Annotated in this window: 41 protein-coding genes and 2 pseudogenes (1 of these 43 running past the window's edge); 17 read left to right on the forward strand and 26 right to left on the reverse strand. The window is 70.0% G+C overall.

The window, feature by feature from the left end:
* Positions 1-377 precede the first annotated feature (377 nt).
* Together ABD466_RS34485 and ABD466_RS34490 are read left to right on the forward strand one after the other, a co-directional pair.
* Positions 378-638: a PadR family transcriptional regulator gene (locus tag ABD466_RS34485; protein ID WP_344661495.1), complete on the forward strand. Its 261-nt coding sequence runs from the start codon at positions 378-380 to the stop codon at positions 636-638.
* 20 nt (positions 639-658) lie between these two features.
* On the forward strand, positions 659-1357 hold the full coding sequence (locus tag ABD466_RS34490) for a hypothetical protein (protein WP_344661439.1): 699 nt from the start codon (positions 659-661) through the stop codon (positions 1355-1357).
* A 13-nt stretch (positions 1358-1370) separates the two neighbouring features.
* On the opposite strand, the gene ABD466_RS34495 is transcribed toward ABD466_RS34490, so the two are convergent.
* Positions 1371-1616 carry a hypothetical protein gene (locus tag ABD466_RS34495; RefSeq protein ID WP_344661440.1) on the reverse strand — a complete coding sequence of 82 codons (246 nt, stop codon included), beginning with the start codon at positions 1614-1616 and terminating at the stop codon, positions 1371-1373.
* A 1198-nt stretch (positions 1617-2814) separates the two neighbouring features.
* Here ABD466_RS34495 and ABD466_RS34500 point away from each other — a divergent pair.
* Positions 2815-4047 carry an AlbA family DNA-binding domain-containing protein gene (locus ABD466_RS34500; protein WP_344661441.1) on the forward strand — a complete coding sequence of 411 codons (1233 nt, stop codon included), beginning with the start codon at positions 2815-2817 and terminating at the stop codon, positions 4045-4047.
* 221 nt (positions 4048-4268) lie between these two features.
* Here ABD466_RS34500 and ABD466_RS34505 read toward each other — a convergent pair whose 3' ends face one another.
* Positions 4269-5189 carry a hypothetical protein gene (locus ABD466_RS34505; protein ID WP_344661442.1) on the reverse strand — a complete coding sequence of 307 codons (921 nt, stop codon included), beginning with the start codon at positions 5187-5189 and terminating at the stop codon, positions 4269-4271.
* Between the two features lie 4 nt (positions 5190-5193).
* The gene (locus ABD466_RS34510) at positions 5194-5850 is read right to left on the reverse strand and encodes a ComEA family DNA-binding protein (protein WP_344661443.1); all 657 of its coding nucleotides are present in this window, start codon (positions 5848-5850) and stop codon (positions 5194-5196) included.
* A 1125-nt stretch (positions 5851-6975) separates the two neighbouring features.
* Between ABD466_RS34510 and ABD466_RS34515 the strand changes: the two are divergent.
* A pseudogene (locus tag ABD466_RS34515) lies at positions 6976-8554 on the forward strand (IS1182 family transposase).
* A gap of 57 nt (positions 8555-8611) precedes the next feature.
* Here ABD466_RS34515 and hflX read toward each other — a convergent pair.
* The 17 genes and pseudogenes from hflX to ABD466_RS34600 form a co-directional block, all read right to left on the reverse strand.
* Positions 8612-10120: a GTPase HflX gene (gene hflX / locus ABD466_RS34520; protein ID WP_344661444.1), complete on the reverse strand. Its 1509-nt coding sequence runs from the start codon at positions 10118-10120 to the stop codon at positions 8612-8614.
* A 565-nt stretch (positions 10121-10685) separates the two neighbouring features.
* Positions 10686-10946 (reverse strand): annotated as a pseudogene (locus ABD466_RS34525) (helix-turn-helix domain-containing protein); the annotation flags it as partial.
* Positions 10947-11638: 692 nt separating this feature from the next.
* Positions 11639-14623, reverse strand: a complete 2985-nt coding sequence (locus tag ABD466_RS34530; RefSeq protein ID WP_344661445.1) for an AfsR/SARP family transcriptional regulator — start codon at positions 14621-14623, stop codon at positions 11639-11641.
* Between the two features lie 216 nt (positions 14624-14839).
* The gene (locus ABD466_RS34535) at positions 14840-18346 is read right to left on the reverse strand and encodes a S41 family peptidase (RefSeq protein ID WP_344661446.1); all 3507 of its coding nucleotides are present in this window, start codon (positions 18344-18346) and stop codon (positions 14840-14842) included.
* Entirely contained in the window at positions 18346-21639 is a 3294-nt protein-coding gene (locus tag ABD466_RS34540) for a S41 family peptidase (RefSeq protein WP_344661447.1), read from the reverse strand. Before ABD466_RS34540 ends, ABD466_RS34535 begins: the two co-directional genes overlap by 1 nt.
* 226 nt (positions 21640-21865) lie before the next feature.
* A complete protein-coding gene (locus ABD466_RS34545) occupies positions 21866-22198 on the reverse strand; it encodes a hypothetical protein (protein ID WP_344661448.1) in 333 nt (110 codons plus the stop codon).
* A gap of 102 nt (positions 22199-22300) precedes the next feature.
* Entirely contained in the window at positions 22301-22477 is a 177-nt protein-coding gene (locus tag ABD466_RS34550; protein WP_344661449.1) for a hypothetical protein, read from the reverse strand.
* A gap of 87 nt (positions 22478-22564) precedes the next feature.
* The gene (locus tag ABD466_RS34555; protein ID WP_344661450.1) at positions 22565-23410 is read right to left on the reverse strand and encodes a helix-turn-helix domain-containing protein; all 846 of its coding nucleotides are present in this window, start codon (positions 23408-23410) and stop codon (positions 22565-22567) included.
* A 21-nt stretch (positions 23411-23431) separates the two neighbouring features.
* Positions 23432-23935 carry a DUF6879 family protein gene (locus ABD466_RS34560; RefSeq protein WP_425558821.1) on the reverse strand — a complete coding sequence of 168 codons (504 nt, stop codon included), beginning with the start codon at positions 23933-23935 and terminating at the stop codon, positions 23432-23434.
* 4 nt (positions 23936-23939) lie between these two features.
* Complete coding sequence (locus tag ABD466_RS34565) at positions 23940-24173, reverse strand: hypothetical protein (protein WP_344661452.1); 234 nt, start codon at positions 24171-24173, stop codon at positions 23940-23942.
* A 193-nt stretch (positions 24174-24366) separates the two neighbouring features.
* Positions 24367-25881 carry a CoA-acylating methylmalonate-semialdehyde dehydrogenase gene (locus ABD466_RS34570; protein WP_344661453.1) on the reverse strand — a complete coding sequence of 505 codons (1515 nt, stop codon included), beginning with the start codon at positions 25879-25881 and terminating at the stop codon, positions 24367-24369.
* 125 nt (positions 25882-26006) lie between these two features.
* Complete coding sequence (locus ABD466_RS34575) at positions 26007-27386, reverse strand: NAD(P)/FAD-dependent oxidoreductase (protein ID WP_344661454.1); 1380 nt, start codon at positions 27384-27386, stop codon at positions 26007-26009.
* An 87-nt stretch (positions 27387-27473) separates the two neighbouring features.
* On the reverse strand, positions 27474-28331 hold the full coding sequence (locus ABD466_RS34580) for an ABC transporter permease (RefSeq protein ID WP_344661455.1): 858 nt from the start codon (positions 28329-28331) through the stop codon (positions 27474-27476).
* Positions 28331-29287, reverse strand: coding sequence for an ABC transporter permease (locus ABD466_RS34585; RefSeq protein ID WP_344661456.1), 957 nt, complete (start codon positions 29285-29287; stop codon positions 28331-28333). The genes ABD466_RS34580 and ABD466_RS34585 overlap by 1 nt, the downstream gene beginning before the upstream one ends.
* Positions 29284-30459, reverse strand: a complete 1176-nt coding sequence (locus tag ABD466_RS34590) for an ABC transporter ATP-binding protein (protein WP_344661457.1) — start codon at positions 30457-30459, stop codon at positions 29284-29286. Before ABD466_RS34590 ends, ABD466_RS34585 begins: the two co-directional genes overlap by 4 nt.
* A gap of 165 nt (positions 30460-30624) precedes the next feature.
* On the reverse strand, positions 30625-31947 hold the full coding sequence (locus tag ABD466_RS34595) for a polyamine ABC transporter substrate-binding protein (protein ID WP_344661458.1): 1323 nt from the start codon (positions 31945-31947) through the stop codon (positions 30625-30627).
* Positions 31948-32004: 57 nt separating this feature from the next.
* On the reverse strand, positions 32005-33480 hold the full coding sequence (locus tag ABD466_RS34600) for a gamma-aminobutyraldehyde dehydrogenase (RefSeq protein ID WP_344661459.1): 1476 nt from the start codon (positions 33478-33480) through the stop codon (positions 32005-32007).
* Positions 33481-33967: 487 nt separating this feature from the next.
* Here ABD466_RS34600 and ABD466_RS34605 point away from each other — a divergent pair, with 487 nt between their 5' ends.
* From ABD466_RS34605 to ABD466_RS34645, 9 genes are all read left to right on the forward strand, one after another.
* Entirely contained in the window at positions 33968-35614 is a 1647-nt protein-coding gene (locus ABD466_RS34605; protein WP_344661460.1) for a PucR family transcriptional regulator, read from the forward strand.
* Positions 35611-36237 (forward strand): class I SAM-dependent DNA methyltransferase, encoded by a 627-nt coding sequence (locus tag ABD466_RS34610; RefSeq protein WP_344661461.1) that lies wholly within the window; start codon positions 35611-35613, stop codon positions 36235-36237. Before ABD466_RS34605 ends, ABD466_RS34610 begins: the two co-directional genes overlap by 4 nt.
* A gap of 67 nt (positions 36238-36304) precedes the next feature.
* Positions 36305-36784 carry a peroxiredoxin gene (locus ABD466_RS34615; protein WP_344661462.1) on the forward strand — a complete coding sequence of 160 codons (480 nt, stop codon included), beginning with the start codon at positions 36305-36307 and terminating at the stop codon, positions 36782-36784.
* A 53-nt stretch (positions 36785-36837) separates the two neighbouring features.
* Entirely contained in the window at positions 36838-37332 is a 495-nt protein-coding gene (locus ABD466_RS34620; protein ID WP_344661463.1) for an NUDIX hydrolase, read from the forward strand.
* Positions 37333-37345: 13 nt separating this feature from the next.
* Positions 37346-38116, forward strand: coding sequence for an SIR2 family NAD-dependent protein deacylase (locus tag ABD466_RS34625; RefSeq protein ID WP_344661464.1), 771 nt, complete (start codon positions 37346-37348; stop codon positions 38114-38116).
* 43 nt (positions 38117-38159) lie between these two features.
* On the forward strand, positions 38160-39038 hold the full coding sequence (locus ABD466_RS34630; protein WP_344661465.1) for a helix-turn-helix domain-containing protein: 879 nt from the start codon (positions 38160-38162) through the stop codon (positions 39036-39038).
* A gap of 150 nt (positions 39039-39188) precedes the next feature.
* Positions 39189-40271, forward strand: coding sequence for a hypothetical protein (locus tag ABD466_RS34635; RefSeq protein WP_344661466.1), 1083 nt, complete (start codon positions 39189-39191; stop codon positions 40269-40271).
* A gap of 27 nt (positions 40272-40298) precedes the next feature.
* On the forward strand, positions 40299-41153 hold the full coding sequence (locus ABD466_RS34640) for a methyltransferase domain-containing protein (protein ID WP_344661467.1): 855 nt from the start codon (positions 40299-40301) through the stop codon (positions 41151-41153).
* Between the two features lie 100 nt (positions 41154-41253).
* Positions 41254-43101 (forward strand): glycoside hydrolase family 35 protein, encoded by a 1848-nt coding sequence (locus ABD466_RS34645; protein WP_344661468.1) that lies wholly within the window; start codon positions 41254-41256, stop codon positions 43099-43101.
* 5 nt (positions 43102-43106) lie between these two features.
* On the opposite strand, the gene ABD466_RS34650 is transcribed toward ABD466_RS34645, so the two are convergent.
* Positions 43107-43997: an ABC-2 transporter permease gene (locus tag ABD466_RS34650; RefSeq protein ID WP_344661469.1), complete on the reverse strand. Its 891-nt coding sequence runs from the start codon at positions 43995-43997 to the stop codon at positions 43107-43109.
* Entirely contained in the window at positions 43994-44905 is a 912-nt protein-coding gene (locus tag ABD466_RS34655; protein WP_344661470.1) for an ATP-binding cassette domain-containing protein, read from the reverse strand. The genes ABD466_RS34650 and ABD466_RS34655 overlap by 4 nt, the downstream gene beginning before the upstream one ends.
* A 133-nt stretch (positions 44906-45038) precedes the next feature.
* On the opposite strand from ABD466_RS34655, the gene ABD466_RS34660 reads away from it, so the two are divergent.
* Both ABD466_RS34660 and ABD466_RS34665 read left to right on the forward strand, forming a co-directional pair.
* Positions 45039-46415 (forward strand): sensor histidine kinase, encoded by a 1377-nt coding sequence (locus tag ABD466_RS34660; protein WP_344661471.1) that lies wholly within the window; start codon positions 45039-45041, stop codon positions 46413-46415.
* Positions 46412-47131 (forward strand): response regulator, encoded by a 720-nt coding sequence (locus ABD466_RS34665; RefSeq protein ID WP_344661472.1) that lies wholly within the window; start codon positions 46412-46414, stop codon positions 47129-47131. Before ABD466_RS34660 ends, ABD466_RS34665 begins: the two co-directional genes overlap by 4 nt.
* A 17-nt stretch (positions 47132-47148) precedes the next feature.
* On the opposite strand, the gene ABD466_RS34670 is transcribed toward ABD466_RS34665, so the two are convergent.
* A complete protein-coding gene (locus ABD466_RS34670; RefSeq protein ID WP_344661473.1) occupies positions 47149-47730 on the reverse strand; it encodes a hypothetical protein in 582 nt (193 codons plus the stop codon).
* A gap of 7 nt (positions 47731-47737) precedes the next feature.
* Complete coding sequence (locus tag ABD466_RS34675; protein WP_344661474.1) at positions 47738-50170, reverse strand: ricin-type beta-trefoil lectin domain protein; 2433 nt, start codon at positions 50168-50170, stop codon at positions 47738-47740.
* Between the two features lie 248 nt (positions 50171-50418).
* On the opposite strand from ABD466_RS34675, the gene ABD466_RS34680 reads away from it, so the two are divergent.
* On the forward strand, positions 50419-53328 hold the full coding sequence (locus ABD466_RS34680) for a glycoside hydrolase family 3 C-terminal domain-containing protein (RefSeq protein ID WP_344661475.1): 2910 nt from the start codon (positions 50419-50421) through the stop codon (positions 53326-53328).
* Positions 53329-53390: 62 nt separating this feature from the next.
* Here the strand turns inward: ABD466_RS34680 and ABD466_RS34685 are convergent, their stop codons facing one another.
* Positions 53391-54557: a winged helix DNA-binding domain-containing protein gene (locus tag ABD466_RS34685; RefSeq protein ID WP_344661476.1), complete on the reverse strand. Its 1167-nt coding sequence runs from the start codon at positions 54555-54557 to the stop codon at positions 53391-53393.
* On the reverse strand, positions 54554-54787 hold the full coding sequence (locus ABD466_RS34690; protein ID WP_344661477.1) for an SCO4848 family membrane protein: 234 nt from the start codon (positions 54785-54787) through the stop codon (positions 54554-54556). The genes ABD466_RS34685 and ABD466_RS34690 overlap by 4 nt, the downstream gene beginning before the upstream one ends.
* A gap of 120 nt (positions 54788-54907) precedes the next feature.
* Here ABD466_RS34690 and dnaE point away from each other — a divergent pair, with 120 nt between their 5' ends.
* Positions 54908-57671: the 5' portion of a DNA polymerase III subunit alpha gene (dnaE, locus tag ABD466_RS34695; RefSeq protein WP_344661478.1), read on the forward strand. 806 nt of this gene lie beyond the right edge of the window; the window shows 2764 of its 3570 coding nt (coding positions 1-2764); the start codon lies at positions 54908-54910; its stop codon lies off the right edge, out of view.

Raw genomic sequence — 57671 nt, forward strand, 5'->3', positions numbered from 1 at the left:
GGCTGATAAGCCTCAATTCCCGCAGGTCAGGCATACCAATTTTGTTAGGAATCCTAAGCCCCTTTGACGACGTCAAACTGCAGGCCTTCACCGATCTTGGTCCTGAGTAGGACTGACACTATGTCTGGTGATCGACGCGGGTGAACGCCCTCTGATGCGATCGGATGCCAGCTGACTACGGATGAACGTGCTCAGCTGCTGCTGGCAGGGCGACCTTGGCACTTCGCCGCAGAGCACTGCGACCTTGCCACTCCGCACTCTAGCTATGTAGAGTTATACACATGGAGACTAACCGAAGTCCGCGGATGACTCTGCCGACGCAGGCCGTGCTCCGAGCCCTCCTGGCCGAGCCGACCAAACCGATGTACGGCTCGGAGATGTGCGCCGCAGCCAACCTCCCTTCCGGGACGATCTATCCGATCTTGGCCCGCCTGGAGCGGGAGTACGGGTGGTTGGAGTCAGAATGGGAAGACCCTGACATCAGCGTTACTGACGGTCGGCCTCGTCGCCGCTATTACCGTCTGAGCAACGATGGGGCCCAAGCTGCACGACTCGCTCTCGCAGAGAGCTACCAGGCGCGCCAGAGTAGGCGGCGCACGTTCGGAGGCAAGCCCGGTTCTGCGGGCGCGACGTCATGAGGGCATCAAACCGTGGCCGCGTGCTCGACGTGGCGTTCGATCTATCACGCGCACGTGCGCGGTTGCAGTTGCTCAACATTATCTACGGGCTGGTGACTTTAGTTACCTGTTTCGCCATGTGGGTCGATCGATACCTCTGGTGTGAGTGCGACCGTTGCGACGATCGTATGCGCCTCGCGGAGTTCATCGCCCCCCGTCTCTTTACGATCGAGGCCGCACGGTGCCGTGCTCGGGACCACATCAGAACGGCGACGTTCGCGTTGAGCTGGGTGACCTTGACGCCGTTTCGCTACTACGTGCCGATGGCGGTGCTCGCGGCGCCCATTCGTCCACCGCTCCGAGTGTTGCTTCGACTCGTCCGTATCATCGCAGCACTATTCGAGCTCGCCTTTGACGCCATCCACACGGGCCTGGCGATGCTCGCGGTCCTGCGGGGTCAGCTGGAGAAGCTACCGCGGCCGCACCTTCCCTTGCTGCCGTGGCTGCGCTGGCCCCGGATCGGCCGACGAGGCTCTGCACCGCGTTTGTCTCGCCGGCTGACCAACTTGGCCACGCTCGTCCTGCCAGCAGCAGACCAGGAGCGGTATTCCGAAGAGTGGCACGAGGAGCTGCTCGGCCGTTCCCGCATCCGTCGAGCATTCTTCGTGATCGGCGTCTGGTTAACGCTCTCGATCACTGCATGGCGGCTGCACGCCTACGGCCGACGACAGCCCGTCTGATGATCGCATCCCCCTACCGTCCACCTCTCACGAGATTGAGCCGCCACATGCGCGCAGCGATCGCCAGCACTGCCTCCGGGGCGGTGGGCTTGGCCGCCGGGGTCGGGTTCGGATGGCCAGCCGCTATCATCACGGCGGTTGGTTTCTTCACGGTGTTCGCGACGCTGATATGGATTCTCAGCGACGGAATGCGCAGCCTGCGCTTGGCACAGCTTGTCTGCGCGGTTCGCACCGGCAAGCTCCCCTCGAGTATCGGCATCGAGTCTCCGGAACCACTGCTAGTCAAGGAGCTGCCGTGCCCACGTCGGGAAGCTGCCGGGCCTGCTAACACGAAAGCTGCCAGACCTGCGCATCCGAACCCCAGCCAGGCGGAGAAAGAACAACGTCAATCGGGTCAGTCGCTCCCAGCCTGGACCGGACGAGCTCACGACGATCCCGACAAACGGACCGCTAGGGCCTCACGCGGTCCCGGACCCGGTCGGTAGCACAACTTGCGGCCCGCCAGAACGCATCCTGGGGTCATGACCAGGTTTGGTGGGTCTCGTCGGCATCGTGATTTTCATGACGCAAGATCCGCTGTTCACAGCCTACCTGACCGGCGTCTGTTCCTGATGGGACGGACGTTTCAGACACCCGATCCAAACGCTTCTGACCTGCATGTCTGTCGGATTAGCCACAACCTGATCCACGGGGATAAAGCTGGGCAAAGTTGGGTGGACTGAGAGGGCAGGTCCGGCGACCGACATCTACGGATCTTCACTGGGCATTGTTGTGACCAGGCGTTTTGCGAGACTTCGCGACGGAATGGCGTGCAGGCCGGTAGTCTTGCCCGAGACGCCAACCTTGAAGTCTCAAGGAACGTTCCAAGATGGTGGTCCAGACGGCCCTGGCTCTCTGGTCACAAAAACGACGAAGAGGCCCCCGGGAGCTGAATCCAGAAGCCTCATCGCCGGTGCTTGCGTCGGGGTCGTTTGGAGGGTCATCCTCCGGGCGGCCCCGCTAGTTCGTGAAGCGCTTGACGATCTCGATCGTCAGCTTCAGAACCAGCGGCGCCAAAGCGACCCATGGGCTCGGGTCCCGTCGACGCTTTCTGCGGGCGTGCTTCATCCTTCTCCTCCTCTCCGGCCGGGTTCACCGGCCCTGCTCGGAAGCAGAAGCCGGTCAACCCGCGCCCGCTTGGGCGCATCACCGAAGAAGCTCGAAGGCTGATATCCGCCGACGACGACGCTACTTGAACACATACACGGATCGGACCCGCTTGCTGGAAATGCACCCCAACAGAGGAAAGCCCATGGTTCGGCCGAGTCATGGCGCCACCCGGCGCCATGACTCCTTCGGGGGATTTCGCAATCGGTGTCGGCGTCCGGCTCGACATGCCCGCAAAGCAGGCGATAATCAGCAGCCACGACCCGGCCGGTCCGGACTGCTGACAACGAGCCCTGACGAGGTGTTTCTTGATGTCGATCTACCTCTCGCCGGACAACCCGCGATGGATGCCGAAGACCGAGTCCGACTTGAAGGCCGCGATCGACAACGGCCTTATCGAGGAGAGCCACCACCTGGACGCCAAGAAGGAGGTCGCCACCAAGGGCGACAACCGCGAAACTGCACGGGACCTGGCCTCCTTTGCCAATGACGGCGGCACCCTGATCATCGGTCTAGCCGAGGACAAGGCCAACGGCAGGTTCATGCTGGACCCGCAGCCCCTCAACGGCCTGCCGGAGAAGATCGAGCAGATCGCCCGCACCATCCCCGACCCGCCCTTGAACATCCTCACTAGCCGGATCGAATCGGACGCGGACCCGGCGAACGGCTACGTAGTCGTCCATGTCCCAGCCAGCCCTGCGGCCCCGCACATGGTCGACAACTACTACTTCGGCCGGGGTGACAAGACCAAGCACAAGCTGTCCAACGACGACGTCCTTCGACTGCACCAGCGCCGTCGTGTCGCCGAGCAGGATGTGCTGGAGCTGCTGGACGCCGAGATCGCAGAGGACCCGATCACTGACGAGTCCGGGCGGGCGCATCTGTTCCTCGTCGCCGAGCCCCAGGCCGGCCGTCCGGACCTGTTGCTGGAGTTCACCAGCGCGGCGAACTGCAACCTGCGGTTTGCAGAGCTCATCCAGCACAAGGCTTATCCGCCCTACCTGGAGGACCTTCCAACCGTTGAACCGAGCCTGCTCTTCGGCACAAACGGCTACCGCCGCGCTCGTGGCATCGCCCGCGCAACCAGCAACCTGGGCGAAGGCCGCATCTTCACACCGCAGAGCAAGACCACCGGCGCCCGCGCTATTGAGTTGCAGCTGTTCGAGAACGGCGGACTGCGACTGTTCTTCACCCGCTTCTCCGACTGCTGGCGCGACGACGAGCAGTTCATCTGGGACGCCGCGGCAGTGGCCCTGACACGCCGCTTCCTGGCGGTCGTCACCGCCGTCGCCGAGGAGGGCGGCTACATCGGCAACTGGTCGCTGGCGATCGGCGCAACCGGGTTGCGCGGCCTGCGGGCAGTCCCCGACGAATCTCGCTTCGAGAACTCTGCACGCTACGACCGTGACGAATATCGGCAAGCCACCGCCACCACCTGGGCGGAGCTGAATGACTCCCCCGGAGCAATCGCGAATCGGCTTCTCGGGGCGATGCTACGGGCACTGGCCGTCGTGGATCGCTACGCGGAGTTCCTCAAGAGCTGACCTCGAGACTCGAGCCGATGCACCAGGACCGGATCGGGTAGGGCGGAGCGAGTGCGCGATGACCGGCGGCCGTGCGCACAACCGGAGGGGGGCTGCGGGGCCCGTCTCGAACGGCTACACGCCACAGCCATCAGACCCGCCAAGCTGACTCCTAGTGCAACACGTCTTCAACGAGGTGCACGATCCTGCGTCATAGACATGTCCTCATAGCATCGGTGCAGCTAAACCTCCGAGTTCAGAGTTGACCTATAGATAAGTGCCGTGAGGTGCGACAACCCGGTGACGTGGAACGCGGCGGCGAGGCCGGCCGGCTCCTGCGAGACGTCGCCGATGACCAGCCCGGGCAGCAGACCGCGAGGGTCGGCGGGCAGACCGGCGCAGGCGTCGCGAAGCCCCTGGCGGAGACGCCCCGCAAGGCTCTGGAGCATGCTCGGACCGGCGAGAACCTGCGGCGGACGGCGGACGGACAGGGCAGCGGCGTCAGGCGTGTCCGGCCGCGCGGGGCGGAGGCGGGCGGTGAAGCGGACACGGGTGGAGGGCAGGAAGCGCCACTCGTCGGGCCGGGAGGCGAGGACGGTGGCGGGCAGCCGGACGCGGACGCCGTCCACCCGCTCGACCCGGACGGGGACGATGGCGAAGGGCCCGTGCAGCGAGGCCGCGATGCGGGGGTCGCCGGTGACGACCGCGTCGGCAGCCGCCTGCGCGTGGGCGGCGGCGAGGCGGGGCAGCGGGCCGGTGTGGGTGGCGATGGCGCGGGTGGTGGCGGCGGTGCCGGCGCCGGCGGCGATGAGGCAGGCGGCGGCGAGGGTGCGGCGGCGGGTTTTGGTGCGGGTGCGGGGGTCGGCTTCGGGGTTGGTCCTGTGGGATGGGGGCGGGGGTGGGGGTGCGAGTCTGGGGGTAGGTGCGGGCGGCCCGGGTGCCGGTTGCGCGGCTGTCGTCGGAGTCGGCGGGCGGCGTGCGGCCACGAGCAGGGCGACTCCCGCCGCGCCGCAGACCGCCCAGAGCAGCAGCGCGGCGTAGGTGGCCTGCCCGTCGCCGACCCAGGCGGCGCCGTACGCGGCCAGCAGGACCGGCACGAGCCGCAGATCCCGCCGCGGCCGATGATCGACGTCGACGAAGCGATAGATGGCGGTCAGACTCACGGCATCACACCGTCACCGAGTCGCGCATCTCAGCGAACTTCCGCTCCCCGATCCCCCGCACCTGCCGCAACTGCCCCACCGACGTGAACCGCCCATGCGCGGCCCGCCACTCAAGAATCCGCCCCGCCATCGCCGGCCCCACATCCGGCACTTCCTGCAACTCCTCCACCGTCGCAGTGTTGAGATTCACCACCCGGCCACCCTTCCGCTTCCCCTTCGCCCCCACCGACGGCCCGGCCACTCCCACCGCGGGACTCGGCTCCCCCGCAATCCCGACCCGCAGCTGCTCGCCGTCAGCCACGGGCCGCGCAAGGTCCAGCGCGGTCGCGTCCACACCGGCCAGCGCCCCACCCGCAGCCGCCACCGCCTCGTAGACCCGCGATCCAGCCGGCAGCGTCTGCACCCCTGGCCGCGCCACTTTGCCCTCGACGTCCACGACGACGGTCGCAGCGACGGTCGCGGCGGGCGGCGTGCCGCCGTGCGGGAGGCATGGGAGAGGGCCCGCGAGGGTGTGCGCGGGCTGCGCCACGCTGGTCACGCTGGCCTCCACGCGAGTGCTCGGCGCATCGCGCGACGCGTCTTCCAGCGCCGGCGCATCAGGCATCGCCGACCACACCAGGCCGCCACGCTGCCCTTCGAGCTGCGGCAGGTGAAGCATCATCGCCGTCGCCGATCGCCCAGTGCCTGCGCGCAGCCCCAGCACGTATGTCGTGGTTGCCGTCGCCGATCGCACCGAGCGTTCGTGCGGCTCGTGATTCGTTCTGAGCGCGTGGACCGTCGCCGATCGCACAGTGCCTGCGCGCAGCACGCCTCCCGGCCCGAGCGCGTGGGCCGTCGCCGATCGCACCGTGGCTCCGCGCGTTTCACCTTCCGGGCCGAGCGCATGGGGCGGCGCCGACGCCGCCGACGTCGCCGACCGCGCCGGGCACGCGTCGCGCCCGCCGCCCTCCGCCGCGCCAAGCCGCCGCCCCGGCGCCCCACCGGCAGCGGCAGCGGCAGCGGCATCGCTCGCCGGTGTCGCCGGACCGTCCGCGCCCAGCCGACCGCCGCCGTGGCCGTCGGCTCCCGCATTCGTCTCCCCCGCGCTCGTCTCCCCCGCGTTCCCCCCGCCCCCTCCCCCTCCCTCCCCGACGGCCCCCGCAGCGCTGCCCACCTCGACAACAGCCCCCTGCGACCGCGTCATGTACCACCCGCCCACGGCCGCGCCGGCCATGGCGAGGAGGGCGAGGGCCACTGCCGCGGTGGTGCTGAGGGCCCAGCGGCCGTGGAGGGCGGGTGGGATGCGGGCGGTGGCGCGGGCTGCTGCTTTGTGCCACCAGGGGCGGGCGGCTTGGTGGCGGGCGGCGAGGGCTTCGGAGAGGGGCATGGGGCCCGACGCGGCAGGCGACCAGTACCGCGTCGGGCCCCTATGGAGCGAGGCCAGCCGGGTGCGGGCCGTCGTCGGCTGCGGGCTGCGGGGTTGGGCGCTGCCGTACGGCGGGGGTTCCGGGTTGGTTCGTTCCATGTCTGAGACGGTAAGTGGGATGGAACGGGGCATACCAGGATGAGATTGTGGCCTGTGGATAAAGCGCCGTTGGTGGGGAGGGGTGTCACTCGTTCAGCTCTGCGATACGCGGGCGATGAGCATGTTTTCAGGGAGCGTTTTCTGTGGTCATGCGAAAGGGCGGCTGCCTCTCCTGGGGGAGAGGCAGCCGCCCTGTGGCTTGGCCGTCGGGACCGCCTAGAAGACTCATGAAAATCATGCGTTCTGACCTCGGCGGGGCCGCGTCGGGGTCAGACTGCTGTTATGCAGGGTGAGTGGACTGGTGAGCTGGTCGGGGCGGATGTGTGGGAGACCTGCCGGGAGTTGATTCCGGTCGGGTCGGTGTTCGCGTTCCTGGCCGAGCATCGGAAGGCGCTGTTCCCGGCGTCGATGTTCGCCGACATGTATCCCTCGCCGAACGGTCGGCCGTCGATGCCGCCGCAAGTGCTGGCCGCGGCCGTGGTTTTGCAGAATCTGCACGGGCTGTCGGACTTCGACACGGTCGCTGAGCTGCGGTGTGATCTGCGGTGGAAGGCTGCATGCGGGCTGGGGCTGTTGGACACCGGCTTTGATCCCTCGCTGCTGGCGTACTTCCGGCGGCGCCTGTCCGGCTCGGCCGACCCGCAGCGGCTGTTCACCACCGTCAAGCAGGTGATCGCCGAGACCGGGGTGCTCAAGGGCAAGGTGCGGCGGGCGTTGGATTCCACCGTGCTGGATGACGCGGTGGCCACCCAGGACACGGTCACCCAGCTGATCGCGGCGGTGCGCCGGGTCGTGCGGGAGGTTCCCGGTGCGGCGCAGGTCGTGGCCGAGCACTGCACGGCCCACGACTACGACGATCCGGGCAAGCCGCGGATCGCCTGGAACGACGAGCAGGCCCGCACCGGCCTGGTGGATGCCCTTGTCCGTGATGCGCTGCTGATACTGGGCCATCTGCCCGAGACCGAGCTCGGGCCGAAGGCTGCCGACGCCATCGGGCTGCTGGCGCTGGTCGCGGGCCAGGACGTCGAGCCGGCCGACGGCTGCGATGGCCGGGACGGGCGCTGGCGCATCGCCCGGCGCACCGTGCCCGATCGCACCGTGTCCACCGTCGACCCCCAGGCCCGGCAACATCCACAAGAACCGCAGCCGGCATCAGGAGGGCTACAAGGCGCACGTCGCCTTCGAGCCGGAGGTCGGGCTGTTCACCGCGGTTGAACTCACCGCCGGGTTCGGCCCGGACAATCATGAGGCCGCCGTCGCCGAGATGCTGCTGGACGGCGAGGACCCCGGGCTGACCGTGCTGGGCGATACCGCCTACGGCACCGGGCGGCTACGGCGAGTGCTGGAAGCCGACGGCCACACCCCGGTGCTCAAGCCGGCTCCGCTGCAGCAAGCCGTCCCCGGCGGGTTCACCGCCGACGACTTCACCGTCGACACCACCGCCGGCACCGTCACCTGCCCGGCCGGGCACGTCAAGGCCCTGGGCAAGCCGCAACGCAACGGCCAGCGCCAGGCCCAGTTCAAGACCCTGTGCCAGACCTGTCCGCTGCGAGCGCGGTGCACGAAGTCCAAGACCGGCCGGGTGTTCAGCGTCCACCCGGACTGGGACGTGCTCAAAGCAGCCCGCGACCAGGCCAGATCCGACCCGGACTGGCAGGCCGAATACCGCCGCTGGCGCCCGCCCGTGGAACGCGCCATCGCCTGGCTCGTCGCCGCCGGCAACCGCCGCGTCCCCTACCGCGGCGTCATCGCCAACAACACCTGGCTACACCACCGCGCCGCCGCCCTCAACCTGCGCCGACTGGTCAACCTCGGACTCCACCACACCAACGGCACCTGGGCCCTGACCGCCACCACATGATCCAGGGGCCGCCCCGGAAACAGGACGGCCCCTCACAACAAGATCTTCATTGGCGTTCTAGACCGCTCCGACCGTCCGGAACGGTTCCAGCTGTGCGGCCAGATCCGCGTGGATCAGCGCCCGGACCAGGGTGCCGTGGTCCGTGTGCTCCTCCTTCAGCATCTCGCCCTCGGCGTGGATGCGGGCCACCAGGTCGCCCCGGTCGTACGGCACCAGGGCCTCGAGTTCGACGCCCGGGCGGGGCAGGTCGCGCTCGATGGCGGCGAGCAGCTGGTCGATGCCCTCGCCCGTGCGGGCGGAGACGACGACGCTGTGCGGCTCGCGGCGGAGCAGGCGGGCCAGGACCGCCGGGTCGGCGAGGTCCGCCTTGTTGAAGACCATCAGCTCCTTGACGTCGCCGGCGCCGAGGTCGGCGAAGACGGCGCGGACCGCCGAGATCTGGCCCTCCGGGTCCTCGTCGCTGGCGTCCACGACGTGCAGGACCAGGTCGCTCTCGCCGACCTCCTCCAGCGTGGAGCGGAAGGCCTCGACCAGTTGGTGCGGGAGGTGGCGGACGAAGCCGACGGTGTCGGACAGGGTGTAGGCGCGGCCGCCTTCCGTCTCGGCGCGGCGGACGGTCGGGTCCAGGGTGGCGAACAGGGCGTTCTCCACCAGGACGCCCGCGCCGGTCAGGCGGTTGAGCAGGGAGGACTTGCCGGCGTTGGTGTAGCCGGCGAGGACCACCGACGGGACCGAGCCGCGGCGGCGTTCGGCGCGCTTGGTCTGGCGGCCCTTGCTCATGTCCGCGATCTCGCGGCGGAGTTTGGCCATCCGCTCGCGGATGCGGCGGCGGTCGGTCTCGATCTTGGTCTCACCGGGTCCGCGGGTGGCCAGGCCGCCGCGGCCACCGCCCATCTGGCGGGACAGCGACTGACCCCAGCCGCGCAGGCGCGGCAGCATGTACTGCATCTGGGCCAGCGCCACCTGGGCCTTGCCTTCGCGGCTCTTGGCGTGCTGGGCGAAGATGTCCAGGATCAGCGCGGTGCGGTCGATGACCTTGACCTTGACCACGTCTTCCAGGTGGATCAGCTGGCCCGGGCTCAGCTCGCCGTCGCAGATCACGGTGTCGGCGCCGGAGGCCAGGACGATGTCCCGCAGCTCGGCGGCCTTGCCGCTGCCGATGTAGGTGGCCGGGTCGGGCCGGTCGCGGCGCTGGATCACGCCGTCCAGGACCTCGGAGCCGGCGGTCTCGGCCAGCGCCGCGAGCTCGCGCAGCGACAGCTCGGCGTCCGCCGCGGTGCCCTCGGTCCAGACCCCGACCAGCACCACGCGCTCCAGGCGCAGCTGCCGGTACTCGACTTCGGTGACGTCCTCGAGCTCGGTGGACAGTCCGGCCACCCGGCGCAGCGACGTGCGCTCCTCCAGGTCGAACTGCTCCCCGTCGTGACGGGACTCGGCCCAGCGGTTGCGGTAGAGCGGGGCCGGAGCGTCGAAGGCGTCCTCGGTGTCCCACTCGGCTTCCGGCGTGTCCAGGTCGTTCAGTGCGTAGACCTCGTCGCGGGCAGCGTCCTTGTGGGATTCCGTCATGTGCTTCCTCTTCATCAGTCGTGACAGGTGCGGCGCCGGAACGCCGCGAGGCGGGGAGAAACGCTCTCCCCGCCTCGATGGTGGCACGCCGCTGCGATCACCGACACCGGATTAATCACCGGCCCGTCGGGGAGGGCAGCCGTGGCGTGCCGAACGTGTAGGGGTTCTCCGGACCCGGCAGCGGCGAGCCCGGAAGGTAGGGCAGCGGTCCGACCGGCGGCTGCGGTCCGAGCGCCGGGCCCAGGCCGGAGCCCAGCCCCGGGCCGAGCGCGGCCTGGGGTACGGCGCCGGTCTTGGGCGCCACCCGCGGCGAGCCGGACGGCGGACGGGTGTTCCCGGGGCGGCTCGCGGCCGTCCGGGAGTTGATGACGGCGGTCGGGATCTTCGCGGTCGGCAGTGTGCGGGCCGCGCGCGGGGCGCCGGCGCCCACGACGACCTCGACGCCGGGCCGCTGGCCGGAGCCGGTGCGGTCCTTGCCGTCGGCGGCGCCGTCGGCCTGGCCGGTGCGCGCCGGCGGCATCGGCACCCGCTGCGGGCGCCCGTCGGCCGGCCCCAGGCGGCCGAGCTCGGCGGCCTCGATCTCCGCCGCGGGCTCCGCGGCGGCCAGTTCGGTCGACAGCTCGAGCAGCACGTCGGAGAGCTTCACCTCGAGCGCGTCGCAGATGGCGGCCAACAATTCGCTCGACGGCTCCTTCTGTCCCCGCTCCACCTCGGAGAGGTAGCCGGGGGACACTCGTGCCGTCGCGGCGAGCTGACGGAGCGTCCGTCCGCTGCGCTGCCTCCGGCCGCGCAGCACGTCGCCGAGTAGGCGGCGAACCAAGATCATCTCGGCTTCCCCTCCCTCATCGTTTCCGCTGGCCTGCTGTTTTTCCTGTGAGAATCATGAGCCTGTGGAGCCACCGTACCCCGGCAGTTGCCGGATTACTCTCCTGCTTTGCTTGTTGTTATTCCCCGTTCAATGGTTCTCAACGGTCACGACGGGGTTTCCATTCCGAAAGGTTGCATCCGGCGGACCGTGCACCGCGTCAACCCTGTACTGCCACCGTATCCCGCAGCACCGACAAGCGTCGGGTGATGGCCACCTTACGGACGAAATCGAACATCTATACGGTACACGCATTGTGAACGTCCGCGTAACAGATGGTGACCGAAGGGGTGGCCGGGAGGCCGAACCGGCAGTGCACGCGGTGGTGTCCGAGTGATGGACGCCACAACGGTGGGGCACCTGTCCACTGCCGGATCGGCTCTCCTGTCACCGCCCGCTTTCCCTCCGAAGGTCCGGAGTCAGCGGGGCCCCGCAGTGAGCCGCCCGCGCACCCGGTGCGCAGGTTGGCGGACGATCACCCGGACCGCGTCCGTGGTGCGTCCAGTCTCACGCGGAGCGGCGGAGGCGGTGGTGACCGCCGGACCGCCCGGCAGGTGCGCCGCGGCCGGAGCCTGGGACGCACGCACTGCCGTTTCCCCCATTTTTCCTGCTTTCCTCTTGTGGATCGCTCCACGGATTCCGTGACTCGGCGCTCAGCCGGCTGCTGAAACCGGTCCCGGGGCGTAGAGCATACCCCTGATTTGATCCGCTTCCGGGGCCCCGATCACGATGAACATGGCGAGCGCCTCCTCCCGGCAGCCCTTCGCCCGTTCCGGTTGTCCGGCGACGTCCAGCACGTCGGCCAGGGCCGCCAGCGCGGTGGCGTGCTGCCAGGTGTCGGCGGTCCCCCGCAGGACGGTCACGGCGCGCTCGGCGTAATCCAGCGCCCGGCTCGCCTCCCCCAGGGCGAGCAGCGCCCGCGCGCTGGAAGCGTGCGCGGCCCCCTCCATCGACGGGTGGACGCCGGCGAAGTATCGCGCCGCGTCGAAGAAGTAGGTCGACGACTCCTGGTAAGCGTGCGTCTCCAGGTAGACGGATCCGGTCTGGAAGAGCGCGTATCCGGTCGACACGTCGTCCCCCAGGGCGCGGCTCAGCTCAAGGCCGGCCATAGTGCTTCTCACGGCATCCTCGACCCGACCGAGCACCAGCAGTGAGCGCGCCATGTTCTGCCGCGCCGCGGCCTCCGCCGCGACGTCCTTGAACTCCCGGCTCACAGCGACCGCGCGTTCATAGAGCGCGATCGCCTCTTCGTCCCTCCCGAGGTCGGCACGTGTCATCGCCAGCAGGTTGACGGCGTCGGCCTGGGTGTGGTCACCGCCGACGCGCTCAGCGGCCAGGTTCGACCGCTCGGCTTCCACCGCCGCTGCCTCGACCTGATACGTCGCATAGAGAATGCGCGCCAGTGAGTGCCGAGCTCGGGCCTCGCTGCGGACGTCGCCCGTCTGCACCGCGGCCGCGGCGGCGTTGCGCCCGGCTTGCGCCAGTTCCTCGGCGTACCGCTCGATGCCCGGCAGTGCCACCAGATGGTCGAGCAGCTCGACGGCCAAGGTCAGCGGTGCCGGGCTCCACCCGGAAGCCGGCTGGGTCAGCACATGGCGGTCGAACACGGCTTCCACCGTGTTCCCCTCGGCGGCGATCCACCGCACCCCCTCCTCCAGAGAGGAGAAATCCCGCCCGAAGGAACGTGTCGGAGCGAGCCCGTGCTCTTCTGGGAGGATATGGCGCAGACGCCGCACTGCCGCCAGGTAGTAGTCGAGAAGGTTCACGAACGCGGGAACACTGTCCGCGCCCTCTGCCTCATAGCGTTCGCGCGCGTAGAGACGCAGGAGATCGTGGTACCGGTAACGCCCCGGCGACGCCGACTCCACCATGGCGGCGTCGACGAGCGACTCCAGCACTTCCTCGGTGTCCGCCTCGTCCAGACCGAGCAGGGCGGCGGCCGCGCCGGCCGATACGTCGGCACTGTCCAGGGACGACAGCCGCCGGAAGACGTCGGCCTGCACCGGGGTCAGCTGGTGGTAGCCGAGTTCGAAGGCAGTACGGACGGCCAAGTCGCCGACGGCCAGCTCACCGAGCCGACGCCGCTCGTCCGACAGGCGCGCCGCCAACGAGGCGATGCGCCAGTGCGGCCGCGACGCCAGACGTGAGGCGGCTATCCGTACAGCGAGAGGCAGGTATCCGCACAGCGCCACCACCTCGATGGCCGCTGTGTGTTCCGCGCCGAGACGCTCCTCACCGATGATGCGCGTGAACATGTTCATCGCCTCACCGGGGTCCAGCACATCGAGGTCGGCGAACGTCGCTCCGGCCAGACCGGTCAGCTTGGGGCGGCTCGTGACGATCACCGCGCATCCCGCGGAGCCGGGTAGCAGAGGACGCACCTGTGCGGCGTCGCGCGCGTTGTCCAGGACGATCAGCACCCGGCGACCGGCCAGCGCGGACCGGTAAGCCGCGGCACGCTCCTCCACGCCGGGGGCGGTCTCCCCCTCCGGCATCCCCAGCCCGCGGAGGAAGGCGGCGAGGACTGATGCGGGATCCGCCGGATCCGGGTCGCCGCCGCGCAGGTCCACATAGAGCTGACCGTCCGGGAACTCCGCGCGCACCTGGTGCCCGAGATGGACGGCGAGCGCCGTCTTGCCCACTCCCCCGAGTCCGGACAGCGCGCAGACGGCGACCGACTGGCCGACCGTGGCGGCGATCCGCGCGGCGAGGACGCCGGTGAGGTTCTCGCGTCCGGTGAAGTCCGCTGTGTCGGCGGGGAGCTGGGCGGGCACCTTGGCCGCCGGTTCCGGGACTGGCGACGGCGTCGGTGCCGGAACAGCGACGGCCACGGTGTCCGTGGCTTTATGAACGCTCTCTGTGTTGTCCGGCACCGGCCGGGCCAGTGTCGGGTCGGCGCGCAGGATCCGCTGATGCAGTTCACCGAGTTCGCTGCCGGGCTCGACTCCGAGCTCACTGTGCAGGAGTCGCCGGGTGTCGGCGTAGACGCCGAGGGCCTCGGCCTGGCGACCGGTCTGATACAGCGCCAGCATGAGCTGCGCGCGCAGCCCTTCGCGGAGCGGATGCTCGGCGGTGAGCACCGTCAGTTCCGAGACTGCTTCTCCCCCTCGTCCCAGAACCAGGTCCAAGCCGATCCGGCCCTCTTGTACTGCTATACGCCGCTCTAGCAGTGTTGCGCGTAGCGAATCCGCATAGGGGCCGGGTATACCGGCGAGCGGAGTACCGCGCCACAGTGCCAAGGCGGCGGCGAGGTCGTTGCGCGCGCCTGTGATGTCCCCGGCGAGGCGGCGCCGGTCTGCGGACGCCACAAGGTCGTCGAACGTGAACAGGTCTACCTGCGAACGCTCGGCTTGGAGCGCGTAGCCGCCGGCGATGGAGACGATGGCGTCTGCGCCGAAGACCTTACGAAGCCGGAACGCATATGTCCGGACGGTACCGAGCGCGCCTTCGGGCGGCTCATCACCCCACAGTCCCTCTATGAGTTCATCAGCGGTCGCCACCCGCCCGGCGCGCGACGCCAACAGCGCCAGCACCGCCTGCTGCTGGGGCGACCCCACTTTGAGCTCCTCCGCCGGCGGCCCCGCGTCGCCCACCCGGAGCGCGCGGACCGGGCCGAGCAGCCCGAACTGCACCACCACTGACCGATCCCACCTCATGAACGTGGCCCCCCGCGGCCGTGACTCGGTCCCGCGGCAGTGTCGTGCCGCGGGCGTCCCCCGGCCCGGACGGTGGACTAGACCGCTCGGACCGTCAAGGCCACACCATAGCGCGACGAGGTGACACCTGGCGCTTCCCGGGTGCGGCGTACCGCTCAGGAGCCGCGGCGGCCGGAGGTCCGGCCGCCGCGGAGGGCGTCACAGCCACTCCCGCTCCGGGGCGGTGGCGGCGGGTCGCTCGGCGAGTTCGGCGAGCGCCAGGTCGACGGCGGCGTCGAGTTGGGGGTCGCGTCCGGCGTTGGCGTCGGCCGGGGTGTATTCGACCTCGACGGTGGGGTCGCAGCCGTGGTTCTCCAGGCCGTAGCCGACGGACGTGAACCAGTTCATGAACTTGGGCTGCATCACCGAGATGCCGTCGAGCAGGCGGAAGCGGGAGTCGACCCCGACCACGCCGCCCCAGGTGCGTACGCCCACGATCGGGACGCCGAGGTCCTTGAGGTGCTGGTTGATCATGTCGCCGTCGGAGGCGGAGTACTCGTCGCACACCGACACCAGCGGGCCTCGCACCGCCTGCGGCGGGTAGGTGCGCGGGACCTTGCCGCGCACCAGTTTCCAGCCGGCCACCCGGCGCATGAGCTGTTCGACGACCAGCGCCGAGGTGTTGCCGCCGCGGTTGTCGCGGGTGTCGACGATCAGGCCCTCGCGCGCGGTCTGGGTGGCGAGGTCGCGGTGGAAGGCAGCCCAGCCGCGCGCCTGCTGGTCGGGGAGGTGGACGTAGCCGAGCCGGCCGCCGGAGCGTTCGTGGACGTAGGCGCGGCGGTCGGCGACCCAGGCCTGGTAGCGCAGGAGGCGCTCGTCTTCGAGGGGGACGATGACGACGCGGCGGGTTGTGCCCTCGGCGGGTGCGGAGGCGGAGGCGGAGGGGGGCAGAACCGGGTCAGCAACGGTAGCGGCAGCGGCACCGGCAGGGGCAGGGGCATCAGCACCGGCATCGGTCGCGTCGGCATCGGTCGCGCCAACACCCGCCGCTCCGGCAGCGGCGCCCGCACTGACACCCGCACCAGCACCGGCAGCAGCACCGGCACCAGCAGCGGCACTAGCAGCGGCACCGACACCGACGTCCTCACCGCCGACCACCGGATCGCGCCACAGCAGCACCTCGGTCGGCTTCCCGGCCTTGCCCGCGAGCAGCGGCCCGGGACCGAGTTCGGGATCGACCGCGCGACCGTCGACGGCGACGAGGACGTCACCGGCGCGCGCTCCCACACCGGGTGCCTCGAAGGGGGATCGCGCGTGCGGCACCGAGGCGTCGCCGGGCAGGACGCGGACGATGCGCCAGCGGCCTTCGGGGTCGCGTTCCAGGTCGGCGCCGAGGCGGCCGTGGCGGCGGGCCGGGTCGCCGGCGTAGACGTCCTCGAAGGCGTAGGCGTGCGAGGTGCCGAGTTCCCCCTGCATCTCCCACAGGAGGTCCACGAAGTCGTCCTGGGTCGCGACCGCCTCGGTGAGGGGCGCGTACTTGTCGCGGACCGCCGGCCAGTCCACGCCGCACAGGTCGTCGCGCCAGAAGAAGTCGCGCTGGAGCAGCCAGGCCTCCTGCAGGGCCTGCCGCCGGTCGGCGACCGGGTCCACCGTCACCCGGATCCGGTCCAGGTCCAGCGGCTCGCGGTCGCCGTTGTCGGGGCGCGAGTCGGCGGGCTGCAGGCGCAGGGTGCCGCCGTCGCGGACCAGGACGCGGCAGCCGTCGCCGCTGACGCTGAAGGCGTGCGCCTCGTCGGCGAGGGTCAGGGTCTCGCGCTTGCCGAAGTCGAAGCGGCGCAGGCGTGGTTTCTCGGTCTCGTGCGACGGGTCGGCCATGCTGTCGCCGAGGGCGCCGTGCTTGAAGCTCTCCAGCCACAGCACGCCGCCCTTCGCGGCGGCCAGGTGGGAGTAGTGCCCCGCGGGCACCGGGAACGGCACGATGCGGCCGGCGAGGCCCTCGGCGTCGACGCGGGTCTCGGCGGCGTGCCGCGCGCCGTGGCCTTCGCGGTCGCCGGTGTCCGACGCCTTGCCGTCGTCGCCCATCGGGCGGCCCTTCAGCGATGGGGCGAACGGGGACGGCTCTTCGGCGGACAGCGGCACCAGGTAGGGCCGCGCCCCGGGCATGAAGTAGAGGTCGAACACCTCGTCCGCGTAGTAGGGGTCGAAGGTCCGGTTCGACAGGAAGGCCAGGTGGCGGCCGTCGTGCGTGAAGGTCGGGCTCCAGTCCAGGAACCGGCCGTCGGTGACGTCGACGGGCGTCAGCGTGGCGACGTCCGCGATCCGGATCTTGCGGGGACCGTCGACCTCGGTGCCCTCGGCCCAGGCCAGCCACTTCGAGTCCGGCGAGAAGGCCGGGTCCTCGGCGAGCGTGCCCCAGGCGTAGTGCGGGCCGGACACGACGACCCGGGCCGTACCGCTCTCCACGTCGACCACCAGGAGCCGGTTGTCTTCGGTGGACACGGCCAGGTACGCGCCGTCCGGGGAAGCGGCCAGATCGGCGACACGCGTGACCTCGCCGGTCAGGATCCTGCGAACCGGGTTCCAGTCGTCGACGTCACCGTCGCCGGCCGGGTCACGGTTCGGGTCGGAGTCCCCGTCGACCGCGCCGATCTCGATCGACCACTCGCCTCCGGCGTCCGTCACCCACGCCGCGTACCCGGTCTCCCCGAGCACCACCGGCACCCGCGCCCGCACCCCCGGCGTCACGGCCAGCGCCCGGGCCGGCCCGTCCTTGGCGGCCAGCCAGTGCAGCGTCCCGCGCACCTCCACCGCCGCGGCCCGCCCGGTCCGGTCGGCGGCGAATCCGCCGAGGTGCTTCGCCGCCCCGGCCGGGTACTCCGCCCGGCCTATTCGGGCCCCGACGAGCCGCACGTCCAGCGGACGCGCCTGCCCGTCGAGCTCCTCCAGCAACCACAGCCGGCCGCCGCGCATGAACACGATCCGCGTGCCGTCGCTGCTCGCGTGCCGCGCGTAGAAGCCGTCCGGATCATCCGTATGCCGACGCAGGTCCGAACCGTCCGGCAGACAGGAGTGCAGCTCCGACACGCCCGACACGTCCGACAGGAACGCCGCCCGCCCGCCGACCCACATCGGCCGGTCGATGTTGCCCTCGTGCTCGCGCAGGATCCGCTGGAAGTCGCCGGACCCGCCGACGTCCACCCACAGCTTCCCGGCGCGCCCGCCGCGGTAGCGCTTCCACCACGACGCGTCGTGCGCGATGCCGCGCCGGGTCAGGACCGCGCCGCCGGGCCCGTGCACGGCGAGCCCGTGCACCGTCCCGTAGGGCAGCACCAGCGGGATCCCGCCCTCGACCGGCACGGCGTGCGCCCGCACGTCCCCGCGCATCGGCAGCCGTCCCCCTGCCACGATCACCTCGCCCGCCGACAGCCAGTCCAGGACGTCGGTCCGGTCGTCGGCCCAGTACGTCAGCCGCCGCGGGTCGCCGCCCCCGACCGGCGCGACGAACACCTCCGGGGCCCCGTCCCGCCGCCGCGCCCACGCCAGGTGCGCGCCGTCCGGCGCCAGCCGCGGATTGCGAGCCGGCTGCCAGTCGGAGGTGAACCGCGTGGCGCGCACCGGCCCGGACCCGCCGGCCGGCAGCTCGGCGAGCCAGACGTCGTCCTCGGCGACGAACGTCAGCAGATCCCCGCCCAGGTGCGGGAACCGCAGGTACGAGGTCTGCGCCATCAGCTCTCGTACACCCCGGGCAGGGGCCGCGGCGCCGCCGGCGGCTCCTTCGCCAGCGCCTCCAGCGCGACCTCGATCGCCTTGTCCAGCTGCGGGTCGGCGCCGGCGACGAAGTCCTGCGGCGGGTAGGGAACGGTGATCGTCGGCTCGCAGCCGTGGTTCTCCAGCCCGTACAGCCCCACCGACTCGAAGGCGAACGCGTACCGCGGCTGCGTCACGGAGGTGCCGTCCACCAGGCGGACGAAGTCGTCGATGCCGACCACGCCGCCCCAGGTGCGGGTGCCGACGACGGTCAGGCCGCTGTCCTTGAACGCCTGGTTGATGATGTCGCCGTCGCTGCCGGCCTCCTCGTCGCACACGGACACCACCGGCCCCCGCGGCGCCTGGACCGGATACGTCTCTGGGATCAGGCCGCGGCCGTGGTCCCATGCCAGTGCCTTGCGCAGCAGCTTCTCCAACACCAGCCCGGAGGTCTCGCCGCCGCGGTTGCCGCGGGTGTCGACCACCAGGCCGTCCTTGGCCACCTGCGCGGGCAGGTCGCGGTGGAACTCGGCCCAGCCGGGCTCGGCCTGGTCCGGCAGGTGCAGGTAGCCCAGGCGGCCGCCGGAGCGTTCCAGCACGTGGGCCCGCCGGTCGGCGACCCAGGCCTGGTAGCGCAGCGGCACCTCGGTGTCGGTCGGGACGACCACCACCGCGCGCCGCTCGCCGGTGGCCGCGCTGAGCAGCGTCAGCTCGGTCGGCTGCCCGGCCTTGCCCGCCAGCAGCGCCGCCGGGCCGGCCGGCGAGCGCACCTCGACGCCGTCCACGGCGACGACGCCGTCGCCCACGCGGGCGGCGACGCCCGGCGCCAGCAGCGGCGAGCGGGCCCGGGGCACGGAGCTGTCGCCCGCCAGGATCCGCACGATCCGCCAGACCCCGGCCTCGTCGGGCGCCAGATCGGCGCCGAGCAGACCCTGCTCGCGGGCCGCGTCCGGGCCCGCCGACACCGCGCTGACGTACGCGTGCGAGGTCCGCAGCTCGCCCTGCAGCTCCCAGAGCAGGTCGGCGAAGTCGTCGTCGGTCGCGACGGCCGCGACCAGCGGCGCGTACCGGTCACGCGCCGCCTCCCAGTCGATGCCGTCCAGGCCGGGCTTGAAGTAGTTCTCGACCTGGAGCCGCCAGGCCTCGGCGAAGGCCTGGGCGCGCTCGGCCCGCGGCTCGACGGTGACCCGGATCCGGGACAGGTCCACGGACTCGGCCTTGGCGTCGTCGCCGGCCTTGTCTGCGGGCCAGACCGCGAGGGAGCCGTGGTCGGAGGCCACGAGGCGGGTGCCGTCGCCGCTGACCGCGTAGCCGTCGAGCTCGTCGACCAGGGTGCCGGCCTCCCGCTTGGTGAAGTCGAACCGCACCAGGGACGGCCGCGCCTCGTCCTGCCCGGAGCCGGCGAGGGTGTCGCCGAGGGCGCCGTTCACCGGGCGGGTGAGCCAGGTGACGCCGCCCTTCACGGCCGCGAGGTCGGAGTAGGTGCCGGCGGCGACCGGGAACGGTACGGCACGCGTGGTGATGCCGAAGGCGTCGATGACGGTCACGGGGATGTCGGAGTCCGCGTTCTCGCCCTTCTCCCCGGAGTCGTCCGAGGCGCCCTCGACCGGTCGCCCGCCGAGCTCGGGATCGAACGGCGACGGCTCGGACTCGGCCAGGGGCACCAGGTAGGGGCGCACCCCGGGCAGGAACGAGAAGTCGAAGTACATGTCCTCGTGGTACGTGTCGAACGTCCGCGCCGACAGGAACGCGAGGTGCTTGCCGTCGGCGGTGAACACCGGGTTCCAGTCCCGGAACCGGGGCACGGTGACGTCGATCGCCTCCAGGGTCTCGACGTCGGCGACCCGGATCTGCCAGGCGTCGACGACCGCCGAGCGCTGGCTCCAGGCCAGCCACTTCGAGTCCGGGGAGAACACCGGCTCGGAGGCGAAGGGCAGGCCCCACCGGGTGCCCGCGCTGTACTTGCCCTCGCCGTCGGCGACGACCCGCAGCGTGCCGGCCTCGACCCCGATCAGCAGCACCTTGTTGTCCCGGGTGGTGGCCGCCAGATGCCTGCCGTCGGGGGCGGCGACGAGTTCCAGGACGCGCCCGAACTCCCCGGTCAGGATCCTGCGGGTGGACGAGCCCTGCGACGGGTCCTGGTCCGGGCCGTGTTCCGAGGCCCGCACCGTCCCGATCTCGATCGAGTACGGGCCGCCCGCGTCGCTGATCCACGCGACCTGCCCGGTCTGGCCGAGCACCACCGGCAGCCGGCCGCGCACGCCGTCCTGGACCAGCAGCCCGCGCGCCGGGCCGTCCTTGTGCGTGAGCCAGTGCACGGTACCGCGGACCTCGACGGCGCTGGCGCGGCCGGTGCGGTCCGGGCTGACGGCGCCGAGGTGCGCGGAGGCGTCGACCGGGCGGCGGGCGGCGGCGGTGCGCGCGCCCGGCAGGCGGATGTCCAGCGCCCGCGGGTCGTCTTCGAGGTCTTCCATCAGCCACAGCCGGCCGGCGCGCTGGAAGACCAGGCGCACGCCGTCGGTCGCGGCGTGGCGCAGGTAGTAGCCGCCTTCCCCGGTGGTGTGGCGGCGCAGGTCGGTGCCGTCGGGGCGGGCCGAGTAGAGCTCGGCGGGGCCCTCGTGGTCGCTGTGGAAGACGACCCGGCCGTCGTACCACATCGGGTCGCCGAGGTTGCCCCGGCCGTCCAGCTCCGGGAGGAACCGCTCGAAGGCGCCGGTGCCCTCCCGGTCGATCCACAGCTGCCCGGCGGCGCCGCCGCGGTAGCCCTTCCAGCGGTAGGACAGTCCCCCGCCGAACCGGCTGAGCAGCACCGGGCTGCGCTCGGCGCCGGGCTCGGCGATCGCCAGGTCGCGCAGGCTGCCGTAGGGCAGCAGCCGGGGGTGGCCGCCTTCGACGGGCACCACGTGCGCGAAGTCGTAGTAGCCGTGACCGTGGCCGGCCCAGCCGCGCACCGTGACCTCCTCGTCCGAGGTCCAGCCGATCGCCTCGGTCCGGCGGTGGCCCCAGTACGTCAGCCGGGTCACTTCGCCGCCGTCGACCGGCAGCGCGAACGCCTCGGCGACGCCCTCCCGGGTCGAGGTCCAGGCCAGCCGCGTGCCGTCCGGCGACAGCAGCGGCCGCTGCACCGGGGTCCGGTCCGAGGTGACCCGCCACGCCCGCGCCGTGGCGCCGATCCCGGGCAGGTCGACGAGCCAGACGTCGTCGTCCGCCACGAAGGCGAGGGAGTCGCCGGACAGATGCGGATAGCGGAGATAGCTCGTCGTCTGCGTCACCCGTCGAACGTAAGGCAAGAAGTTCCGGCTGTGCCACTGAGAAGGCATGATGGGCGCCGCGCGGACGGAGGCGGGACGCCGGATCCGGAGCACCGCGGCTCAATAAAGTGAAAACACCTACGGCCCCGGCGAGGGCCGGGGCCGTGGCGCCGCAGGGCTCTTAGCTCAGCATGCTGAGGTCCGTGGGGAACCTCCGAGCCTCGGCCCTCCGTCTTCGGGGCGCGCGCTACGCGACGCCGCAGTGGTGGTGGCGGTGGTGCCAGGAGGCGTCCCAGCCGCCGTCCCAGCCGCGCCACCCGCCGAGGCTGATCAGCACGTCTCCGTCCCCGGTGTTCAGCACGTCGCCGTCGCCCACGACATTGCCCACGCCCTGCGTCACGTTGCCGGAGGTGCCCTGCACCACGTTGCCGGTCCCGATGCCGCTGTTGCCCTGGGTGCTGCCCGCGGTGACGCCCACGGTGGTGCCGCTGGCGGTGTCGGCGCTGGCGGCCGCCGCACCGCCGAGGATCAAGGCGGCGGCCGTCGCGGCGGTCGCCAGGGTCTTGATCACGAGAGACATGTCAGTCCTCCCCTTGGAGTTCGCGGCTCCCGTTTGGGCCCGCACTGCGATTCTCTCGCCGGAGATGGGTGGATATGCCCCTGACATGACGAAACCACCGCTTCAGGTAGATCCGGGATCTACCGGATGCACATCCTCGGCCAGGACCAGCAGGCAGTCCGTGCCGGTCGCCTCGTCGGCGAGCTTCACCACCGGACAGCAGAACTGATCCGCGGCCGGGTACGGCAGGACGACATACGCGATGTCCCCGTCCCGCAATGTGACGACTTCTTGGTGCATGGCTTCGACGCTACGAGCGGAGTGAGCTGCGGCTCAACGAACTTGCCGGAACTTGCCGGACTTTTTTGCGGAACTTCCTCAGAGTGCTCACAGGGCGTCGATGGCGGCCGTGATCAGGGCCCGGGCCGGCCGCCCGACCACCGCCATGTCCGCCAGTTCCCCGAACGCCCGCGCGTAGACCGCGATCTCGCTCGGCGCGGTCACCTTCACCTCGGCGGTCAGCAGTTCCACTTGCACCTCGGCCTCGTCGAAGAGCATGAAGGTCTCCAGGGTCCACATCCTCCGCGACGCGCTGAACGGGATGACGCCCAGGCTGACCCGGGGCAGGGCCATGACTTCGAGCAGCGACCCGAGCTGGCCGGCCATCGTCTCCGCGCTCCCTATCCGATGCCGCAGCACCGACTCCTCGACCAGGAGCGAGAACCGGTGGTCGCCCTCGCGGATGACCCGGGACCGGGCCAGCCGCGCGTCCACCGCCTCGGCCACGTCGTCCGGCGTGCCCTGGAAACTCGTGATCGCGGAGAGCAGGGCGGTGGCGTACTCCCGGGTCTGGAGCAGGCCGGGGACGACGTTCGAGCAGTAGACGCGGAAGTTCCGGGTGCGGGCGTAGAGCGGGACCGTGGTCTCGTGGATGCGTCGCAGACCACTGCGATGGAGCCGTTTCCATTGCACGTACATCGAGTCGACGGCGCGGTTCGCGGCGATCAGGTCCTCGGCCTGGTCCTCGACGCCGCACGCGGAGCACCACGCGCGGATGTCCGCCTCGGACGCGGGCCGCCGGGCGTTCAGGATGCGCGAGGTCTTCGATTCGGCCCAGCCGCAGCGCAGCGCCAGCTCGCGCGCCGTGATCCGGGCGTCCAGCATCAGGTCGCGCAGCCGCACCGCCAGCGCCTCACGGGCGGACTGCGCGCTGGAAGAAGGGGAGGCAGGCATCGGCTACGGCTGTGGAATCCGCTAGCTCAGCTTGTAGTCCTCGTGCGGGATCGCGCGTTCCCAGACGGCCTCGAACGCCGCCCCGCACTGCTCGGCGATCTCCGGATCGTCGCTCATCTCCGGTTCGGTGTCCCTCCCGTCGCCGTCGAAGTGGTTCCACCGTACGCGCCGCCCGTCGATCAGCCAGAAGTCGTTGGCCGGCAGGCACAGCCCGGCCGCGTCCCGCCGCGGCAGCCAGCGCACCTGCTCCCCCGCGGCCACGTTCGTGAACGTGCCGCTGTGCTCGTAGCGGATGTACTCGCTGACCGGCTCGGAGACGACGCGCGCCCGCCGGACGGTCACGCCGCGGTCCACCGCCCGGGCGATGAGGTCGAGCCACGGACGCCACCAGGACTCCCGGTCGGCCGGGTCGAGGCGGACCCCGGCGCGCCACGCCTCGAGCTTGCTCCGCTCCTCCTCGACCGCATAGACGTCGCGCATCTCGAGGTGGACGGCGGACCGCTCGGCGGAGTCGATCAGCTCCATGAAGCTAGGCACGCTCGGCACGGTCACACGCCTCCCTGATCAGCGGCACCATGCGCGCCGGGATTCGGATCACGTCTTCAGTGTCGGGGATCGCTCCGATGGTCAGGCACTCGGCCCGTGTCGCATCATCGGCCCGCCAGCCCTGGAGCACAAGATCGTTGTTCAGCTCGTCCACCCAGACCGCCGGGCAGTTCCCGTCACCGGTGTTGGGGTCGATCCCGATGTAGCGCAGTGCCATGGTGCCCTCCGGGGACGGGGATGACGGGCCTACACAGTGAGCTTGCAGGCGGTCAGGGACCGATCACCAGAGCCTTGCCAGAACTTGCCAATCCGATTCTTCCCGGCGGCGGACAGCAGAGGACCCCGGCGCATAGCCGGGGTCCTCTCCGTACTTATTCACCCGTCAGGGGCATGGCGCCGGAGTCACAGCGTCACGCGTTCGTCGGGAACCCGAGGTTCACGCCGCCGTGGCTCGGGTCCAGCCAGCGCTGCGTCACGGCCTTGGTCCGGGTGAAGAAGTGGACGCCGTGCGGGCCGTAAGCGTGGCTGTCGCCGAACAGCGACGCCTTCCACCCGCCGAACGAGTGGTACGCCACCGGCACCGGGATCGGCACGTTCACGCCGACCATGCCCACCTCGACCTGGTCGCGGAACTTCGCCGCGGCACCGCCGTCGTTGGTGAAGACCGCGACGCCGTTGCCGTAGGGGTTGCTGTTCACCAGGGCCAGGGCGTCGGTGTAGGAGGCGGCCCGGACGACGGACAGGACCGGGCCGAAGATCTCGTCGGTGTAGATGCTCATCGACGATGTCACCTTGTCGAACAGGGTGGGGCCGAGCCAGAAGCCGTTCGCGGTGTCGATGCCGGCCTCGGCGCCGCCGATCGCGTGCTTGCGGCCGTCCACGACCAGCTCGGCGCCGGCGGTCACGCCCGCGTCCAGGTAGGAGGTGACCTTGTCCCGGTGCGCGCCGGTGACCAGCGGGCCCATCTCCGAGTCCGGCAGACAGCCCGGGCCCACCTTCAGGGTGGCCATGCGCTCGGTGATCTTGGCGATCAGCTCGTCGCCGATCGGGTCCACGGCGACCAGCACCGAGACCGCCATGCAGCGCTCGCCGGCCGCGCCGAAGCCGGCCGACACCGCGGCGTCGGCGGCCAGGTCCAGATCGGCGTCCGGGAGCACCACCATGTGGTTCTTCGCGCCGCCCAGGGCCTGCACGCGCTTGCCGTAGCGGGTGCCGTTCTCATAGACGTAGCGGGCGATCGGCGTGGAGCCGACAAACGACACGGCCTGGATGTCCGGGTGCTCCAGCAGCCGGTCCACCGCGACCTTGTCGCCGTGCACGACGTTGAACACACCGTCCGGCAGGCCGGCGCGCTGCCACAGGTCGGCCAGGAACAGCGACGCGGACGGGTCCTTCTCCGAGGGCTTGAGGACCACGGTGTTGCCGGCCGCGATCGCCACCGGGAAGAACCACATCGGCACCATCGCCGGGAAGTTGAACGGCGAGATGATCGCCACCGGGCCCAGCGGCTGGTGCATCGAGTACACCTCGACACCGGTGGACGCGGACTCGCTGAAGCCGCCCTTGAGGATGGTGCCGATCCCGCAGGCGTACTCCACGACCTCCAGCCCGCGCGCCACCTCGCCCAGCGCGTCCGAGTGCACCTTGCCGTGCTCGGACACGATCAGCGCGGCCAGCTCGTCCTTGTGCTGGTTCAGCAGCTCGCGGAACGCGAACAGCACCGTGGTCCGCTTGGCCACGGACGCCGCCCGCCAGCCCGCGAACGCCGCCGCGGCCGCGGCCACCGCGTCGTCGACCTCCTTGACGGAGGCGAAATCCACCTTGCCGGTCACGGCCCCGGTCGCCGGGTCGTGGATGTCCCCGTGGCGTTCGGCGGCGCCCTCCCACGCGCGGCCGTCGATCCAGTGCGTGACGTGCTTGGTCATGGCGTTCCTTAACGGATGGCGGGATGGAGTCTGACGTTACTGACGAGTCTGCGCCGGACGGCGGGGAGCGACAACGCTCAGGCTGTCAGGCGTTCCGCGGATTCCCCTGACAGCCTGAAGGCCGGCTAGGAGTCGAAGCCCATCCCGAACCGGTCCAGCGTCCGCAGCCACAGGTTCCGCTTGCCGCCGTCCCGGTCGGCCCGGGCCAGCGCGCGGTCGGTGACGGTGATGCCGAACCATTTGAAGGGCTCCGGCGGGAACGGCAGCGGCTTGGTGCGCACCATCTCCAGCTCGGTGCGCTCGGTCGGTTCGCCAGCCAGCAGATCCAGCATCACGTCGGCGCCGAAGCGGGTGGCGCCGACGCCGAGGCCGGTGTAGCCGGCGGCGTAGGCGACCGCGCCGTCGTGGGCCGTGCCGAAGAAGGCGCAGAAGCGGGAGCAGGTGTCGATGACGCCGCCCCACTTGTGGGAGAACTTCAGGCCGTCCAGCTGGGGGAAAGTCTCGAAGAAGTGCCCGGCCAGCTTGTCGAAGGTCTCCGGGCGCTGGTCCAGCTTGGAGGAGATCTTCGAGCCGAAGTGGTACACCGCGTCGTAGCCGCCCCACAGGATCCGGTTGTCGGCCGACAGGCGGTAGTAGTGGAAGTGGTTCGCCGAGTCGCCGATGCCCTGGCGGTTGGCCCAGCCGATCGACGCCAGCTGGGCGTCGGACAGCGGCTCGGTCATCAGCGCGTAGTCGTAGACCGGGACGATGAACGGCCGGACGCGCTTGAGCAGGTTCGGGAACACGTTCGTAGCCAGGGCGACCTTCGGCGCCACCACGACGCCGTGGTCGGTGCCGACCCGCATCACCGTGTCGGCGCGTTCCAGCAGCGACACCGGTGACTTCTCGTGGATCCGCACCCCCAGGCGCAGGCACGCGTCGCGCAGCCCGAAGGCCAGGCGGGCCGGGTCGACGATGGCGCAGCCCTTCTTGTCCCACAGGCCGCCGTGGTACGTCGGCGACGCGACCTCGGCCTGCATCGCCTCGCGGTCCAGGAACACGACGTCCTCCGACGTCGGCGCGGACGCCAGCTCCTCGGCCTGCCACTCCGCGGTGGCCGCGGCCAGTTCGCCGGTGCGGCGCCAGTCGCACTCGATGCCGTAGCGCTCCAGAGTCGCCTCGATCTCCTCGAGGTTCTCCCGCCCGAGCCGCTCCAGCGTGTCCATCTCGCCGGGCCAGCGCGACAGGCCGTTGTCGTAGCCGTGGGTCAGCGAGGAGGAGCAGAACCCGCCGTTGCGCCCGGAGGCCGCCCAGCCGATCCGGTTCGCCTCCAGCAGCACCACGTCGCGTCCGGGATCGCGCTCCTTCGCCATCAGCGCGGTCCACAACCCCGAGTAGCCGCCGCCGACCACGACCAGGTCGGCGGTGACGCGGCCGGCCAACGCCTCCAGAGCCCCGGGGCGGTCCTTGGTGTCGAGCCAGAAGGGGGTCGTGGAAGCGTCGGCCAGCAGATGGTCGTATTTCATGGTGCAGCGGCACCCTCTCGATAAACGAGTGGGGGCGCTGAGCGCCCCCACAACTGGTTTGTACCGATTCTAGCTATTGAAGAACGCTTAGCGAGTCTTGGAAGCCTTCAGCCACTTCGGCACCTCGGCCACCGCGATGCCGGCCAGCGTGATGATCAACATCATCGAGCCGATCACGTTGACCTGCGGCGGGATCCCCTTCTGCACCGCGTTCCAGATCCAGTACGGGAACGTGACCGAGGACCCGGCGGTCATCTGGGTGATGATGAAGTCGTCGAAGGACAGTGCGAACGAGAGCAGTGCCGCGGCGCCGATGCCCGGCGCAACCAGCGGGAACGTCACGCGCCAGAAGGTCTGCCAGGGCGTGGCGTACAGGTCCTGCGCGGCCTTCTCCAGCATCGGGTCCAGGCCGTTGAGCCGGGACTTCACCGTGATCACCACGTAGCTGATGCAGAACATGATGTGCGCGATGAGGATCGACTTGAAGCCGAGGAAGTCCACGCCGAACGTGTTCAGGAACAGCGCCAGCAGCGTGGTGCCCATGACGATCTCGGGCGCCGCCATCGGCAGGAACAGCATGCTGTTGACGAACCCGCGGCCCTTGAACTTGTGGCGCACGATCGCGAACGCGATCATCGTTCCCAGGATCGTGGCCACCAGCGTGGCCAGCAGCGCGATCTCCAGCGACAGCATCAGCGGGTCGTGCAGGACGCCGTCGTTCAGCGGGTTCTTCCACGCGTCGAGGGAGAACTTCTCCCACTTCACGTTGTACTTGCCCGACGGCTTGTTGAACGACATCCACACCACGACGGCGTTGGGCACGAGCAGGAAGACGAAGATCAGCGTTGCGACGATCGCGATGACGTGCTTCCGGAACCAGTTGAACACAGTGGCGCCTCGCGCCTCGATCGAAGGGCGGTGGTGGGCTGGCGGGTGGGCAGGCATCAGACGATCTCCTCCGTCCCGGCCTTTTTGATGTAGACGAGGGTGATCACCAGCGTGCCGAGCATGAGCATCACCGAGAGCGCCGCGCCGTACGGCAGGTTGCCGCCGGTGCCGACCATCTGCTGCTCGATCACGGTGCCGATGACCTTCGTCTTCGGGCCGCCGAGCATCACCGCGTTGGTGTAGTCGCCGACCGCCGGGATGAACGTCAGCAGCGTGCCGCCGACGATGCCGGGCAGCGCCAGCGGGAACGTCACCTTGCGGAACGTGGCCCAGGCCGAGGCGTACAGGTCCTGCCCGGCCTCGTGCAGCCGCGGGTCGATCTTCTCCATCGCGGTGTAGATCGGCAGCACCGTGAACGGCAGGAAGTTGTAGACCATGCCGCAGACCACGGAGAACGGCGTCTGCAGCACGCTGTTGTCGGAGTAGGTCCAGCCCATGCCGCTCAGCAGCGGCGTGATGTGCAGCGTGGTGAGCACGTGCATCACCCAGCCGTCGTCGGCCAGGATGGTCTTCCAGGCCAGCGTGCGGATCAGGTAGCTGGTGAAGAACGGAGCGACGACCAGCGCCATCAGCAGGTTCTTCCACCGCCCGGCCTTGAAGGCGATGAAGTACGCCAGCGGCAGGGCCAGCAGCAGGCAGAACAGCGTGCACATGAGGGAGTACTCGAGCGAGCGGACGATCTCGTCGCTCCACTTGTCCCACACGTCGCCGAAGTTGGCCCACCGCCAGGTGAGCACGAACCCGGTGTCCATGTCGCCCTCTTCGACCGAGGTCGAGATGATCGACCACATCGGCACGATGAAGAAGACGACCAGCCAGACGATGCCCGGGGCCAGCAGCAGGTACGGCAGCGAGGCGCGCCGCCGGCGCACCCGCCGGTCGGCGCGCAGCTCGGCCGCCGTGCTCTCGGCGGAGACCGCCTCGGCGGCCGCGAGCGGGGCCGGGGCGGTCACGAGGCGGCCTCCAGGTCCGCCTCCGCGCCGGCGTCGATGTCCTGGCGGCCGTCCAGGCCGAAGCCCTGCGACGGGTCCCAGGACACGACGACGTCCGAGCCGGGCCGGAAGATCCGGGCGCCGTCGTTCTGCACGAACACGCCGATATCCTCACTGGCCCCGGTCTTGACGATGTACTGCGTGGACACGCCGACGAAGCTGGTGTCGGTGACGACGCCCCCGGTGAGGACGTTGCGGCCCTCCGGCACCTCGTCGAGGGAGGCGTGGATGGACATCTTCTCCGGGCGCACACCGACGATGACCTCCTCGCCGGCCGCGCAGTTGCGCTCGGAGGGGACCAGCACCCGGGTGCCGTCCTGGAGGACGACCTGCACGTGCTCACGCGCCTTGTCGGCGACGGTCCCGCCCGCCTTGCCGGGCAGCAGGTTGGACTGGCCCAGGAAGTTCGCGACGAACGTGGTCTTCGGGTTCTCGTACAGGTCGGTGGGCGAGCCGAGCTGCTCGATCCGGCCGTGGTTCATCACCGCGATGGTGTCGGCCATGGTCATGGCCTCCTCCTGGTCGTGCGTGACGTGCACGAAGGTCAGGCCCACCTCGGTCTGGATGCGCTTGAGCTCGATCTGCATCTGCCGCCGCAGCTTCAGGTCCAGCGCGCCGAGCGGCTCGTCCAGCAGGAGCACCTGCGGACGGTTGATCAGGGCCCGGCCGAGGGCCACGCGCTGCTGCTGGCCGCCGGAGAGCTGGCTGGGCTTGCGGTTCCCGATGTGCGAGAGCTCGATCAGGTCCAGCATGTCCTGGACCGGCTTGCGCACGTCCTTGACGCCGCGCCGCTTGAGCCCGAAGGCGATGTTGTCGGCGATGGTCAGGTGCGGGAACAGGGCGTAGTTCTGGAAGACGGTGTTCACCGGGCGCTTGTAGGGGCGCAGCCGGGTGATGTCGTCGTCGCCGATCAGCACGCGGCCGGCGGTGGGCTCCTCCAGGCCCGACACCATGCGCAGGGTGGTGGTCTTGCCGCAGCCGGACGCGCCGAGCAGCGCGAAGAACGAGCCCTGCGGGATCGTCAGGGTCAGGTCGTTCACGGCGGTGAAGTCGCCGAAGCTCTTGGTGACGTTCACCAGCCTGAGGTCGCCGGCCACCGCTCCTGTGGCGGAGGTGTCAGTGTTCTTGCTCATGTACCGCTGCCTGCCTGTCTTGCGGTCGAAAGTGGGGACGGGGGCCGGGCCGCTCGCGTGAGGGGTCGGGGCAAGGCGGGCGGTCCGGTCGGGGCGGGCGGCGGCCGAGGGGGCGTCGGCCGCCGGCCCGCGGGGGTCGGCCCGAGGGGAGCCGGGCCGGCCGGATCAGCCGGTGACGTCCTTGAACGCGGACACGTACTTGTCCAGTGTCTTCAGGTCCAGCTGCATGAACTCGTGCGCCTTGGCCTTGGTGGCGGCGTCCGGGAAGATCAGCTGGTTCTTCAGCGCGTTCGCGTCGACGTCCTTCATCGCGGCGTCGGCACCGGCCATCGACGGCACGTAGCTGATGAAGTCGTCCAGCGTCGCGCCGACCTTGGGGTCGAGCATGTAGTTCATGAACTTCTCGGCGTTGGTCTTGTGGGCCGCCAGCGACGGGATGCACATGTTGTCGGCGAACCAGAGCATGCCCTCCTGCGGCACCACCCAGACGATGTTGTCGTCGTCGAGCTGGGCGACGTCGCCGGAGTACGCCATGCACATGGCGTAGTTCCCGTTGGTCAGGTCATTGATGTAGTCGTTGCCGGTGAACTGCCGGATCTGGTTGTTGTCGCGGGCCTTCTGGATGAAGTCCAGGGCCTTGGAGAACTCGTCGTCGGTGAACTTCTCCGGGTTGATGCCGTTGGCCAGCATCGAGAAGCCGACGCCGTCCTCCATCTCGGCGAAGTAGCCGACCTTGCCCTTGTACTTGGCGTCGGTCAGCATGTCCTTGATCGACAGCTGCTGCGCCTGGTCCTTGGTCAGGCCCGCGGACTTCAGGTTGACGCCGATCAGGGTGAAGCCCATCGCCCACGGGACGGTGTGCTTGCGGTTCGGGTCGTAGGCCGGGTTCTGCGCCTCGGGCAGCAGGTTCTTGAAGTTCGGGATGTTGTCCAGGTTCAGCGGCTGCAGGTAGCCCATCTGGCGCACCTTGCCGATCATCCAGTCGGACAGCACCATCAGGTCCCGCCCGGTGTCCTGACCGGCGGCCAGCTGCTGGTGGATCTTGGCGAAGAAGTCGTCGTTGGAGTTGACGTCCTCGGTGTACTTGACCTCGATCCCGGTGGCGGCCTTGAAGTTGTCCAGGGTCGGGTGCTTGTTCTTGTCGTTGGCGTCGGCGTCGATGTAGGAGACCCAGTTCGAGAAGTTGACGATCTTCTCGGAGTCCGACTTGTCGGTGCCGGCCCTGCCCTCGGACGGCGCCGCGGAGGTCGCCGAGCCGGCCGCCGAGCCGGAGCTGCCCGAGCTCCCCGCGCTGCCGGTGTCCGGGCTCCCCGACGAGCTCTTCTTGGTCTTGGTGGAGCAGGCGCCGAGCAGGCCGGCCGCTCCCACGCCGACACCGGCGGCCAGGAACCCGCGACGCGAGGCGCCGCCCAGCTGGCGGCGGAACGCCTCGGGGTAGCGGTCGGCGGATTCGAGGAACTCGTCGCGAGCGCGGGATATGTCGTTCATGCGATGGTCCGTCCTATCACCTGTGGGGTTGGGAGGGGTTGCGGTGGTGGCAGGTTGTCAGAGTTCGAAGATGGTCCGGTGCCAGGGCTTGCGCGCCACTCCGGTGATGTCGTGCATGGTGTGCTTCACCTGCGTGTACTCCTCGAAGGAGTACGACGACATGTCCTTGCCGAAGCCGGAGGCCTTGTAGCCGCCGTGCGGCATCTCGCTGATGATCGGGATGTGGTCGTTGACCCACACGCAGCCGGCGGCGATCTCGCGCACCGCGCGCAGCGCGCGGTAGTGGTCGCGGGTCCACGCCGAGGCGGCGAGGCCGTAGGGGGTGTCGTTGGCGAGCGCGAGCGCCTCGTCGTCGGTGTCGAACGGCAGCACGGTCAGCACCGGGCCGAAGACCTCGTCCTGCACGATCTCCGAGTCCTGAGCCACGCCGGTGATCAGCGTCGGCCGGTAGTAGGCGCCGGCCGCGAGGTCGCCCCCGGGGGCCTCGCCGCCGACCACGACCTCGGCGCCGTAGCCGCGCGCCCGGTCGACGAACCCGGCGACGCTGTCGCGCTGCCGGAAGGAGACCAGCGGACCGAGGTCGGTCGCGGGGTCCATGGGGTCGCCGAGCTTGACCGTCGCGTACAGGTCGGCGACGCCGGCCACGAACTCGGCGAAGCGGGAGCGGTGCACGTAGGCGCGGGTCGCGGCGGTGCAGTCCTGGCCGGTGTTGATCAGCGAGCCGGCCACCGCGCCGTGGATCGCGGCCTCCAGGTCGGCGTCGTCGAAGACGACGAAGGGGGCCTTGCCGCCGAGCTCCAGGTGCACCCGCTTGACCGTCCGGGAGGCGACCTCCATGACGCGCTTGCCGACCGGGGTGGAGCCGGTGAAGGACACCATCCGGACGTCCGGGTGCGCCATCAGCGCCTCGCCGGCCACCTGGCCGCGGCCGGTGACGACGTTCACGACGCCGTCCGGGATCCCGGCGTCGGTGCAGGCCCGCGCGAACATCAGGGCGGTCAGCGGCGTGATCTCGGCCGGCTTGAGGACGATCGTGTTGCCGGCGGCGACGGCCGGGAGGATCTTCCAGGCGGCCATCTGCAGCGGGTAGTTCCACGGCGCGATCGAGGCCACGACGCCGAGCGGCTCGCGCCGGACCGCACTGGTGTGGTCCGCGGAGTACTCGGCCGACGCCTTGCCCTCCAGGTGCCGCGCGGCACCGGCGAAGAAGGCGGTGTTGTCCACGGTGCCGGGGACGTCGAAGCCGGTGGTCAGGCGGATCGGCTTGCCCGCCTGCCGGGACTCGGTCTCGGCGAAGTCCGCGGCGCGCTCGTCGAGGATCCCCGCCAGCCGGTGGAGTGCGGCGGACCGCTCGACCGGCGCCGCCTTACTCCATTCGGGGTACGCGGCCCGGGCCGCGGCCACCGCGAGGCCGGCGTCCCGTTCGTCACCGAGTACGAGATCGGTGACGGTGGTGCCGTCCGCCGGGTTCGTGACCTGATGCACGACTCCTGACGACCCGGTCCTCAGTCCTCCGCCGATGTACTGGTGCACAACGCTCTCCCTTGACGGCTTGCAAACCTTGACACGCTGCCAGGTACACCGGCGCACCGGCCGGCCACTTCCTGTTCGGTACACCGAAACCCGCGTCCGAGTGAGGATCGTTACAGACATCTGGCCGAGAAACAAGGGATTCCGTCGAGAAGATTGAACCTCGCAACGAAATCGCGACCTCGTTCCGACCTGCACAGACCGATCCCGCGTACCCTCGATGTCAGATCGATATCACCGAATCCCTTGCGCGGGCCGGGACACAGCTGGCAATGTGCGTCGGCAGTGCGATCCTTCTGAACACATTGCAAAGAACAAGCGGTGAAGAAGCCCGCACACCGCGCCTCCCGCGCCCCGGTCCGGCCGGCCCGACCGGGCCCGCGCCCCGCACGCCCCCAGGAGCCCCCGTGAGCAGCACTGACCGGCCCGACGACGCCCCCCGGCCGGTTTCCCTCCGGTTTCGGGCTCCGCCTCCGGCCCCGTCCCGTCGGTGTACGCCACCCAGTACCCGACGGTGGGCGACGTCCTCCAGCTCGGCCCGGTCAAGCAGGGCGGTCCGCGGGTGGTGGCCGGCGCCGCGGGCCTGGACCGGGTGGTCCGCTGGGTGCACGTCACCGAGCTGGTGGACGTCGCGACCATCCTGCGCGGCGGTGAGCTGGTGCTGTCCACCGGCATCGCCTGGCCCGAGGACCGCGACCGGCTCGCCGACTTCGTCGCCGACCTGGCCAAACTCGGCGCCGCGGGCCTGGTGCTGGAGCTGGGCCGCCGCTACACCGACAGCAGCCTGCCCAAGGCGCTGCTGGCCGCCGCCGAGAAGCACAGCCTGCCGGTGATCACGCTGGCCCTGGACACCCGGTTCGTCACCATCACCGAGGCGGTGCACGGCCTGATCATCGACGCCCAGCTCGCCGAGCTGCGGGCCTCGGACGAGGTGCACCAGACCTTCACCGAGCTGGCCGTGGAGGGCGCCTCCCCGGACGAGGTGGTCCAGCAGATCGGCCGCATGTCCGGATTCCCGGTGGTGCTGGAGAACATGGCGCACCAGGTCCTCACCTACTCCCAGGCCGGCGCCGACCCCACGGTCCTGCTCGACGGGTGGGAGGGCCGCTCCCGCTCGGTCCGCACCCTGGGCCGCACCTCTTATGACGAGCGCTCCGGCTGGCTGACCACCGTGGTCGGCGCCCGCGGCCACGACTGGGGCCGCCTGGTCCTGATCTGCAACGACCCGGCCCCGGTCACGCGGCTGTCGATGCTCCTGGAGCGCGCCGCGTCCACCCTGGCGCTGAACCGCCTGGTCGAGCGGGACCGCGACTCCCTGGAGCGGCAGACCCACCGCACCCTGCTGACCGCGATCCTGTCCCACGGCCAGCCGGCCTCGGAGGTCGCGCTCCGGGCCCGCGCCCTCGGCGTGACCCTGGACGGCCGGCGCCTGGTCGGCCTGGTGCTGCGCCTGCGCACCGCCGCCCACCCGACGGCCCTCGAGACCCAGGCCCGGCTGCGCGAACTGACCGACCAGGCCGCCGCCGCCATCCGCGACCGCCGCCTGTCCGCCCTGATCGGCACCCTGGACGAACACAGCGTCGGACTGCTGCTGGCCCTCGGACCGCAGGACCGGGAGGACGCCGCGCTGGACGGCTTCGCCGAGCGGGTGCGCCGCCTGGTGGAACGCCCGACGTCGCCGTCGGCCGCCGACGGGTACGTGATAGCGGTCGGCACGTCGGTGGGCGCGGTGCGCGACGCGCGGCGCTCGCTGCTGGAAGCGGTGCAGGTCGCCGACGCGGCGGTGCGGCAACCGCCGGGGCCGGCGCCGTACCACCGGCTCGTGGACGTCCGCCTGCGCGGGCTGCTGCACCTGCTGCGCGACGACGCCCGGCTCCAGACGTTCGTGGAGCGGGAGCTCGGGCCGCTGCTGGCGTACGACGCGGAGCGCGGCACCGACCTGGTCCGGATGCTGACGGTGTACGTGGAGTCGGGCCGGAACAAGTCGGCGGCGGCCGACGCGGCGCACCTGTCACGGCCGTCGTTCTATGAGCGGCTCCACCGGATCGAGCGGATCCTGTCAGTGGACCTGGACTCGGTGGAATCGTGTCTGGCGTTGCATGTGGCGCTGTTGGCACTCGAAGCTATAAGGCCATGAGCGTTCAAGAGTCGTATGACGAAGCCGCCGAACGGTACGCCGCCAGGTTCGGCGACAGCCTGTCCAAGTACCCGATGGAACGCGGGCTGCTGCGCGCCTTCGCCGAGCTGGCGCAGGAGGTCGGCGGCCCGGTAGCGGACGTGGGGTGCGGGCCCGGGCACATCACGGGGTTCCTGAGCTCGTTGGGACTGGAGACGTTCGGGGTCGATCTGTCGCCGGGGATGATCGAGCAGGCGCGGAAGGCGAATCCCGCGCTGCGGTTCGAGGTCGGGTCGGCGGACGCGCTGGACGTCGCCGACGGGGCTCTGAGCGGCGTGTTGTCCCGCTATGCGATCATCCACACGGCGCCGGAGGACGTGCCGGCCGTGCTGGCCGAGTTCCACCGGGTCCTGGCGCCCGGCGGGCACCTGTTGATCAGCTTCCCGGGCAGCGACGGCGCGTCGCCGCCCACACAGTCCTACGACCACTCGGTGGTGGTGGCGTACCGCTGGTGGCCGGACCACTTCAGCTCCCTGCTCCAGGAGGCCGGCCTGGAGGAGGTCGGGCGGATGATCCAGCGGGCGTCGCCGGACGCGCCGCGGCCGTTCCCGGTCGTCGACATCCTCGCCCGCCGGTCGAACTGATCCCGAGCGCCATACGTCATGCTGTCTACCGACAGGTAACTTCGCCCACCCACGAAGGGCACGACCTATGGCCTCCACCCCCGACCTCGGCGCGCCGGCCCCCGACTTCACGCTTCCGGCGGTCGTCCTGTCCGACGGCGCCGTCACGCAACGGCAGTTCACGTTGTCCGAGCACCGTGGCAAGCCGATAGTGCTGGCCTTCTACCCCGGCGACGACACGCCGGTGTGCACCAAGCAGATGTGCGCGTACTCGAACGAACTGGAGAAGTTCACCGGCGTCGGCGCCGAGGTGTGGGGCATCAGCCCGCAGGGGCTGGACAGCCATGAGAAGTTCGCGCGGCGCCACGGCCTGCAGATGCCGCTGCTCGCCGATCCGGACAAGACCGTCATCCGCGACTACGGCATCGCGCTGCCGGGCCTGGGGTTGAAGCGCTCGGTCTTCCTCGTCGACGCCGAGGGCGTGTTGCGGTGGAAGCATGTGGCGCGTCTCGGGTTGACGTACCAGCCGGTGGCGACGCTGACCGAGCAGATCGCGGCGCTGGGCTGACCCCGGGCGCCCTGATCCGGCCCGGCGCGCGGGCCCATGGCTACCCTGAGGTCATGCTGCCCGAAGGCCCTTACGCCCGCCACACCGCCCGCGTTCTGCTGATGAACAAGGAAGACCGCTTGCTGCTGTTCAAGTTCCACAGCAGCAGGCGGCGCTTCGTCTGGCTGACCCCGGGCGGCGGCGTCGACGAGGGCGAGGCGCTGAACGCCGCGGCGGCGCGGGAGCTGCTGGAGGAAACCGGTCTGGTGGTGGCTCCGGAGGAGCTGGGCGGGCTGGTCGCGGCCACCGGCGGCTACGCCGACCTCGGCTGGAAGAAGGGCGTCTTCCGCGAGGACTACTTCTTCCACCGGGTGGACTCGCTGGACATCGACATGAGCGGGTTCACCGCCATCGAGCGCAAGGCGATCTCGGACCACCGCTGGTGGTCGGTCGAGGAGCTGGCGTCGACGGACGAGGCCGTGGTGCCGTGGGGGCTGGCGCCGCTGCTGACGGCGATCCTGCGGGACGGCGTGCCGGAAAACGCCGTCGCCCTGCCGTGGCACCACTGACTACGCTCGGTTCATGAGCACCGACTGGCGCAGCCGCACCGGCCCGATCGGCGTCCTCACCGGCGCGGGGATCAGCACCGACTCCGGTATCCCGGACTTCCGCGGGCCGAAGGGCGTATGGACCAACGACCCGATCGCCGAGCTGCTGTTCACGTACCCGAACTACCTGGCCGACCCGGAGCTGCGGCAGAAGTCGTGGCTGGCACGGCGGGACAACCCGGCGTGGCAGGCCGAGCCGAACGCGGCGCACAAGGCGCTGGCCGAGCTGGAGCACGGCGGGCGCGCGGTGCGGATCATCACGCAGAACATCGACCGGCTGCACCAGCGGGCCGGGTCGTCGCCCCGCAAGGTGATCGAGATCCACGGGAACATGTTCGAGGTGGTGTGCGTGGAGTGCACGTACCACACCACGATGGAGCAGACGCTGGAGCGCGTCGCGAACGGCGAGCCCGACCCGGCGTGCCCGGTCTGCGGCGGCATCCTGAAGTCGGCGACCATCATGTTCGGCCAGCAGATGGACCAGCGGACCGTGTGGCAGGCGGTGCAGGTGGCGGAGAACTCCGCGGTGTTCCTGGCGATCGGCACCTCACTCCGCGTCGAACCGGCGGCCTCGATGTGCTCCCTGGCCGTGGAGCACGGCGCGGACCTGGTGATCGTCAACAACGAGGAGACCCCGTACGACCACCTGGCCACCGAAGTGATCCGCACCCCGATCGGCACGGCGGTCCCCCGCATCGTCGCGGACCTGCTCAAGACCGCGACGCCCGAGGAATCCGCTGGTTAACCGCGGATTGACGCGGGGTTGCGCACACCGGAGCATATGACGGGTGAGCGCACCCCGGGACGACGAGGCGGCGGCCGCCTGGGAGGAGCCGTGGCAGCCGCCCCGCTCCGAGTACGCGGTCTACATGACCCCGTCCGAGGAACACCGCCGCCTCGGCCTGGCCATCTACGGCGCCGGCTGGCACACCATCGCCGAACACGGCATCCGCTGGGAAGCCCGCGTCCTGAACTGCTACGCCCTCCACCTCGTCACCCGCGGCTCCGGCTGGATCGAATGGGGCGACCGCCCCCGCACCCGCCTCCCCATCAAAGCCCCCGCGGCCTTCTGGCTCTTCCCCGGCCTGGTCCACTCCTACCAACCGGACGCCGGCGGCTGGACCATCACCTGGGCCCTGTTCGACGGCCCCGCCGCAGCCGGCTACGAAAGCCTGGACTTCCTGTCCCGCGCCTCCCCGGTGGTCCCCCTCGGCGACGCCCGCCCCGTCCGCGAACTCTTCCGCGAACTCCTCACCGTCATCCGCACCGGCGGCCCCCACCACGAAGTGACAGCCGCCATCCAGGTCCACCGCCTCATCACCGCGGTCCGCGACAACGGCCCCGGGCTCCGCGAGTCACGAGCGGTCCGCGCCCTCACCGAACACGCCACGGACCCGGTGGCACTCCAGGACCACGCCACCCGACTGGGACTGACGGTCACGCAGCTCCGCGAAGAAGTCCGCCTGGCCACCGGCTCCACGCCGAAGGAGTACATCCTGCGCGTCCGCCTGTCGAAGGCGAAGGACCTGCTGGCCGCGACGGACCAGAGCGTGGTGCAGATCGCCCGCGCGGTGGGGTACGACGACCCGGCGTATTTCACGCGGCTGTTCACGCAGCGGGTGGGGTTGTCGCCGACGATGTTCCGGCGGAGTTCTTTGTCGGCGTAGCGCCGCAATACCGCCAAAAGACGCAGGCCACAGCGGTATCACCGGGGACGCGCCACGGTCCGGCTTGAGGACGTTGACGCCCCCGGACGAGCCGACCTACGGTGAATGCGAGTTCTGATAAAACCGCTCTAGCTCGTCTCGGGGGGATCCGTGACCAGCCAGATCCCGGGAACGCGTGTGCCCGCCGCGCTTCCGCCTCCACCCTGGCGAGGCTTCACCGCAGTATGGGAACTGGGATTCAGAGAGGTCTACACGGTATGGCTGCCCCGAGGCCGCTCGCCGGTCCACGAAGTGGCGATCCGGCACTGGCAGACCTGGGCGCGCTGGCTGGGCCCCGCCTACGGCCCGGCGGTCGTGTCGATCCTGCTCCTGGCCTCCGGCCGCGACTCCTACCATTCCGACCAGGCCTGGCTGCTCCTCCTGATCGGCACGATCAACGGCGGCATGTTCGCGGCCGCGGTGCTTTCCTGGAAGTTCGCCCTCCTGAAGGCCGACCACATCGACGAGCTGCTCGAACCCTGCGGCAACCGGGACAGCCTGGTCGGCGTGATCGCCGCCGCGCTCCGGCACCGGTGGCAGGCGCCGCCCTCGATCCTGGCGGCTCTCGTGCCCTGGATCGGCTTCGCCGGCTCCGGCTCCCGCTGGCTCGACACGACCGGCGGGATCGTGGTCCTGCTGAACTGCACCTGGGCCCTGATGCTGCTGGCGAATGTGTCCTACTGGCTCGCGGTGCCGCCGCTGTTGGTCCTCCGCCTGCGGTCTTCGCGGGAGATCCGGCTGCGCTGGAACGATCCGGCGCACACCACGGGCATCCGCACCCTGTCGGAAGGCTACGCGTTCCCGGCCGTGTTCCTGGCGCTGGCCGCCTTCGCGGTCACCGTTCCGGGAACGTTGAGCCATCCGTTGTTCGGACCGTTCCTGCCCTATCTCTACCTCTGGCTGTTGATATTAAGCCTGTGGGTGGGAATCGCCACTCAGCTGTCCCTGTATGCCATCGTGCGCCGCTTCCGCATAAGCATCCTGGACGCTCTCGCCGCCAACCGCGGACTGTTGCTCGCCGAGAATCAGTCCGCCGCCCTTCCGAGTTTGATCGAATGCGACGATCAATTGTCCGCGACGCTCTCGATCTACGGTTCGGTGGCCGCCTCACCCGGTCTCCCCTATGGCACGGCGCTCGTCGTCCAATACGTCGCGGCAGTCGTCGGATCCGTCGTCGGGTTCTTGTTACAGTGAAACTCGGAACCGGAATGGAGTGGGCCGTTGTCCCAGGCATTTGATGACGCCAATCTGCATAAGATCTGGAGCTACTACGACCGCGGCGAATCAAGGATCGGCTATCGCTACATCCTCGGCGGCACCAAGCACTTCGGTTTCTACGGGCCCGGGCAGACGCGATGGGCCTTCACCGCGGCCATGCGGCGGATGGAGGACCGGCTCGGTGCCGAGTTGGCGCTGCCGGCCGGCTCGAAGGTGCTGGACGCGGGCTGCGGGATCGGCAACGTCGCCCGGGCCATGGCCGACCGGCATGGTCTGGACGTCACCGGCATCGACATCCTCGACTTCAACATCGCCGAGGCGAACCGGCGCTCCGCCAAGGCGGGGCTGACCAAGGCCACCCGTTTCCACATCGGCGACTACCATCACCTGCCGTTTCCCGACAGCTCCTTCGACGGCCTCTACACGATGGAGACATTCGTCCACTCCGCCGATCCGAAGGCGGCGCTCGCGGAGTTCAAACGGGTGCTCAAGCCCGGTGGAAAGCTGGTGATGTTCGAGTACTCGCGGACCCGCGACAGCGAGGTCTCGCCTGAGGCGAACCGGGCGATGCGGCGTGTCTGCGACGAAGCCGCCATGCCGGCCTGGTTGGAGCTCTACCACGGTGTGCTGGACGAGATGCTCGGCGCCGCCGGGTTCGCGGTCGAGAGTTCAGTCGACATCACCGCGAACATGATGCCGATGGCCTCGGCGTTCTACCTGATCGGCAAGTTCCCGTTCTGGGTCGGCCGGATCACCCGCCTCGAGTACAAGGTCGTCAACGCCATGAGCGCACGCATGATGTTCCGCTACAAGGAAGCCTGGCACTACGGCATCCACACCGCCGTGAACACCGACTGACCCGGCTCCGTGACCGTACGCTCACCGTGACCACAAATATCCAAGAACCCCTCACCAAGATCCATGGCTCCACCCCCTCCCCCGCCCCGATCATCGCAAGGTGGCACACCAGCGCGCACTGACCATCGACGGCGGCAAGTTCCTGCGGGGCGGACGGGAGCACCGGATCGTCTCCGCGGCGATCCACTACTTCCGGGTGCATCCGGAGTTGTGGCGGGATCGTCTGGAGCGGTTGCGGGCCATGGGGTGCAATACCGTCGAGGTCTACATCGCGTGGAACTTCCATCAGGCGGCGCCCGGGCCGGCGCGGTTCGACGGGTGGCGGGACGTCGCCGCGTTCGTCCGGCTCGCCGACGAGCTCGGGTTGGATGTCATCGCGCGGCCGGGTCCCTACATCTGCGCGGAGTGGGACTTCGGCGGGTTGCCCGCGTGGCTGCTGGCCGACGAGGACGTGCGGCTGCGCACCACCGATCCGGTGTATCTGGCGGCTGTGGACCGGTGGTTCGATCAGCTCGTGCCGGTCCTGGCCGCGTTGCAGGTGTCGCGTGGTGGGCCGATCGTCGCGGTGCAGATCGAGAACGAGTACGGCAGTTTCGGCGATGATCCCGAGTACCTCGACCATCTTCGCAAGGGTCTGGTCGAGCGGGGGATCGACGCGCTGCTGTTCACGTCCGACGGGCCGGAGGAGCTGATGCTGGCCGGGGGGACCGTGCCGGAGGTGCTGGCGACGGTGAACTTCGGGTCGCGGGCCGCCGAGGGGTTCGCCAGGCTGCGGCGTCGGCGGCCGGACGATCCCGCCATGTGCATGGAGTTCTGGAACGGCTGGTTCGACCACTTCGGCGAGCCGCACCACACCCGCGACGCGGAGGACGCCGCCCGCACCCTCGACGAGATCCTCGCCGACGGCGGCTCGGTCAACTTCTACATGGGCCACGGCGGCACCAACTTCGGCTTCTGGGCCGGGGCCAACCACTCCGGCGTCCTGGCCGCCGATCCCGGCTATCAGCCCACGATCACCAGCTACGACTACGACGCCCCGGTCGGCGAGGCCGGCGAGCTGACGCCCAAGTTCCACGCCTTCCGCGACGTCCTCGCCAAGTACGTCGAGCTCCCGGACGCCGATCCGCCGGCGCCGCTGCCCCGCGTGAGCCCGCAGACCGTCGCCGCGCCGCGGATCGGTGCCCTGCGCGACCACCTCGACGTGCTGGCCGCCCCCGGCGCCCCCGGCGCCCCCCTCCACCACCCCACGCCCCAGCCGATCGAGAAGCTCGGCCACTCGTTCGGGCTGGTCCACTACCGCCGCCGCGTCGCCGGTCCCGCCCGGACCCACACGCTGCGGATCGAAGGCGTCCGCGACCTCGCGCACGTCTTCGCCGAGGGCAGGCTGCTCGGCGTGTTGGAGCGCGACAAGCCGGAGCAGACCCTCGTCCTCCAGGTCCCTGATGAGGGTCTGGACCTGGAGATCCTGGTCGAGCCGCTCGGGCGGGTCAACTACGGCCCGCACCTGGCCGATCGCAAAGGTCTCATCGGGGGCGTGCGGCTCGACCACCAGTTCCAGTTCGGATGGGAGCACCGTGTGCTGCCGCTGACGGATGTGGCGGCGATCGTCGCCGCAGCGGATCAGGGGCCTGCGAAGACAGCCGAAGGCCCCGCCTTCCATCGTGCGACCGTCACCCTCCCGGAGCCCGCCGACGCCTTCGTCGCCGTCCCCTCCTCGGCGCGAAGTCTGGTCTGGCTCAACGGGTTCCTGCTCGGCCGGCTGTGGGATCGCGGCCCCCAGGTCACCCTCTACGCCCCGGCACCGCTCTGGCACGCCGGCCACAACGAGCTCGTCGTCCTCGCCTTGGAACCGAGCCGAGGCGACGCGTCACAGAGCCTGGACATAGAGGTGCGCGGCGAACCCGACCTGGGCCCGCTCGCGCAGCCTTACACTCACGCGGACTACTGACGGCGTCAGGCGTCCCGCTTCTTCACCAGCACCAACGCCGTGGCGATCGAGATCACGGCCCAGCCGGCATACACCAGCCACGCGTGCGTGTGGCTGGCCGGCCACTTGCCCATGGTCTGATACGGATCCCTCGCCCAGAAGGTGAGAGTGTCTTCGGCGTTGCCCGGGAACAGGTGCCCGACCTCCACCACCCAGCGGTACTTGTCACCGCCGAAGAACGCAGGCAGCAGGAACAGGAACGCGACCACGGCGACGATGGAGGCCGTCGCGTTCCGGATGAGCGCGCCGAAGAGCATGCCGACCAGCGCGCACACCGGCACCACCAGCGTGTACGCGGCGATCGCGATCTGGGCGTCGTGGTCACCGATCGACGTTCCCACGTGCCGCGAAGCGAGCATCGCCTGGCCGCCCAGGAACGAGACCAGCGCGACGGCCAGCGCCAGGACGGTCGTGATCGCGCACAGCACCGTGACCTTGGCCGCCACCACCCCGCCCCGCTTGGGGACGGCGGCGAACGTGGTGCGGATCTGCCCCGTGGAGAACTCGCCGAACATCGTCAGCGCGCCGATCGCCGCGCCGCCGAGCATCATCAGCTGCACGGCGATCCGGGACAGGGAACGGCGCAGCGGGTCATAGTAGAAGTGCCAAACGTGGCCGTCCGGCATCACCTGGGTGGGATGCGCCAGATCGCGGTCGATGTACTGCAGATCGGAGTGCACCCCGTTCAGGTTGATGAACACCGTCGCCACCGCCGCCGCGAGCAGCACGAACCAGGTGGAGCGCAGCGACGCCACCTTGATCCACTCCATCCGGCACAGATCGCGGAAGCGAGGCCGGGGCTCGGCGGGCAGCTGCGCGGCGACAGGGCTCTTGGAGGCAGCGGTCATGGTGCTCATCGGGTCTCTCCAGCGGCGTATTCGACGGCGTCGGCCGTCAGTTCCATGAACGCCTTCTCCAGCGAGGCGTTCTGCGTGGCCAGCTCGGCCAGCATGATGTTGTTGTGCCAGGCCAGCTCGCCGATCCGGGCCGCCGACAGCCCGGCCACGCTGAGCCCGCCGTCGCTCGCGGCCCCCACCGACGCGCCCTCCGCGGCCAGGATCGCGGCCAGCGCGCCCGCCTCCGGCGTGTGCACCAGGACGGTGGCCTGCGAGCCCCGCCGCGAGAACTCGACCAGCGTCTCGTCCGCGATGAGCCTGCCCCGGCCGATCACCACCAGGCGTTCGGCGGTGTGCTCCATCTCCGACATCAGATGGCTGGAGACGAACACCGTCCGCCCTTCCTTCGCCAGCCGCTGGAACATCTCCCGCACCCAGCGCACGCCCTCCGGGTCCAGCCCGTTCAGCGGCTCGTCGAACAGCAGCACCGGCGGATCGCCCAGCAGCGCTCCGGCGATGCCCAGCCGCTGCTTCATCCCCAGCGAGAACCCGCCGATCCGTTTGCGGCCGGCCTCGGCCAGCCCGACTTCCTCCAGCACCTCGCCGACGCGGCGCAGCGGGATCCGGTTGGACACAGCCAGCGACTTCAGGTGCGCCACCGCCGACCGGCCGCCGTGGATGTCCTGCGCGTCCAGCAGCGCGCCGACGTGCCGCAGGCCGCGCGGGCGGTCGGCGAACGGCCGGCCGTCGACGGTCACGGCACCGGCGGACGGCGCGTTCAGGCCCAGGATCATGCGCAGGGTGGTGGACTTCCCCGATCCGTTCGGACCCAGGAAGCCGGTGACCGTCCCGGAACGCACCGCGACGGTCAAGTGGTCCACGGCTGTCTTGTCGCCGTAGCGCTTGGTCAGTTCAGTCAGCTCGATCACGGGGACCACACTGCCGACGGCGCGCGTAAACCCGCATCGGCCCGCCGGTCCCATGACGAACGCACACGTTAGCCCCGGGATGTAAGCCCGCGAGCCGATGTATCGCCCCTGGACGGATGTCTACGATCATGCCGTGGAGACAACGCCTCGTGGCCGCTGGTTCGTGGACGGCTTCCTCGTGGCCATGTACGTGGTACTGGTCGCGGTCGCCGTGCCGGAGCTGCGGCCGCACACCGAGATGGAGTACTTCCGGAACGGCATCCCCAGCCCCGTCGTCGGATGGGAGATCCCGCCGGGGACGACCAGATACACCCGCGTCTACGGCGGCGACAACTGGACACGGTCGCTGCCCATGCTGCTGACGGTGCTGCTGCTACCGATGCTGCGCCGCCGCCCGCTGGTCGCCGCTTTCAGCCTGGCCCTGGCCGAACTGGCGGTGGGCACGGCCAACGCCGCCGGCGACGCTCGCTACGTGTTGTTCGTCGCCGCGGATCTCGTGGTGATGGACATCGCCCTCCACGCCCCCCGGCGCACGTCCCTGAAGGCCGCGGCCTTCGTCCTCTCCGGCGCCCTGGCCGGCACGATCGTCGCCCCGCCGGGCGCCTCGTCGCTGCTGGGCACCCACCTGATCGTCATCCTGCTGCTGACGACGGTGGCCTGGCTGATCGGCAACTCGGTCCGGGAACGCCGGGCCGGCGCCGCCCGACAGCGCGCCGACGCGGCCGCGCAGGCGGTGTCCAACGAGCGGCTGCGCATCGCCCGCGAACTGCACGACATGATCGCGCACAGCATCGGGATCATCGCCATCCAGGCCGGCATGGGCAACCGGGTCATCGCCACCCAGCCCGGCGAGGCCCGCAAGGCTCTGCAGGCCATCGAGGAGACCAGCCGGGACACGCTGTCCCAGCTGCGCCGGACGCTGACCGCGCTGCGCCAGGGCGACGTCGCCGGAACGCCCACCGACCCCGCGCCGGGCCTGGCCGATCTGGACAAGCTCGTGGCCTCCACCCAGCGCGCCGGCGTGCTCGCGATCGTCGAGACCGGCGGCCTGCCGCGGCCGCTGCCCGGCGAGGTGGACCTCGCGGCCTACCGCATCATCCAGGAGTCCGTGACCAACGTGGTGCGGCACTCCGGCGCCCGCACCTGCCACGTCACCGTGGAGTACGGTGAGGGAGCGGTCACGATCACGGTCGCCGACGACGGGCACGGCGTGCTCGGGTCCGGCGGCACCGGCTTCGGCCTGGTCGGGATGCGCGAACGCGTCAGCCTGGTGCACGGGGAGTTCAGCGCCGGACCGCGGCCCGGGGGCGGGTTCCTGGTCCGCGCCAAGCTTCCGGTGCCGGGGTTCGGGACCGTCTTCGGCGGTCCGGGTGCGGACCCGGGTCCGAATCCGGACCCGGAGAACCCCGAGTCGGCCGACGCCCCGCAGGACCCTGACAGCGATCCGTCCGTGCGCGACGCCTCCGCGGCGCCGTCGGCACCCGACCAGAACCCGGCGGTGACTTCGTGACCAGCGAGACGAGCAGCGACCCGAGCGACGACCTGACGGCGCGACCGGCCCCGATCCGGGTCGTCCTGGCCGACGACCAGCCGCTGATCCGGACCGGTCTCCGGGTCCTGATCAACGACGCGCCGGACATCGTGGTGGTCGGCGAGGCCGGCACCGGTGCCGAGGCCGTGAAGCTGGTGGCGGAGCATCGCCCCGACATCGCGGTGATGGACATCCGGATGCCGGAGATGGACGGCATCGAGGCCACCCGCCGGATCACCGACGCGACCGACGCCACCCGCGTCGTCATGCTCACCACGTTCGACGACGACGAGTACGTCTACTCGGCCCTGCGCGCCGGCGCCAGCGGCTTCCTGGTGAAGGACATGGCGCTGGACTCGATCCTGGACGCGGTCCGGGTGGTGGCCTCCGGCGACGCGCTGATCGCGCCGAGCGTCACCCGCAGGCTGATCGCCGAGTTCGCGGTGCGGCCGGAGCCGGCGCGGGCCCGCGGCGTGGACGACTCGCTGCTGGGCGGCGTGACCGAGCGCGAGCGCGAGGTGCTGACACTGGTCGGGCGGGGGATGTCGAACAGCGAGATCGCCGAGGAGCTGTTCATCAGCGCCGCCACCGCGAAGGCGCACGTGGCGCGGCTGTTCACCAAGCTCGGCGCGCGCGACCGGGTGCAGCTGGTCATCACGGCGTTCGAGGCCGGGCTGGTGACGACCACGCGGTGACGCCGCGCGGCGGGTGCTCAGTCCAGCGCCGCGTCGACCACCTTCGGCACCTCCTTCTCAGCGATCTGCCGACAGGCGGCCTTCCATTCCTCGAGGGAGTGCGTCGGCGGATTGGGCACCGTCACTCTCACCGTCGCGTTGCGCTTCAGCGTCATCACCGTGCAGGTCGAGTCGCTGTAGGTGATCGACCCGTAGCGCACGCCGGGCTTCAGCTCGTCCCACTGCTTGGTCTGCCGATTGTAGAAGTCGTCGGCTCGCGACCTGCCGTCGTGGACGGCCTTGTCAGGGTACGGCCCCGAGGTGATGATGTTCAGATCGCCCGCCCTGAACAGCTCGACGTCCACGTCGATCGGAAGGGCTTTGCATTCGATGTCCGTGACCGCGAGGGGCCTCCCGCGGAAGTCCTTCGCGGTCACATCGGTCACGTTCTGGCCCACGGTCAGCGCCGGCTTGCCCGGCAGCGCCGACGCGATCTTCTGGCACGTCGGCAGGGCCTTGTAGTCGCCGTCACCGTCTCCGAACGCCAGCACCGCCGTCGTCGTCCCGGCCGCGGCCAGGACGACGACGACTGCTGCTGTCCCCCATGTCCTTCGCTTCATTGGGGGATTATGGCAGCGGCAGCGGCAGCGTCCATTTCTGGTTCGTGCCGCCGTTGCAGTCCCAGATCTCCAGCTGGGTGCCGTTGGCGGTGTTGAACGCGGGGTCGTCCAGGCAGCGTCCGGACTGCACGCCCTTCAGCGAGCCGTCGGCCTGCGCCACCCACTGCTGGTTCGTGCCGCCGTTGCACTCCCACAGCTCGACCAGCGTGCCGTTGCCCGTGCCGTTGCCGGTCACGTCCAGGCACTTGCCGGCCGGACCGCCGAGCTGCAGCTGGCCGTTGGCCCAGTACCAGGTCTGGGCCGCGCTGTTGTTGCAGTCCCACATCTGGACGTGGGTGCCGTCGACGGTCGAGCCGCCGTTGTCGTCCATGCACTTGCCCGCCATCCCGGAGGCGACCGGACCGAGGTGCGTACCGGAGCCGTTGCCCGGGGTCAGCGCGAAGTTGTCGAACTCCTCGGTCTGATACCCGGTCACCGCGAGGCCTGCCTGGCCGTTGGTGAAGGTGGCGTCGGTGGCGGTGCCGACGGTCCTGCCGTCGATCGACGCGGTCAACGTCGACCCCTGCATCTGGAACGCGAGGTGGTGCCAGCTGTTCAGGCCGAGGCCGGAGACGGTGCCGCTGGCGAGCGTCGTGAAGGTCCACGACGTGTCGCTGCGCTGGATGGACCACGCCCCGCTGTCGGAGACGCGGAAGTGGTACGCGTTCAGGCCGTTGTTGTTGCGGCCCTGCTGGTTGATCCGGCCCAGCAGCTCCACACTCCCGGACTGCTCCAACAGCGTGTCGGCGGCCACGGTGTAGTTGCCCCAGCTCAGATCACCCATCATGGTGTAGGGCATCGGGTCGGCCTCGTCCGTCCAGCGGATCGGCGTGGTCGCCGCCATCTGGCGCAGGCAGGTGCCGGAGCGGCCGCCGCCGCAGGCGACGGTCTCGTAGGCGCCGTTCATGTCGGCGAAGTACTTGGGCGAGGTGCTGGCGGCCGCGGTCTCGAAGTTGTCGGAGTACGGCAGCGCCAGGGCGGCCGGCGCGGGCGACGTCGCAGTGCCCTTACCCTGACCGGTCGTCGTGGTGAGGGTGTAGACGTAACCGGGCTGGAGAGTCAACGTGTACGAGCCGCCGGACGGGGTGACGTCGGTGGCGTGCACGAAGTAGTCCGAGGAGCTGGCCGACTTCAGGTTCGTCTGCCAGACGTGGACGGTGCCCGTGGACAGGCCGCCGGCGACGTGCACCGACAGGGTCTGCGCGGCGGTGGCGTCGACGGTCTCGACGACGGTGCTGTAGTCCGTGTTGTTCGTGGACTTCAGCGTGACGTAGCTGCCGTTCGACCGGTTGCCGCCGAGGTAGCCGCTCGCGCTGTCGATGTAGTGCCAGCCGGGCTGCGTGAACTGGGTCGTGTGCGCGGTGACCCAGGTGGTCTTGCCGATCGTGTACGCGCCGGACCACGGCTGCGCGGCGATCGACATGCCGTCGGTGCCGAAGTACAGGTTCGGGTAGAGCGCGGCGATGACCGGCCAGTTGATGTACGCGGTCATCTTGCCGTCGAGGTAGTCGCGGTTGATGGCGCGGGCGACCGGGATCGCGCCGTCGTCGGCGTCCTCGGAGCCGTTCTCACTGGCCCACAGCGGCTTGCCCAGGCTCTGGGCGTTGGCGGTGCTGGGGCACGAGGTGAAGCTGCCGAGGTAGCCGCAGGGGTAGTGGACGCCGACGATGTCCACGGAGTTGTTGAAGGTGGAGTCGGAGACCATGGCGTCGGCGACGTCCCAGCCGCTGTCGGCGGAGACGACCTTGGTGGCGTAGCCGTGGGAGGTCAGGGCGCTCTTGAGGCTCTCGTACCAGCCCTTGTTGTAGCCGCGCTCGTTCCAGCCGCCAAGGTAGTCGATGGTCAGGTTGTGCTGCTTGGCGCAGCCGAACCAGTCCATGAGGTAGGTGATCGTGTCGGTCGACCAGAAGCCGCCGCTGATCCAGCCGGGGGCTCCCCAGGCGAGGCCGTAGAGCTTGATATCGGGGTTGCGGGCCTTGGCCTGCGCGGCGAGCCACCATTCGTAGCCCTGGTTGCAGTCGACGGCGCCGCGGGTGTGCTCGACGGTCGCCTCGGCGCCGTCGGTGGAGTTGGTGTCGCCGCCGATCTCCATCTTGAGGATCTGGAGGGAGGCGCCGTAGCCGGGCTTGAAGAGGTAGTCGAGGAGCTGGGTGCGCTGGGGTTCGGGGTAGTCGATCAGGAGGCGGGAGTTGCCCCCGCCGCCGCTGATGGCACCCACGCCGTCGAAGGTGAGGCCGGGCTTGGTGCCGTCGACGGTGATCGAGGTGGTGGTGGCCGCGTGCGCCGTGGGAGAAGCGACGGTCAGGACGCTGAAGAGCAGGGCGAGGACGGTCGCCAGGGCGGCGGCCGTCGCGGACGTGGTGCGGGTGCCTGTGGTGCGTCGTCTTGCGATGTAGGGCATGTCACGCTCCAACAAATCCCACTACGAATAAACGGGAACGATCGCAACCGAACACAGTAAGGGGGCTGTCACCCATCGTCAACGATCGCCGGCGCCCGGCTTCCGTTCCGCACTTCAGACGCCGCGTTGACAGAGTACTGATGTGACCATACGCTCCCCGGCAGCCGTACCGTGACCTGCGCGAAACCGCTTCGAAACAACAAATTCGCTCCCGGGACGGGGAGCGGAGCCGTCGAAGGGATCAGCCAGTGCGTACCAGAGCCCTGTTGAGTGCCGTGGCGCTGGTGGCGGGAAGCGTCGCCACCGCTCTTGTCCCGTCCGGCGCCGGTCCGGCCCATGCCGCGAGCTGTCCCTGGGTGGGGTCGACCGCGCCGGTGGAGACCCGGGTCGGACAGGTGATGGCGCAGATCACGCAGAGCGAGGAGATCGCTCTGGTGCACGGGGTTTCGGGGACCTACGTGGGGAACGTGCCGGCCGACGCGCGGCTGTGTATCCCCGCCCTGACGTTGCAGGACGGTCCGGCAGGCGTCGGCGACGGCCTGAACGGCGTCACACAGCTGCCCGCGCCGGTGGCGGGGGCGGCCACGTGGGACACGGCCGCGGTGCGGCAGTACGGGACGGTGCTCGGGGCGGAGCAGGCCGGGAAGGGTGTCAACGTCGAGCTCGGTCCGACGATCAACATCGTGCGGGATCCGAGGTGGGGGCGGGCTTTCGAGTCCAACGGCGAGGACCCCTATCTGGCCGGCAGCGTCGGCGCCGCCTCCATCCAGGGCATCCAGTCCCAGGGCGTGCTGGCCCAGGTGAAGCACCTCGCGGTGTACAACCAGGAGACCGATCGCAACACGAGTTCTGACGACGCCGTCGTCGCCGAGCGCACGATGCAGGAGATCTACCTGCCGCAGTTCCAGGCGGCGGTGAAGGCCGGCGTGGCATCGGCGATGTGCTCGTACTCGGTGGTCAACGGTGCCTACGCGTGTGACAACGGGTACCTGCAGGAGACGTCGTTCAAGTCGCAGTTCGGCTTCAACGGATTCATCACCTCCGACTGGGGCGCCACCCACTCCACCGCGTCCTCGGCGATGCACGGCTTGGACATGGAGATGCCGGGCGCCTCGTACTTCGGGTCGGCGCTGGACACCGCGGTGACGAATGGGCAGGTGCCCAAGTCGCGGCTGGACGACATGGTGAAGCGGATCCTGCGGGAGATGTTCGCGTTCGGGCTCTTCGACCGCGCGGCGACCGGCTCCCCCGGCGCGACCGTCACCACCCCGGCCCACGCGGCCACCGCGAAGTCGATCGCGGAGGAGGGAAGCGTGCTGTTGAAGAACAACGGCGCTCTGCTTCCGCTGTCGACCTCCTCGACGCACTCCATAGCCGTCATCGGCGACAGCGCGGGCACGGACGCCATGAGCGCCGGCGGTGGCAGCGCGGCGGTGAACGCGCCGTATGTCGTGACGCCGGTGCAGGGCATCACGTCGCGAGCCGGGTCGGGGGTCGACGTCACGTACACGCAGGGTCCCGCGCCGAACGGCGCGCTACCGACCGTTCCGAGCAGCGCCTTGTCGGTGACGGGTTCGTACTACCCGAACATGACGCTCTCGGGTTCCCCCACCTTCACGCGCTCCGACTCCACGATCGACTTCAACTGGCACGGTTCGTCCCCCGGCTCCGGCCTCGGAGGAACGGGTTGGTCGGCCAAGTGGGTCGGGACGATCAAGGCGCCCACGACGGGGACCTACACCTTCTCCTTGACCAGCGACGACGGCAGCCGGATGTCAGTCAACGGGACGCAGATCATCGACAACTGGAGCGATCACGCCTCGTCGACGGCCACCGGGACTGTGAGCCTGACAGCAGGCCAGGCGACGCCGATCGAGGTCGACTACTACCAGAACGGCGGACTGTCGAACGTGACGCTCGGATGGCAGCCGCCGGGCGACGACCCGATCGCGGACGCCGCCGACGCGGCACGCGCCGCGGATGTCGCCGTCGTCTTCGCCTCCGACTTCGAGAGCGAGGGCTCCGACCTCTCCTCGATCACCCTGCCGGGGCAGCAGGACCAGCTGATCTCCGCGGTGGCGGCCGCGAATCCGCACACCGTGGTGGTGCTGAACACCGGGTCAGCGGTGGCGATGCCGTGGTTGAACCAGGTGGCGGGCGTCGTCGAGGCCTGGTATCCCGGGCAGGAGGACGGGAACGCGATCGCCGCCCTGCTGTTCGGCGACGTGAACCCGTCGGGCAAGCTGCCGGTGACGTTCCCCGCGAGCTTGGCGGACGTGCCGGCGTCGACCGCTGCGCAGTGGCCCGGGACCGGCGGGACCGTGCAGTACTCGGAGGGCGTGAAGGTCGGCTACCGGTGGTACGACGCGCAGAACATCACGCCGTTGTTCCCCTTCGGGTTCGGGTTGTCTTACACGACCTTCGGCTTCAGCGGTCTGACGGTCTCGGCGCCCGACTCGTCGGGCGACGTCGCGGTCTCGGCGACGGTCACCAACACGGGCAGCGTCGCGGGCTCGGATGTGGCGCAGCTGTATGTCGCCGATCCCGCGTCGACCGGCGAACCGCCGAAGCAGCTCAAGGGCTTCCAGCGCGTGACCCTCGACCCGGGTGCCAGCACGACGGTGCACTTCACGGTGGGGACCCACGACCTCGCGTACTGGAACGAGACCGCCCACGGCTGGACGACCCCGGCGGGAACGTACGGCGTGCTGGTCGGCGACTCGTCGCGCGACCTGCCGCTGAGCGGATCGGTGGCGGTGAACACCACGACCGCGCCTCATACCGGACCGGTCGTGGGCATCGCGGGTCTGTGTCTGGACGACAAGTCGGCCTCGACGGCGAACGGCAACCCGATCACGATCTACACCTGCAACGGGACGAACGCCCAGCAGGTGACGGTGACGAGCGACCACCGTCTGACGGTGCTCGGCAAGTGCGTGGACATCACCAGCGCCGGCACCGCGAACGGGACGAAGGTGCAGCTGTACGACTGCAACGGGACCGGCGCGCAGATCTGGGAGCCGCAGAGCGACGGGGCCCTGCTGAACCCGTTGTCGGGACGATGCTTGGACGATCCGGCGGGGTCGACGACGCCGGGGACGCAGCTGCAGATATATGACTGCAATGGGACGGCGGCTCAGAGTTGGAGGTTGCCGTAGGGCGGGGACGAAGGGGCTGAGAACTGTTGCGGTTCGGGGCGTCGGCGTGGACCGACTCCCCGTCAGCCCGCCTCCCCCAGCTCCCGCTCCAGCGGTGTCCGGAACCGCGGCGTCACGCGCGTCTCCCCCAAGATGCCCTGCCAGCGCTCCGCCTCGGACTCGACCGCCTTCGCCGCCTCGTGACCGACGTCGCGAAGGAGACGCGTGGCAATCGTTCCGTCCGACCGCTGCGCCCACCCACCGACCACCTCACCGTTCCACCACACCGTGGGGCCGACGTTGCCCGCGCGGTCGAAGAGCTGCGGGCGAAGCTCGTCCGGCAAGTACCAGTCGCGGAGCTGCCATCCCATCGCCGTCGGGTCCAATCCCGGCAGAAGCGCGGCCCACGGCTCCACGTCTTCCTGCGGTTCGAGGTCGTCGGGGAGGAGCCAGCCGATGCCCACCTCCAGGACCACCTCCACCGCCCCGACCGCCTTCAGCGCTCGGCGGGCGTCGGTGACCTTCCAGCCCGTCCACCACTTCAGATCAGCCTCGGTCGCCGGCCCGAAGGCCCGCAGCCACTCCCGGGCCAAAGCCGCCTGCGCCTCGGGGACCGGCATGTCCGCGTGCCCGACCCCCGGCTCCCACCGGTGCTGGCTCGACAGCCACGAGCCGACCGGGCGGCCCCGCGTGATCGCGCCGTCGAAGCCCAGCACCCGCAGGACCCGGCCGGACGCGGGCTGCCACGTCTCCCACTTGGTCCCCTTGCCGTACAGCACCTGGTCGCGCAGCGCCGGCACGGCCTTGCCCAGCTCCGCACCGGTGACCGAGCCGCGCCGGCGCACCTCGGCGACGGTCGCCGCCTCGACCGCCTCGACCCACGCGTCGTCCAGGCCGCCGTCGCGGGCGTTCTTGACCAGGAGCGCCCGCTCCTTGCCCCACAGCTCACGGGTGGTCGACGCCTGGACGACGGCAGCCAGCTCGCGGGGGAACACGAACAGGGTCTGGCGCATACCGTGCATGCGGACCAGCGTCCGGTCGTCGTACAGGGCGCGCTCCACATCGCCGGTGTCCGGCTTCGCCATGCGGGCCAAGGCAGAGAGGTACACCGTGGCAGCGTCTGTGGAGTGCAGCGCCACCAGTGCGTCGGCGACGGCCTCGGGCGTGGTCGCGCGGGTGGTGGGCGCGAGGAGGTGGCGGCTCGCCAAGCGTGCTCGGCGTTCCCCGGTGCTGACTGAGCGTGCGGTCACGCGTTCATCTTGCGCAGCGAGCGCAGGGAACGCCACCCGATTGCGCCGATGGCAAGTCCGGCGGTGATGGAGACGACGACCAGGACGAGGTGGACCAGGAAGAAGGAGGTCGGCCCGTTATCCCAGGAGCGGTGGTCCTGCCAGATGGCCTTCAGGAAGCGGGGCCAGATGAGGAGGGACCAGGCCCCGAAAGCCAGGAGGAACCATGATGCGACACGCCCGAGTTTCACTTGCTCTCCTCGCCTACCTGGGATCCAGGAAACCCTACCCGGCCGAGCCGCCCGGGCCTCTCCCGACCTGTTTTAGACTTCACGTGCCCCGCCAGCCTCACCCCCGCAGGAGGATTTCCCGTGTCCGATTCCTTCGTCCACCTGCACGTTCACACCGAGTACTCGATGCTGGACGGTGCGGCACGACTGAAGGACATGTTCAAGCACGCAGTCGAGTTGGGCATGCCCGCGGTGGCCATGACCGACCACGGGAACATGCACGGCGCGGCGGACTTCACGAAGCAGGCGCAGGGCGCCGGGGTGAAGCCGATCATCGGCATCGAGGCGTATGTGGCGCCCGAGTCGCGCTACAACCAGAAGCCGATCCGGTGGGGCCAGCCGCACCAGAAGTCCGACGACGTGTCCGGTGGTGGTCTGTACGGACACGCCACGATCTGGGCGAAGAACGTCACCGGGCTCCAGAACCTCACGAAGCTCTCATCCCGGGCCTTCACCGAAGGGTTCGCGCGGAAGTACCCGCGCATGGACGCGGAGTTGATGGCGCAGCACTCCGAGGGGCTGATGGCCACCACCGGCTGCCCCTCGGGCTTCGTGCAGACCCGGCTGCGGCTGGGCCAGGAGAAGGAAGCACTGGAAGCCGCGGCGCAGTACCAGGACATCTTCGGCAAGGAGAACTTCTACCTGGAGCTGATGGACCACGGCCTCGACATCGAGACCCGGGTCCGCGAGGGGCTGCTGGACATCGGGCGCAAGCTCAACATCCCGCCGGTGGTGACCAACGACTCGCACTACACGTACCAGCACGAGTCCACCGCGCACGACGCCCTGCTGTGCATCCAGACCGCCTCGAACATCGCCGACCCCGACCGGTTCAAGTTCGGCGGTGACGGCTACTACCTGAAGTCCGCCGACGAGATGCGGGCCATCAACAGCGACGACATCTGGCAGGAGGGCTGCCGGAACACGTTGCTGATCGCGGAGAAGGTGAATCCGGAGGGGATGTTCGCCTACCGGAACCTGATGCCGAGGCTGGACCCGCCGGACGGGCTCACCGAGGACGAGTGGTTCCGGAAGCTGGCGTTCGACGGGCTGGCCAAGCGGTTCCCGGCGGGGCCGCCGGATGAGAAGACCTACGTCGACCGGCTGGAGTTCGAGCTCGGCGTCATCCTGCAGATGGGGTTCCCGTCCTACTTCATCGTGGTCGCGGACTTCATCAACTGGGCCAAGGACAACGGCATCGCCGTGGGGCCGGGCCGCGGGTCCGCGGCCGGATCGCTGGTGGCCTACTCGCTGGGCATCACCGACGTCGACCCGATCCCGTTCGACCTGCTCTTCGAGCGGTTCCTGAACCCGGACCGGGTCACGCCCCCCGACATCGACATCGACTTCGACGACCGCCGCCGCTCGGACGTGATCCGCTACGTCACCGAGAAGTACGGCGAGGACAAGGTGGCGATGATCGCCACGTTCGGGCGGATCAAGGCGAAGGCGGCGATCAAGGACGCCTCGCGCATCCTGGGCTACCCGTTCGCGATGGGCGACCGCATCACCAAGGCGATGCCGCCGGACGTGATGGGCAAGTCGATGCCGCTGACCGGGGTGTTCGACAGCAAGCACCCGCGGTTCGGCGAGGCCGGCGAGATCCGGGGGATGTACGAGCAGGACCCGGACGTCAAGAAGGTCATCGACACCGGCATGGGCGTCGAGGGCCTGATCCGGCAGCCCGGCGTGCACGCGGCCGGCGTCATCATCTCGCCGGAGACCATCACCGACCACGTCCCGGTCATGATGCGGCCCGCCGACGGCGTCATCATCACGCAGTTCGACTACCCGACCTGCGAGGAAATCGGCCTGATCAAGATGGACTTCCTGGGTCTCAGGAACCTGACGATCATCACCGACGCCCTGAACAACGTGGAGACCACCACCGGCAAGCGGCTGAACACCCTGGAGTTCCCGCTCGACGACCCGCTGACCTACGAACTGCTGTGCCGCGGCGACACGCTGGGCGTGTTCCAGCTGGACGGCGGCCCGCTGCGCTCGCTGCTGCGGCAGATGCGCCCGGACAACTTCGAGGACGTCTCCGCCATCATCGCCCTGTACCGGCCGGGGCCGATGGGCGCGAACTCGCACATCAACTACGCCGAGCGCAAGAACAACCGGCAGCCGATCACCCCGATCCACCCGGAGCTGGAGAAGCCGCTGGAGGAGGTGCTCGGCGTCAGCTACGGCCTGATCATCTACCAGGAGCAGGTGATGGCGGCCGCGCGGGTGCTCGCCGGCTACTCCCTGGCCCAGGCCGACCTGCTGCGCCGGGCGATGGGCAAGAAGAAGAAGGAAGTCCTCGACAAGGAGTACGTGGGCTTCGAGAAGGGCATGGCCGACAACGGCTTCTCGGCCCAGGCCACCAAGGCGGTGTGGGACGTCCTGGTCCCGTTCGCCGACTACGCGTTCAACAAGTCGCACTCGGTGGCCTACGGTTTCATCGCGTATCAGACCGCGTATCTCAAGGCCCACTACCCCGCCGAGTACATGGCCGCGCTGCTCACCTCGACGGCCACCGACAAGGACCGCTCGGCGATCTACCTGGCCGAGTGCCGCCGGATGGGCATCAAGGTGCTGCCGCCGGACGTCAACGACTCCCTGCACCAGTTCACCCCGGTGGGCTCGGACATCCGCTTCGGTCTCGGCGCGATCCGCAACGTCGGCGAGAACGTGGTCTCCTCGATCATCGCCACCCGCAAGGCCAAGGGCCGGTTCACGTCGTTCAACGACTTCCTGGCCAAGGTGGACCTGCCGGTCTGCAACAAGCGGACCATCGAGTCGCTGATCAAGGCCGGCGCCTTCGACTCCCTCGGACACTCCCGCCGCGGCCTGGTCGAGC

The sequence above is a fragment of the Catenulispora subtropica genome, assembly GCF_039531675.1.
GTDB classification, from domain to species: domain Bacteria; phylum Actinomycetota; class Actinomycetes; order Streptomycetales; family Catenulisporaceae; genus Catenulispora; species Catenulispora subtropica.

Excerpts from the sequence above, each read along its gene's own strand:
- ABD466_RS34485 (WP_344661495.1), top strand. The coding sequence starts at position 378 with ATGTGCGCCGCAGCCAACCTCCCTTCCGGGACGATCTATCCGATCTTG.
- ABD466_RS34495 (WP_344661440.1), bottom strand. The coding sequence starts at position 1,616 with ATGCCGATACTCGAGGGGAGCTTGCCGGTGCGAACCGCGCAGACAAGC.
- ABD466_RS34500 (WP_344661441.1), top strand. The coding sequence starts at position 2,815 with ATGTCGATCTACCTCTCGCCGGACAACCCGCGATGGATGCCGAAGACC.
- ABD466_RS34510 (WP_344661443.1), bottom strand. The coding sequence starts at position 5,850 with ATGATGCTTCACCTGCCGCAGCTCGAAGGGCAGCGTGGCGGCCTGGTG.
- hflX (WP_344661444.1), bottom strand. The coding sequence starts at position 10,120 with ATGACGGAATCCCACAAGGACGCTGCCCGCGACGAGGTCTACGCACTG.
- ABD466_RS34535 (WP_344661446.1), bottom strand. The coding sequence starts at position 18,346 with ATGGCGCAGACCTCGTACCTGCGGTTCCCGCACCTGGGCGGGGATCTG.
- ABD466_RS34545 (WP_344661448.1), bottom strand. The coding sequence starts at position 22,198 with ATGTCTCTCGTGATCAAGACCCTGGCGACCGCCGCGACGGCCGCCGCC.
- ABD466_RS34550 (WP_344661449.1), bottom strand. The coding sequence starts at position 22,477 with ATGCACCAAGAAGTCGTCACATTGCGGGACGGGGACATCGCGTATGTC.
- ABD466_RS34555 (WP_344661450.1), bottom strand. The coding sequence starts at position 23,410 with ATGCCTGCCTCCCCTTCTTCCAGCGCGCAGTCCGCCCGTGAGGCGCTG.
- ABD466_RS34560 (WP_425558821.1), bottom strand. The coding sequence starts at position 23,935 with ATGGAGCTGATCGACTCCGCCGAGCGGTCCGCCGTCCACCTCGAGATG.
- ABD466_RS34565 (WP_344661452.1), bottom strand. The coding sequence starts at position 24,173 with ATGGCACTGCGCTACATCGGGATCGACCCCAACACCGGTGACGGGAAC.
- ABD466_RS34570 (WP_344661453.1), bottom strand. The coding sequence starts at position 25,881 with ATGACCAAGCACGTCACGCACTGGATCGACGGCCGCGCGTGGGAGGGC.
- ABD466_RS34575 (WP_344661454.1), bottom strand. The coding sequence starts at position 27,386 with ATGAAATACGACCATCTGCTGGCCGACGCTTCCACGACCCCCTTCTGG.
- ABD466_RS34580 (WP_344661455.1), bottom strand. The coding sequence starts at position 28,331 with ATGCCTGCCCACCCGCCAGCCCACCACCGCCCTTCGATCGAGGCGCGA.
- ABD466_RS34590 (WP_344661457.1), bottom strand. The coding sequence starts at position 30,459 with ATGAGCAAGAACACTGACACCTCCGCCACAGGAGCGGTGGCCGGCGAC.
- ABD466_RS34595 (WP_344661458.1), bottom strand. The coding sequence starts at position 31,947 with ATGAACGACATATCCCGCGCTCGCGACGAGTTCCTCGAATCCGCCGAC.
- ABD466_RS34610 (WP_344661461.1), top strand. The coding sequence starts at position 35,611 with ATGAGCGTTCAAGAGTCGTATGACGAAGCCGCCGAACGGTACGCCGCC.
- ABD466_RS34615 (WP_344661462.1), top strand. The coding sequence starts at position 36,305 with ATGGCCTCCACCCCCGACCTCGGCGCGCCGGCCCCCGACTTCACGCTT.
- ABD466_RS34620 (WP_344661463.1), top strand. The coding sequence starts at position 36,838 with ATGCTGCCCGAAGGCCCTTACGCCCGCCACACCGCCCGCGTTCTGCTG.
- ABD466_RS34625 (WP_344661464.1), top strand. The coding sequence starts at position 37,346 with ATGAGCACCGACTGGCGCAGCCGCACCGGCCCGATCGGCGTCCTCACC.
- ABD466_RS34650 (WP_344661469.1), bottom strand. The coding sequence starts at position 43,997 with ATGAGCACCATGACCGCTGCCTCCAAGAGCCCTGTCGCCGCGCAGCTG.
- ABD466_RS34670 (WP_344661473.1), bottom strand. The coding sequence starts at position 47,730 with ATGAAGCGAAGGACATGGGGGACAGCAGCAGTCGTCGTCGTCCTGGCC.
- ABD466_RS34675 (WP_344661474.1), bottom strand. The coding sequence starts at position 50,170 with ATGCCCTACATCGCAAGACGACGCACCACAGGCACCCGCACCACGTCC.